At 68.0% G+C, this 57074-nt stretch carries 51 protein-coding genes and 1 riboswitch (2 of these 52 running past the window's edge); of the genes, 20 read left to right on the plus strand and 31 right to left on the minus strand.

Features of this window, described 5'->3' with window-relative positions; translation table 11 throughout:
* Positions 1–986, plus strand: the 3' portion of a protein-coding gene (gene iolG, locus DIE02_RS09315) for an inositol 2-dehydrogenase (RefSeq protein WP_124528869.1). The gene continues 1 nt to the left of window position 1, outside the view; the window shows 986 of its 987 coding nt (coding positions 2–987); the start codon is cut by the window's left edge — 2 of its three bases fall inside, at positions 1–2; the stop codon is at positions 984–986.
* Positions 987–1169: 183 nt separating this feature from the next.
* Positions 1170–1856 (plus strand): HAD family phosphatase, encoded by a 687-nt coding sequence (locus DIE02_RS09320; RefSeq protein WP_124488633.1) that lies wholly within the window; start codon positions 1170–1172, stop codon positions 1854–1856.
* Positions 1857–1947: 91 nt separating this feature from the next.
* Here the strand turns inward: DIE02_RS09320 and ribB are convergent, their stop codons facing one another.
* The 3 genes from ribB to DIE02_RS09335 form a co-directional block, all read right to left on the minus strand.
* Positions 1948–2658 carry a 3,4-dihydroxy-2-butanone-4-phosphate synthase gene (ribB, locus tag DIE02_RS09325; RefSeq protein WP_124488632.1) on the minus strand — a complete coding sequence of 237 codons (711 nt, stop codon included), beginning with the start codon at positions 2656–2658 and terminating at the stop codon, positions 1948–1950.
* 118 nt (positions 2659–2776) lie between these two features.
* Positions 2777–2925: riboswitch (FMN riboswitch) on the minus strand.
* Positions 2926–3114: 189 nt separating this feature from the next.
* The gene (locus tag DIE02_RS09330; protein WP_044846799.1) at positions 3115–3798 is read right to left on the minus strand and encodes a helix-turn-helix domain-containing protein; all 684 of its coding nucleotides are present in this window, start codon (positions 3796–3798) and stop codon (positions 3115–3117) included.
* A 217-nt stretch (positions 3799–4015) separates the two neighbouring features.
* Positions 4016–5191, minus strand: a complete 1176-nt coding sequence (locus DIE02_RS09335; protein ID WP_124488631.1) for an MFS transporter — start codon at positions 5189–5191, stop codon at positions 4016–4018.
* Between the two features lie 147 nt (positions 5192–5338).
* On the opposite strand from DIE02_RS09335, the gene DIE02_RS09340 reads away from it, so the two are divergent.
* From DIE02_RS09340 to lnt, 8 genes are all read left to right on the plus strand, one after another.
* The gene (locus tag DIE02_RS09340; RefSeq protein ID WP_044846801.1) at positions 5339–6271 is read left to right on the plus strand and encodes a LysR family transcriptional regulator; all 933 of its coding nucleotides are present in this window, start codon (positions 5339–5341) and stop codon (positions 6269–6271) included.
* A gap of 273 nt (positions 6272–6544) precedes the next feature.
* The gene (miaB, locus tag DIE02_RS09345; RefSeq protein ID WP_124488630.1) at positions 6545–7918 is read left to right on the plus strand and encodes a tRNA (N6-isopentenyl adenosine(37)-C2)-methylthiotransferase MiaB; all 1374 of its coding nucleotides are present in this window, start codon (positions 6545–6547) and stop codon (positions 7916–7918) included.
* A gap of 33 nt (positions 7919–7951) precedes the next feature.
* Positions 7952–8998, plus strand: coding sequence for a PhoH family protein (locus DIE02_RS09350; protein WP_124488629.1), 1047 nt, complete (start codon positions 7952–7954; stop codon positions 8996–8998).
* Between the two features lie 152 nt (positions 8999–9150).
* Positions 9151–9936, plus strand: a complete 786-nt coding sequence (gene ybeY / locus DIE02_RS09355; RefSeq protein ID WP_124488628.1) for an rRNA maturation RNase YbeY — start codon at positions 9151–9153, stop codon at positions 9934–9936.
* A gap of 14 nt (positions 9937–9950) precedes the next feature.
* Positions 9951–10583 carry a gamma-glutamylcyclotransferase gene (locus DIE02_RS09360; protein ID WP_124488627.1) on the plus strand — a complete coding sequence of 211 codons (633 nt, stop codon included), beginning with the start codon at positions 9951–9953 and terminating at the stop codon, positions 10581–10583.
* 67 nt (positions 10584–10650) lie between these two features.
* Positions 10651–10800 carry a hypothetical protein gene (locus DIE02_RS35460; protein WP_185500336.1) on the plus strand — a complete coding sequence of 50 codons (150 nt, stop codon included), beginning with the start codon at positions 10651–10653 and terminating at the stop codon, positions 10798–10800.
* A 287-nt stretch (positions 10801–11087) separates the two neighbouring features.
* Positions 11088–11975, plus strand: a complete 888-nt coding sequence (locus DIE02_RS09365; RefSeq protein ID WP_044846806.1) for an HlyC/CorC family transporter — start codon at positions 11088–11090, stop codon at positions 11973–11975.
* A 52-nt stretch (positions 11976–12027) separates the two neighbouring features.
* On the plus strand, positions 12028–13719 hold the full coding sequence (lnt, locus tag DIE02_RS09370) for an apolipoprotein N-acyltransferase (protein ID WP_124488626.1): 1692 nt from the start codon (positions 12028–12030) through the stop codon (positions 13717–13719).
* 165 nt (positions 13720–13884) lie between these two features.
* On the opposite strand, the gene DIE02_RS09375 is transcribed toward lnt, so the two are convergent.
* Positions 13885–15522, minus strand: coding sequence for a tetratricopeptide repeat protein (locus DIE02_RS09375; RefSeq protein WP_124488625.1), 1638 nt, complete (start codon positions 15520–15522; stop codon positions 13885–13887).
* 344 nt (positions 15523–15866) lie between these two features.
* On the opposite strand from DIE02_RS09375, the gene glyQ reads away from it, so the two are divergent.
* From glyQ to DIE02_RS09400, 5 genes are read left to right on the plus strand one after another with little or no spacing between them, the layout of a single operon-like run.
* Positions 15867–16871: a glycine--tRNA ligase subunit alpha gene (gene glyQ / locus DIE02_RS09380; protein WP_080294533.1), complete on the plus strand. Its 1005-nt coding sequence runs from the start codon at positions 15867–15869 to the stop codon at positions 16869–16871.
* Between the two features lie 22 nt (positions 16872–16893).
* Positions 16894–18993: a glycine--tRNA ligase subunit beta gene (glyS, locus tag DIE02_RS09385; protein ID WP_124488624.1), complete on the plus strand. Its 2100-nt coding sequence runs from the start codon at positions 16894–16896 to the stop codon at positions 18991–18993.
* 10 nt (positions 18994–19003) lie between these two features.
* On the plus strand, positions 19004–19567 hold the full coding sequence (gene gmhB / locus DIE02_RS09390) for a D-glycero-beta-D-manno-heptose 1,7-bisphosphate 7-phosphatase (protein WP_124488623.1): 564 nt from the start codon (positions 19004–19006) through the stop codon (positions 19565–19567).
* A gap of 43 nt (positions 19568–19610) precedes the next feature.
* Positions 19611–20375 carry a 1-acyl-sn-glycerol-3-phosphate acyltransferase gene (locus tag DIE02_RS09395; protein ID WP_044846811.1) on the plus strand — a complete coding sequence of 255 codons (765 nt, stop codon included), beginning with the start codon at positions 19611–19613 and terminating at the stop codon, positions 20373–20375.
* Between the two features lie 46 nt (positions 20376–20421).
* Complete coding sequence (locus DIE02_RS09400; RefSeq protein WP_124488622.1) at positions 20422–21330, plus strand: M48 family metallopeptidase; 909 nt, start codon at positions 20422–20424, stop codon at positions 21328–21330.
* Positions 21331–21430: 100 nt separating this feature from the next.
* Here the strand turns inward: DIE02_RS09400 and gloA are convergent, their stop codons facing one another.
* A complete protein-coding gene (gene gloA / locus DIE02_RS09405; protein ID WP_044846812.1) occupies positions 21431–21820 on the minus strand; it encodes a lactoylglutathione lyase in 390 nt (129 codons plus the stop codon).
* Between the two features lie 384 nt (positions 21821–22204).
* Here gloA and DIE02_RS09410 point away from each other — a divergent pair, with 384 nt between their 5' ends.
* A complete protein-coding gene (locus DIE02_RS09410; RefSeq protein WP_124488621.1) occupies positions 22205–23140 on the plus strand; it encodes a DMT family transporter in 936 nt (311 codons plus the stop codon).
* 116 nt (positions 23141–23256) lie between these two features.
* Here the strand turns inward: DIE02_RS09410 and rsmA are convergent, their stop codons facing one another.
* Genes rsmA through DIE02_RS09430 form a run of 4 tightly spaced genes read right to left on the minus strand, consistent with a single transcriptional unit; the run spans position 23257 to position 28908 of the window.
* Positions 23257–24087: a 16S rRNA (adenine(1518)-N(6)/adenine(1519)-N(6))-dimethyltransferase RsmA gene (gene rsmA / locus DIE02_RS09415; protein ID WP_124488620.1), complete on the minus strand. Its 831-nt coding sequence runs from the start codon at positions 24085–24087 to the stop codon at positions 23257–23259.
* 49 nt (positions 24088–24136) lie between these two features.
* On the minus strand, positions 24137–25126 hold the full coding sequence (gene pdxA, locus DIE02_RS09420; protein WP_124488619.1) for a 4-hydroxythreonine-4-phosphate dehydrogenase PdxA: 990 nt from the start codon (positions 25124–25126) through the stop codon (positions 24137–24139).
* Positions 25127–25137: 11 nt separating this feature from the next.
* Complete coding sequence (locus DIE02_RS09425; protein ID WP_124488618.1) at positions 25138–26496, minus strand: peptidylprolyl isomerase; 1359 nt, start codon at positions 26494–26496, stop codon at positions 25138–25140.
* Between the two features lie 51 nt (positions 26497–26547).
* Complete coding sequence (locus tag DIE02_RS09430) at positions 26548–28908, minus strand: LPS-assembly protein LptD (protein ID WP_124488617.1); 2361 nt, start codon at positions 28906–28908, stop codon at positions 26548–26550.
* A 223-nt stretch (positions 28909–29131) separates the two neighbouring features.
* On the opposite strand from DIE02_RS09430, the gene DIE02_RS09435 reads away from it, so the two are divergent.
* A complete protein-coding gene (locus DIE02_RS09435) occupies positions 29132–30181 on the plus strand; it encodes an aminoglycoside phosphotransferase family protein (protein WP_124488616.1) in 1050 nt (349 codons plus the stop codon).
* A 31-nt stretch (positions 30182–30212) separates the two neighbouring features.
* Positions 30213–30935, plus strand: a complete 723-nt coding sequence (murU, locus tag DIE02_RS09440) for an N-acetylmuramate alpha-1-phosphate uridylyltransferase MurU (RefSeq protein WP_124488615.1) — start codon at positions 30213–30215, stop codon at positions 30933–30935.
* A 48-nt stretch (positions 30936–30983) separates the two neighbouring features.
* On the opposite strand, the gene DIE02_RS09445 is transcribed toward murU, so the two are convergent.
* Entirely contained in the window at positions 30984–32855 is a 1872-nt protein-coding gene (locus DIE02_RS09445; protein WP_044846820.1) for an ABC transporter ATP-binding protein/permease, read from the minus strand.
* 175 nt (positions 32856–33030) lie between these two features.
* Between DIE02_RS09445 and DIE02_RS09455 the strand changes: the two genes are divergently transcribed.
* The gene (locus DIE02_RS09455) at positions 33031–33426 is read left to right on the plus strand and encodes an acyl-CoA thioesterase (RefSeq protein ID WP_027789162.1); all 396 of its coding nucleotides are present in this window, start codon (positions 33031–33033) and stop codon (positions 33424–33426) included.
* A 40-nt stretch (positions 33427–33466) separates the two neighbouring features.
* On the opposite strand, the gene DIE02_RS09460 is transcribed toward DIE02_RS09455, so the two are convergent.
* Positions 33467–33949 carry a nitrate reductase associated protein gene (locus DIE02_RS09460; protein ID WP_044846821.1) on the minus strand — a complete coding sequence of 161 codons (483 nt, stop codon included), beginning with the start codon at positions 33947–33949 and terminating at the stop codon, positions 33467–33469.
* Between the two features lie 114 nt (positions 33950–34063).
* On the opposite strand from DIE02_RS09460, the gene fdhD reads away from it, so the two are divergent.
* Entirely contained in the window at positions 34064–34894 is an 831-nt protein-coding gene (fdhD, locus tag DIE02_RS09465; RefSeq protein ID WP_124488613.1) for a formate dehydrogenase accessory sulfurtransferase FdhD, read from the plus strand.
* On the opposite strand, the gene DIE02_RS09470 is transcribed toward fdhD, so the two are convergent.
* The 20 genes from DIE02_RS09470 to ubiE all read right to left on the minus strand — a co-directional run.
* The gene (locus tag DIE02_RS09470; RefSeq protein ID WP_124488635.1) at positions 34879–36054 is read right to left on the minus strand and encodes a fatty acid desaturase; all 1176 of its coding nucleotides are present in this window, start codon (positions 36052–36054) and stop codon (positions 34879–34881) included. The genes fdhD and DIE02_RS09470 overlap by 16 nt on opposite strands.
* A 95-nt stretch (positions 36055–36149) precedes the next feature.
* Entirely contained in the window at positions 36150–36482 is a 333-nt protein-coding gene (gene cyoD / locus DIE02_RS09475; protein ID WP_124488612.1) for a cytochrome o ubiquinol oxidase subunit IV, read from the minus strand.
* On the minus strand, positions 36483–37094 hold the full coding sequence (cyoC, locus tag DIE02_RS09480; RefSeq protein ID WP_124488611.1) for a cytochrome o ubiquinol oxidase subunit III: 612 nt from the start codon (positions 37092–37094) through the stop codon (positions 36483–36485).
* The gene (gene cyoB, locus DIE02_RS09485) at positions 37094–39106 is read right to left on the minus strand and encodes a cytochrome o ubiquinol oxidase subunit I (protein ID WP_124488610.1); all 2013 of its coding nucleotides are present in this window, start codon (positions 39104–39106) and stop codon (positions 37094–37096) included. The genes cyoC and cyoB overlap by 1 nt, the downstream gene beginning before the upstream one ends.
* Positions 39107–39109: 3 nt before the next feature.
* Positions 39110–40000 carry a ubiquinol oxidase subunit II gene (gene cyoA, locus DIE02_RS09490; RefSeq protein ID WP_124488609.1) on the minus strand — a complete coding sequence of 297 codons (891 nt, stop codon included), beginning with the start codon at positions 39998–40000 and terminating at the stop codon, positions 39110–39112.
* A 623-nt stretch (positions 40001–40623) separates the two neighbouring features.
* Positions 40624–41391: an enoyl-CoA hydratase gene (locus DIE02_RS09495; RefSeq protein ID WP_044846827.1), complete on the minus strand. Its 768-nt coding sequence runs from the start codon at positions 41389–41391 to the stop codon at positions 40624–40626.
* A gap of 90 nt (positions 41392–41481) precedes the next feature.
* Positions 41482–42681, minus strand: a complete 1200-nt coding sequence (locus DIE02_RS09500) for an acetyl-CoA C-acyltransferase (RefSeq protein ID WP_124488608.1) — start codon at positions 42679–42681, stop codon at positions 41482–41484.
* A gap of 25 nt (positions 42682–42706) precedes the next feature.
* Positions 42707–45142 carry a 3-hydroxyacyl-CoA dehydrogenase/enoyl-CoA hydratase family protein gene (locus tag DIE02_RS09505; protein WP_124488607.1) on the minus strand — a complete coding sequence of 812 codons (2436 nt, stop codon included), beginning with the start codon at positions 45140–45142 and terminating at the stop codon, positions 42707–42709.
* A gap of 113 nt (positions 45143–45255) precedes the next feature.
* Positions 45256–47043, minus strand: a complete 1788-nt coding sequence (locus DIE02_RS09510; protein WP_044846830.1) for an acyl-CoA dehydrogenase C-terminal domain-containing protein — start codon at positions 47041–47043, stop codon at positions 45256–45258.
* Between the two features lie 57 nt (positions 47044–47100).
* Positions 47101–47700, minus strand: a complete 600-nt coding sequence (locus DIE02_RS09515; protein ID WP_006751498.1) for a TetR/AcrR family transcriptional regulator — start codon at positions 47698–47700, stop codon at positions 47101–47103.
* Positions 47701–47899: 199 nt separating this feature from the next.
* Positions 47900–49174 (minus strand): cardiolipin synthase ClsB, encoded by a 1275-nt coding sequence (gene clsB / locus DIE02_RS09520; RefSeq protein WP_124488606.1) that lies wholly within the window; start codon positions 49172–49174, stop codon positions 47900–47902.
* Positions 49171–49665 carry a dihydroneopterin triphosphate diphosphatase gene (gene nudB, locus DIE02_RS09525; RefSeq protein ID WP_044846843.1) on the minus strand — a complete coding sequence of 165 codons (495 nt, stop codon included), beginning with the start codon at positions 49663–49665 and terminating at the stop codon, positions 49171–49173. Before nudB ends, clsB begins: the two co-directional genes overlap by 4 nt.
* A 155-nt stretch (positions 49666–49820) precedes the next feature.
* Positions 49821–51623, minus strand: coding sequence for an aspartate--tRNA ligase (aspS, locus tag DIE02_RS09530; protein WP_044846832.1), 1803 nt, complete (start codon positions 51621–51623; stop codon positions 49821–49823).
* 67 nt (positions 51624–51690) lie between these two features.
* Positions 51691–52341, minus strand: coding sequence for a DUF502 domain-containing protein (locus tag DIE02_RS09535; protein ID WP_027785397.1), 651 nt, complete (start codon positions 52339–52341; stop codon positions 51691–51693).
* Positions 52342–52402: 61 nt separating this feature from the next.
* Positions 52403–52747 (minus strand): FmdB family zinc ribbon protein, encoded by a 345-nt coding sequence (locus tag DIE02_RS09540; RefSeq protein ID WP_124488605.1) that lies wholly within the window; start codon positions 52745–52747, stop codon positions 52403–52405.
* A 95-nt stretch (positions 52748–52842) separates the two neighbouring features.
* Positions 52843–53469 (minus strand): SAM-dependent methyltransferase, encoded by a 627-nt coding sequence (locus tag DIE02_RS09545; RefSeq protein WP_124488604.1) that lies wholly within the window; start codon positions 53467–53469, stop codon positions 52843–52845.
* Between the two features lie 17 nt (positions 53470–53486).
* A complete protein-coding gene (gene ubiB / locus DIE02_RS09550) occupies positions 53487–55064 on the minus strand; it encodes a ubiquinone biosynthesis regulatory protein kinase UbiB (RefSeq protein WP_044846835.1) in 1578 nt (525 codons plus the stop codon).
* Between the two features lie 12 nt (positions 55065–55076).
* Positions 55077–55703: an SCP2 domain-containing protein gene (locus tag DIE02_RS09555; protein WP_124488603.1), complete on the minus strand. Its 627-nt coding sequence runs from the start codon at positions 55701–55703 to the stop codon at positions 55077–55079.
* Positions 55704–55866: 163 nt separating this feature from the next.
* Complete coding sequence (locus tag DIE02_RS09560) at positions 55867–56901, minus strand: Tim44 domain-containing protein (RefSeq protein WP_124488602.1); 1035 nt, start codon at positions 56899–56901, stop codon at positions 55867–55869.
* A 41-nt stretch (positions 56902–56942) separates the two neighbouring features.
* Positions 56943–57074 carry the final stretch of a bifunctional demethylmenaquinone methyltransferase/2-methoxy-6-polyprenyl-1,4-benzoquinol methylase UbiE gene (ubiE, locus tag DIE02_RS09565; protein WP_044846838.1) on the minus strand. It continues 600 nt past the right edge of the window, so only the last 132 of its 732 coding nucleotides appear in the window; its start codon lies beyond the right edge, outside the window — the gene reads right to left on this strand; it ends in the stop codon at positions 56943–56945.

Genomic DNA, 57074 nt, shown 5'->3' on the forward strand with positions numbered 1-57074 from the left:
TGATCGAGTTCGCCTTGTTCGGTGCGGGAAGAATCGGGAAGATCCACGCGGCGAATCTGGCGCGCCACCCGGGCGCGAAACTCAAGTACGTGATCGACCGCCATGCGCCGTCGGCCGCGGCGCTCGCGCAGGCACACGGCGCGCAGGTCGCCGACCTCGAACGCGCGCTCGGCGACCCGTCCGTGCAGGCCGTCGTGATCGCATCGAGCACCGATACGCACGCGGACCTGATCGTCGCGGCGGCGAACGCGGGCAAGGCCGTGTTCTGCGAGAAGCCGGTCGACCTGAGCGTCGCTCGCTCGCGCGAATGCGCGGAGGTCGTGCGCCGCCGCGGCGTTACCTGCATGATCGGCTTCCAGCGCCGCTTCGATCCGACCTTCGCCGCGCTGAAGGCGCGCATCGAGCGCGGCGAGATCGGCACCCCGGAAATGCTGGTCGTCACGAGCCGCGACCCCGGCGCGCCGCCCGTCGACTACCTCCGCAGCTCGGGCGGCATCTTCAAGGACATGCTGATCCACGACTTCGACGTGTTCCGCTGGATCCTCGGCGACGAGGCGCAGACGCTGCACGCAACCGGCAGTTGCCTGACCGACCCGGCCGTGCGCGACGCCGGCGACATCGATTCGACCGCCGTGACGATCCGCACGCGGCGCGGCCTGCTGTGCCAGATCAACACGTCGCGCCGCGCGGCTTACGGCTACGACCAGCGCTTCGAGCTGCTCGGCAGCAACGGGATGCTGCAGGCCGGCAACGTACGGCCGACCGAAGTGACCGCATGGTCGGCGAACGGCATCGCCACCGACGTGCCGGAGCCGTTCTTCCTCGAGCGCTATCGGCACGCTTACGCGGCCGAGATCGCGCACTTCGTCGACGCGCTGCGCGACGGCACGCCGGTCAGGACGACGATCGACGACGGGCTCGCCGCGCTCGAGCTCGCGGAAGCCGCGATGACGTCGTGGCAGACGGGGCGCGTGGTCGAGGTGTGACGCACGCGACGGCGGCCGGCGGCAGCACGCCGCCGCGCGGCGGGTGCCGGGCCGGATCCGCTACGCCGGATCGGCCCGGCCGCGGCGGCAGCGACAGCGCGCCGAACGGCGCACGGCGCAGCCGCGAAAGCACGTATCATGGCGGCATGATCGGCGTCGCCGACACCCCGCTTCTTCACCATCATGCTCGATCACCTTATCTGCGACTGCGACGGCGTGCTCGTCGACAGCGAAGTCATTGCCGACCGCGTGCTGCTCGAAACGCTGTCCGCCACCTTCCCGCACCTCGATTTCGAAGCCGCCGCGAAGTCCGCGTTCGGCCAGCAGACGTCGCGCTTTCTCGCGGGGCTCGAAGCGCATTTCGGCATCCGGATGCCGGACAACTTCATCGAGACCGTCGAGCGCAACATCGAAACCGGTCTCGCGCAATCGCTCGCGCCGATCACCGGCGTGCGCGACGCGTTGCTGAAGGTCGGCCTGCCGGCCGCGGTGGTGTCGAACAGCCGGCTCGTGCGCGTGCGCAGTTCGCTGAAGCGCGCGTCGCTCACCGAAATCTTCGGCGAGCGCGTGTTCAGCTCCGAGCAGGTCGCGCGGCCGAAGCCCTACCCCGACGTGTACCTGCATGCGGCGCGCACGCTTGGCGTCGCGCCGGCGCGCTGCATCGTCGTCGAGGACAGCGTGTCGGGCCTGAACGCCGCGCGCGCGGCGGGCATGAAGACGATCGCGTTCGTCGGCGCGAGCCACATCCCCGACAACTACGCGGACGCGCTGCGCGCGATGGGCATCACGCGGATCATGCGCAGGATGGATGAACTGCCGGCGCTCGTCGCGGCCGGCCTGCGCGGCGAATTCGGCGACGTGCAGTCCTGACCGACCGCCGCGCCGGAGCGACATCACCGGCGTGCGGCTCGCTGCGCACGCCGTACCCGCGGGCGCCACGGTGCGCCCGCCATGCCGGCCCTCAGGCCGGCTCGCAGCAGCGCTCGCGCGCGGCCGCCAGCGCTTCGCGGAATTCGACGAGCTCCGCGATCGTCAGCATCGGCAGCCCGTGCTGCTGCGCGAAACGCTCGACGTCGTCGCCGCGCGTCATCGTGCCGTCGGGATTCATCAGCTCGCACAGCACGCCCGCCGGCTTCAGCCCCGCGAGGATCGACAGGTCGACCGTCCCTTCGGTGTGGCCGCGGCGCGCCAGCACGCCGCCCGGTTGCGCGCGCAACGGAAACACGTGGCCGGGGCGCACGATGTCGTACGGCTTCGCATCGTCGGCGATCGCCGCGCGGATCGTCGTCACGCGGTCGGCCGCGGACACGCCGGTATGCACGCCTTCGCGCGCCTCGATCGACACGGTGAACGCGGTGCCGTTGCGGCTCTCGTTGGTCTGCACCATCGGCGGCAGCTCGAGCGCGCGGACCTTGTCGTCGGTCAGGCACAGGCACACGATGCCGCTGCACTCTCGGATCAGGAGCGCCATCGTCTCGGGCGTGATGCGTTCGGCGGCGACGATCAGGTCGGCCTCGTTTTCCCGGTCGTGATCGTCCTGCAACACGACCGCGCGGCCCGCGCGCAACGCGTCGAGTGCGGCGGCGATGCGCGGCGGCACCGGTTCGGAATCCAGCAACGGGAGATCGGCAAAGGCGTCGGCAGGTGCCGACGAAACGGACTTGAAGGACATGTGAAACGCTCCTCGCGATTACGATTTGGGCGAAAAACGTTTCAGGGCATTGCAAACAGACAGAACGACAACCCGCTTCGCACAGACGGCAAAGCGGCCCTGACGGACATGACTATCTGCACATCTTCTCTCATCCGGACTATGACCGTCGGCTCTGGCATTCGACCAGATCTGCTGACCCCGCGCAAATGCGCGGGCGCTCGCGGGCTCGCCGGCTTTCGCCAGCCTACCGCCGGTGGGGAATTTCGCCCCGCCCTGAAGACGCACTGATTACCGGCCACGGGGATCTCCCCGTGGAACGGCCGGCCAAGCATACATCAGCTGCGCGCACCGCGCAGCGAACCACACCTAAAACCTTACTGACGACGCCGTCTAACGGCATCGTCCGAACGGCCGACACCGGGCCTGCGCGCGTCCCGATGGAACCGGCGCCGGCCCGGCGACCCGCCCGCGCGCTCAGCCGGCCGCGTGCGCGGCGTCGGGCACGAGCCAGCGCGGCGGCACCTCGGGGCTCACCGTCACGCGGAACGCGCGCGCCTCGCTGTCGCCGGGATTGCGCAGGCTGTACGGCTGGTCGGCGTCGAACACGATTGCGTCGCCGGTCGCGAGCAACTGGCGGCGATCGTGCACGCTGACTTCGAGCGTGCCCTCGCTGACGACCAGGTTGACCGTCGTGCCGGGCGCGCGGCGCGTGCCGGGCTCCGTGTGCAGCGGCGCGATCCGCAGCTCGTGGAACTCTGCCGCGGCCGGTTCACCTTCAGGATACAGCGCACGCGCCGAGAAGCGGCCGTTCGAGCTGACGACGCGCGCCGCGCGCTCGGCCGCCAGGTGCTCGAAGCCGTTCACCGCGTGACGGCGCAGGAATGCGGCGACCGATACCTTGAGCGCCGCGGCGATCTTGCAGAGCACCTTGATCGACGGCACGCTGCGCGCGGATTCGATCTGCGCGAGCATCGCGCGCGACACGCCGGACAGCCGCGCGAGCGCATCGAGCGACAGCTGCCGCTCGGCGCGCAGGCGCGCGAGGTTCACGCCGACGACCTGCTCGAGGACGTCGAGCGACGCGGACGTCCGCGCGTCGACGGCATTGCCGGATTCGAAGGAAGACACGTCGCGCACCAGCGCAAGGGGTGAAGACATAGCATGGCCTCCGGGCCGCCGCGCGGCCCTGCGAATGGGGTAAGCCTGAATCGGAATCGGGTTGCGCCACGAACGGCGCGTATCGAGACGCTATCACCCGGCCCCGACCCGGCAAACGAAGTTATCTTCACACCGTTATCAGCATCGCGGAGGAATGCGTTTCTCGCGAACCTTTTCCTGTCGCCATAGCGCCGGTGCACCGCCGCCCGATGCACCATCAATGCGCGGCCGGTGCGGCGCCGCGCGCCGGCGCGCGCGCATCGAGCCGCATCGCGAGCCACGTGACGACGAGCGCCGCGAACGTCACCGCGACGGCGACCCACGGCAGCGCGTCGAGCGCGAAGCCGTGCCCCAGCGCGAGGCCGCCGAGCCACGCGCCGGCGGCATTACCGACGTTGAACGCGCCGATGTTCAGCGTCGACGCGAGATGCGGCGCGCTCGCGGCCTTCTCGACGACGCGCGCCTGCAGCGGCGGCACCGTCGCGAACGCGGCGATTCCCCATACGAACACGGTCACCGCGGCCGCGACCGGCAGGTGGCTCGTCTTCGCGAACACGGCCATCACGGCCATCAGCGCGACCAGGATCGCGATCAGCGACGGCATCAGCGCGCGATCGGCGAGCTTGCCGCCGAGCGTGTTGCCAACCGTCAGCCCCGCGCCGAACAGCACGAGGATCAACGCGACCGCGCGCGGCGAATAGCCGGTGACGGTTTCGAGGATCGGCGCGATATACGTGAACACGACGAACACGCCGCCGAAGCCGAGCACGGTCATCAGCAGCGCGAGCCAGACCTGCGGCTCCTTCAGCACGCGCACTTCGTGGCCGAGGCCGACGGGCCCGCTGTCGTGGCGGTTCGGCACCAGCAGCGCGACGCCGCCGAGCGACAGCACGCCGAGCGCGGCGACGATCCAGAACGACGCGCGCCAGCCGAGCAGCTGGCCGACGAACGTGCCGAACGGCACGCCGAGCACGTTCGACAGCGTGAGGCCCGTGAACATCAGCGCGATCGCGCTCGCGCGCTTGTCGGCCGGCACGAGCGACGCGGCGACCACGGCGCCGATCCCGAAGAACGAGCCGTGCGCGAACGACGTGACGACGCGCGCGACCATCAGCATCGCGTAGCCGGACGCGGTCGCGCACAGCACGTTGCCGACGATGAAGATCGCCATCAGCAGCTGCAGCGCGGCCTTGCGCGGCATGCGGCTCGTCAGCACCGCGAGCAGCGGCGCGCCGGCCGCGACGCCGAGCGCGTAGCCGGTGACCAGCAGCCCGGCCGACGGCAGCGACACGGCGAGGTCGTGCGCGACTTCGGGCAACAGGCCCATGATGATGAATTCGGTGGTGCCGATGGCGAAGGCGCTGATCGCGAGCGCCAGGAGCGGAATGGGCATGACGTTCTCCGAAAGGGCGGCGGACGCGGCGCCCGGTCGGTGCCGCACCGCACAAAAGGCGGGATCTGCGCGCATTGTCCCGAATACGCCTATCTTTGATAATTGGCGTGGCATTTGAACCATTTTCAAAAATTTCTGGGAAATCCGATGGATCGACTGGGCGACATCCGGCTGTTCGTCGAGGCGGCCGAACTGGGCAGCCTGTCCGCGGCCGGGCGCAAGCTGAACCTCACGCCGGCCGCCGCGAGCGCGCGCCTTGCGAAGCTCGAGGCGAAGGTCGCGACGCGGCTGTTCGAGCGCTCCACGCGGCAGCTGCGGCTCACCGACGAAGGCCGGCTCTACCTGAACTGCTGCCGGCAGGCGCTGCAGGCGCTCGACGACGCGCACGCGCTGCTGCAGGAAGGCCGCAACGTGGTGGCCGGCAAGGTGCGGCTGTCGTCGACGTCCGATTTCGGCCGCAACCAGCTGCTCGACTGGCTCGACGAATTCACCACGCTGCACCCGGGCGTCACGTTCTCGCTGACGGCGTCCGATTCGGCGTCGAACCTGTGGCAGGACGAGATCGACCTCGCAATCCGCTTCGCCGCCCCGCCCGACGGCGCGCTGATCGCGCGCCGGCTCGCCGCGAACCGGCGCGTGCTGTGCGCGGCGCCGTCGTTCGTCGAGCGCCACGGCGTGCCGGCCGACCCGCACGATCTGGCCCGCTTTCCCTGCAACGTGATCACGATCGCGTCGGGCCCGATGAACACGTGGCGCTTCACGCGCGGCGACGAGGTGCAGACCCACACGGTGCCGGTGTCGACCGCGTTCGAGACCAACGACGGCGGCTTGACCCGCGAATGGACGCTGCGCGGCCACGGCATCGCGCTGAAGTCGCTGTGGGACATCGCCGACGACGTGCGCGCCGGCCGGCTGCGCGTGCTGCTGCCCGACTGGCGGCACCAGGACGCGCCGCTGCACGCGATCTATCACAGCAAGCGCTACATGGCGCCGCGCGTGCGCGTGCTGCTCGACTTCCTCGCCGAACGCTTCGCGCGCGAGGAAGCGGCGCTGGACGACCTGCTGAACGCGTGCCGCTGACGGCTGCCGCGCCGTCATATCAGGGTCGGAATGCAACGAAAGGCGTCGCGCGGCCGCAACCCGCCGCCCGCCCGGCACGGCGCGTAAAGCTATAATGGAGGGCTTTCCCGACGGCTTTTCACGCGTTCACGCGTTGCGCGAGAGGCTCGCCCGACGCGCGCTGCGCGCCCCGGTCCGCCACGCGGCACCGGCACGCGCCGCTGCATCGCAGCAGCCGTCCCGATTCACCCTTGACGACGCCCCCAGGTCAACCACTGCGAACGGCGAATCCCCATGACCAAGAAAGTTTACGTAAAGACCTTCGGCTGCCAGATGAACGAGTACGACTCGGACAAGATGGTGGACGTGCTCAATGCGGCCGAAGGCCTCGAAAAGACCGATACCCCGGAAGACGCGGACATCATCCTGTTCAACACGTGCTCGGTGCGTGAGAAGGCGCAGGAAAAGGTGTTCTCCGATCTCGGCCGCGTGCGCGAGCTGAAGGAAGCGAAGCCGGACCTGCTGATCGGCGTCGGCGGCTGCGTCGCCAGCCAGGAAGGCGCGTCGATCGTGTCGCGCGCGCCGTACGTCGACCTCGTGTTCGGCCCGCAAACCTTGCACCGCCTGCCTCAGATGATCGACGCGCGCCGCGAGAGCGGCCGCGCGCAGGTCGACATCTCGTTCCCGGAAATCGAGAAGTTCGACCACCTGCCGCCCGCGCGCGTCGAGGGCCCGAGCGCGTTCGTGTCGATCATGGAAGGCTGCTCGAAGTACTGCAGCTACTGCGTCGTGCCGTACACGCGCGGCGATGAAGTGTCGCGCCCGCTCGACGACGTGCTGACCGAAGTGGCCGGCCTCGCCGACCAGGGCGTGCGCGAAGTCACGCTGCTCGGCCAGAACGTGAACGCCTACCGCGGCGCGCTGGCGGCCGGCTCGTCCGAAATCGCCGATTTCGCGACGCTGATCGAATACGTCGCCGACATCCCCGGCATCGAACGGATCCGCTACACGACGTCTCATCCGAAGGAATTCACGCAGCGCCTGATCGACACCTACGCGAAGGTGCCGAAGCTCGTGAGCCACCTGCACCTGCCGGTCCAGCACGGCTCCGACCGCATCCTGATGGCGATGAAGCGCGGCTACACGGTGCTCGAATACAAGTCGGTGATCCGCAAGCTGCGCGCGATCCGCCCGGACCTGTCGCTGTCGACCGACATGATCGTCGGCTTCCCCGGCGAGACCGAAGAGGATTTCGACAAGATGATGGCGCTCGTGCACGAGATGAGCTACGACACCAGCTTCTCGTTCATCTACAGCCCGCGCCCCGGCACGCCGGCCGCGAACCTGCACGACGACACGCCGCGCGAGGTCAAGCTCAAACGCCTGCAACATCTGCAGGCGACCATCGAGGAAAACGTCGCGCGCATCAGCCAGTCGATGGTCGGGAAGGTCGAGCGGATCCTCGTCGAGGGCCCGTCGCGCAAGGACCCGAACGAACTGTCGGGCCGCACCGAGAACAACCGGGTCGTGAATTTCCCGGCGCCGCTCGCGTCGCACCCGCGCCTGATCGGCCAGATGATCGACGTGAAGATCAACCATGCGTACCCGCACTCGCTGCGCGGCGAGCTGCTGCTCGTGAGCGACGACGCGAGCGCGGCCACCCACTGACCGACTGACGTTCCACAGGAGCCCGACGCTACTTTGAAGACCGTCCAAGCACTGGAATTCACCGCGCCGCGCGACGACAACGCGCGCCTCGCCAACCTCTGCGGCCCGCTCGACGAGAACCTGCGGCAGATCGAACAGGCGCTCGACGTCACGCTCGCGCGGCGCGGCCACCGGATCACGATCCGCGGCCGCGGCGCGAAGCTCGCGCTCGCGGCGCTCGAGAACTTCTACAACCGCGCGCGCGATCCGCTGTCGGTCGACGATATCCAGCTCGCGCTGGTCGAAGTGCGCCACACGTCCGGCAACGGCCGCCAGGACACGCTCGACGTGCGCTTTCGCGGCGATCCGGACCATCCGTTCGACGAGCCCGTCGCGCAGCTCGACGCGGAAATGCCGGACGAAGAACCCGCGCCGAAGCTGTACACGCGGCGCGCCGACCTGCGCGGCCGCACGCCCGCGCAGCGCGAATACCTGAAGCAGATCCTGCAGCACGACGTGACGTTCGGCATCGGGCCGGCCGGCACCGGCAAGACCTACCTCGCGGTCGCGTGCGCGGTCGATGCGCTCGAGCGCGACCAGGTCAAGCGGATCGTGCTGACGCGCCCGGCCGTCGAGGCCGGCGAGCGGCTCGGCTTCCTGCCGGGCGATCTCGCGCAGAAGGTCGACCCGTACCTGCGGCCGCTGTACGACGCGCTGTACGACCTGCTCGGCTTCGACAAGACCGCGAAGATGTTCGAGCGCCAGATGATCGAGATCGCGCCGCTCGCCTACATGCGCGGCCGCACGCTGAACCACGCGTTCATCATCCTCGACGAGGCGCAGAACACGACGCCCGAGCAGATGAAGATGTTCCTCACGCGGATCGGTTTCGGCTCGAAGGCCGTCGTCACCGGCGACACGAGCCAGGTCGACCTGCCGCGCGGGCACAAGAGCGGCCTCGTCGAGGCGCAGCAGGTGCTCGGCGGCGTGCGCGGCATCGCGCTCACGCGCTTCACGAGCGCCGACGTCGTGCGCCATCCGCTCGTCGCACGCATCGTCGAGGCGTACGACGACTTCCACGCGCAGCACAAGGACGCGTAGGAAGCCGGCTGCGCCAGCGCGCCGCACCGGCCGACGGCCCGGCCCGCCCGACGGCGCGCCGGGCATTTTTTCGCCCGCGCGCGGCCGGTTCGAATTCGGGAGCGATCGGCCGTTTGGTGTATCCTCAACGCGTTCCAATCGCCGCACCCGTCATGAAATCTTCCCGTTCTCGCAAGTCCGGGCGCGACCAGTCCGCCGCGCCCGATTCCCCGCGTCTTTCGCTGTTCGATGCGAAGGGCAAGGCCCGGACCGTCAACGCGCAAGGGCTTCGAATCGACTTCCCGGACGGCCGCAGCCTGATGTTCGACCTGTCGGGCAGCTCGGGCGAGGCAGCCGTCGCGATCGTCGCGCAGCACAACGATCCGGCGATGCGCGCGAAGCTCGCGCTGCAGCCCGAGCACTACGACAGCGTGACGCTGCACGTGGGTGCCGAACCCGCGCCGCGCGACGAGGAAATCGCGGAAATGGCGGACGAGCTGCGCGAGCTGGAGCTCGACCTGTCCGTGCAGTACGGTGACGAGATCACCGCCGACATCCGCAAGACGCTGCCGAAACGCAAGCTGATCGCCGAATGGCTCGAGCCGGCGCTGTTCGCGAACGCGCAGCTCACCGTGCGCTTCGTCGGCGAGGAAGAAGGCCGCACGCTGAACGCCGGCTACCGCCACAAGGACTACCCGACCAACGTGCTGACCTTCGCGTACGACCCGGCGCCCGACGGCACCGTGATCGGCGACCTCGTGCTGTGCTGCCCGGTCGTCGAGAAGGAAGCGCACGAACAGGGCAAGCCGCTCATCGCCCATTACGCGCACCTGCTGGTGCACGGCGCGCTGCACGCGCAGGGCTACGATCACGAGACGAGCGACGAGGACGCCGCCGAAATGGAAGCGCTCGAAGTCGACATCCTCGCGAAGCTGGGCTTCCCGAACCCGTACCAGTAAAAGCCGTCCGCACCATGCACCACGCCGCGATGCTGCCGCCCGCCTACCCGCCGTCGATCGGCGAGGGACGGCTGCTGACGGAAGACGAACTCGCGGCGTCGCTCGCGCACACGATGCGCGACTGGGACGGCCGGCAGGATCTCTGGCTGTTCGGCTATGGCTCGCTGATCTGGAACCCCGGGCTGCCGACCATCGCCGCCGTGCGCGGCAAGGTGCACGGCTACCATCGCGGGCTCTACCTGTGGTCGCGCGTGAACCGCGGCACGCCCGAACGTCCGGGCCTCGTGCTCGCGCTCGATCGCGGCGGCTCGTGCTCGGGCATCGCGTTCCGGCTCGCGGGCCCGACTGCGCAGCCGCATCTCGAGACGTTGTGGAAACGCGAAATGCCGATGGGGTCGTACCGGCCCGCGTGGCTGCCGTGCACGCTCGAGACCGGCGAACGCGTGAACGCGCTGGCATTCGTGATGCGCCGCGACGTGCCCACCTACACCGGCAAGCTGACCGACCCCGTCGTGAAGGAAGTGTTCAGCTGCGCGGCCGGCCGCTACGGCACGACGCTCGACTACGTGAGCCGCACCGTGGACGCGCTGCGCGCGAGCGGCATCCCCGACCGCGCGCTGGAAGGGCTGCTCGCGCGATGCCGGTGATGCCCGACCGGCCGGCTTGCGCCACACCGGCCGCCGCCCCCGTGCGTTCGAAGGAGAATCCGCGCCGATGAACCCGTCACGCAGATCGCGCGTCATGCTGGCCGCGCTGCTCGTCGCCACGAGCGTCGCGCTGTCCGGCTGCGGCATGTTCGGTTGCGGCGGCGCCGCGACCAACGGCGCGGCCGCCGGCGGCTGTTCCGCCGGCATGCGCTTCTGAGGGTCCGAGCGCCCGCCCGGCCCGCCCTGCACGCGACGAAATGCCGCCGACGCCGACCGGCCGGCCGGTCGCCTCCGCTTTTTTTGCCGCCGTGCCCCGCCGCCCCTTTCTGAGATAGGATGGATACACAGGACGGCGTCGCGCCCGGCGCGGCCGTTCCCGAGCGGGGCTAGCGCGCGCCGCCTGCCCCTGGCCGGACGGCCGGTGTGACACGGCCGCGCCATGCCCTTGGTGTATCCTTGCCTACTCCGTGACCGCGCGCCCCGGCATGACCCGGGCGCACCACCATGAACGATTCGTATCCCAGTCGTAAGCTCACCGACAAACCGCAAGAAAAGCGCTCGCTGCTCGAGCGCCTGACCGACTTCATCTCGCCCGAGCCGGAATCCCGGTCCGAGCTGCTGGAAATCCTCCAGGACGCCCACGAACGCAACCTGATCGACGCCGATTCGCTGTCGATGATCGAAGGCGTGTTCCAGGTGTCCGACCTGTGCGCGCGCGACATCATGGTGCCGCGCGCGCAGATGGACGCGATCAACATCGCCGACAAGCCTGAAGACTTCATCCCGTTCGTCCTCGAGAAGGCGCACTCGCGCTACCCCGTGTACGAGGAGAACCGCGACAACGTGATCGGCGTGCTGCTCGCGAAGGACCTGCTGCGCTTCTACGCCGAAGAGGAATTCGACGTGCGCGGGATGCTGCGCCCCGCCGTGTTCATTCCCGAATCGAAGCGCCTGAACGTGCTGCTGCACGACTTCCGCGTGAACCGCAACCACCTCGCGATCGTCGTCGACGAATACGGCGGCGTCGCGGGCCTGATCACGATCGAGGACGTGCTCGAACAGATCGTCGGCGACATCGAGGACGAATACGACTTCGACGAGGAAGCCGGCAACATCATCTCGGGGCCCGACGGCCGCTTCCGCGTGCGCGCGCTCACCGAGATCGAACAGTTCAACGAGGCGTTCGGCACCGACTTCCCCGACGACGAGGTCGACACGATCGGCGGGCTGATCACCCATCATTTCGGCCGCGTGCCGCACCGCGGCGAGAAGCTGCAGCTCGGCAACCTCGTGTTCGAGATCCAGCGCGGCGATGCGCGCCAGGTCCACGTACTGCTGGTGCGCCGCAACCCCCTCGCGAGCCGCCGCGCCGAAACCTCGCACGAGGACTGACCGTCTCGCGCCGGTCGCGTCTCCTTCAACCGCTCGCCCTCTTTTGCTTCACATGGACGATCCGATCCCGTCCCGCCCGGCTGGCGGTCTTCTCGTGCCGGCGCCCGGCCGCACGCTGCCGCGCTGGCACTATCCGGCCGCGCTGCTCGCCGGCGCGGCCAATACGCTCAGCTTCGCACCGACCCCGCACGGCGGCTGGCTGCAACTCGTCGTATTCGTCTGGTTTTTCGCGCAGCTGACGCGCACGTCGAGCTGGCGCGGCGCCGCGCTCACCGGCGGCGCGTTCGGCTTCGGCAACTTCATCAGCGGCATCTGGTGGCTCTACATCAGCATGCACGTGTACGGCGAGATGGCCGCGCCGCTCGCGGGCGGCGCGCTGGTGCTGTTCTCGCTCTACCTGTCGCTGTACCCGGCGTTCTCGGCGGGGCTCTGGTCGTTCTGCGCGGGCCATGCATGGCATCGCCGCGAACCCGATCCGCGGCCGTTCTCGCCGACCTGGCACGGCGCGTTTGCGTTCGCGAGCGCCTGGGCGCTCGGCGAATGGCTGCGCGGCACCGTATTCACCGGCTTCCCGTGGCTCGCGAGCGGCTATCCGCAGGTCGACGGTCCGTTCGCGGGCTTCGCGCCGGTCGTCGGCGTGTACGGCATCGCCTGGGTGCTCGCGCTGTTCGCCGCGCTGGTCGTGCAGGCGCTCGTCGCCGCGCGCCGGGCGCCCGCATCCGAAAACAGCGCCGCCGGCAACGCGCGCGTGCGCATCGCCGCGCCGGCCGGCATCGCCGTCGCGCTCGTCGCGGCCGGCATCGCGCTGTCGCAGGCCGCGTGGACCGTGCCCGCGAACGCGCCGCTCACGGTGCGGCTGCTGCAGGGCAACGTGAAGCAGGACATCAAGTTCGAGCAGGAAGGCATCGACGCGGCGATCAAGATGTACACGCAGATGATCGTCGAGAAACCGGCCGACCTGATCGTCACGCCGGAGACCGCGATCGCGGTGATGATCCAGGAGCTGCCCGAACCGTTCGCCGTCGCGATCCGCAAGTTCAGCGACACGACCGGCTCGGCCGTGCTGTTCGGCGCGGTCGGCGCATCGGTCACGCCGGACGGCCACTACGTCGACTACACGAACAGCCTGTACGGCGTGACGCCGCACTCGCGCGACATCTATCACTACGACAAGCACCATCTCGTGCCCTTCGGCGAGTTCATCCCGTGGGGCTTCCGATGGTTCGTCAACCTGATGAAGATGCCGCTCGGCGACTTCGCGCGCGGCGCGCCGGTGCAGAAGCCGTTCCTCGTGCACAACCAGCCGGTGATGGCCGACATCTGCTACGAGGACTTGTTCGGCGAGGAAATCGCCGCGACGATCCGCGACAATCCGCAGCCGCCCGGCGTGCTCGTCAACGTGACGAACCTCGCGTGGTTCGGCGACACGATCGCGCTCGACCAACACCTGCAGATCGCGCGGATGCGCGCGCTCGAGACGGGCCGGCCGATGCTGCGCTCGACCAATACCGGGATGACCGCCGCGATCGACGCGCGCGGCCGCGTGCTCGGCCAGCTCAAGCCGTTTACGATCGGCTCGCTCGACGTGCGGATCGAAGGCACGAGCGGCTTCACGCCGTACGTGACGAGCGGCAACAACATCGTGCTCGCGGTGTCGCTGGTGCTGCTCGCGTTCGGCTTCACGTTCGGGCCGGGCCTGCGCCGCCGCAACGGCGCGAAGGCCGGCGGAGACCGGAACGCCTGACGCATCGGGCGGCCGGCGCGCGCGGCGCGGCGCCGCCGCCGCCGTCGATGCGGCATGCGGACCGCCCCGCCCGCCGACGTTCGGCGCACGAGGCCGAGTCCGCACGACACCCCGGCAAGCCGCATGCAGGAAGCAACGACGCGCGACGGCGCGCCGGCCAGCCGTTCAGGCCGGCCGCTGCGCGGCCGCGGCCAGGCCGCGCAGATCCCGCCCGAGCGCTTCCAGCACCGGCGCCCATGCGCCGAACGTCGGCTGCCGGTACAGCGTCGCGGTCGGATACCACGGGCTGTCGGTGCGTTCGAGCAGCCAGGGCCAGTGCGGATTCACGTCGAGCAGCACCCAGGTGCGTGCGCCGAGCGCGCCCGACAGGTGCGCGACCGACGTGCACACCGTGATCACCAAATCCAGCGCGCCGATGAACGCGGCCGTATCGTCGAAACTCTCGAGTTCGCCGGTGAAGTCCTCGATCGCGAAACCGGCCGCGCGCGCCGCGACGACATCCGCGTCCGCGCCTGGCTGCAGCGAGTAAAACGCGACGCCGTCGACACCGCGCAACGCATCGGCATAGCGCTCGAGCCCGACGCGCCGCAACGGATTGCGCTGGTGCCCCGCGCTGCCCGTCCATACGAGCCCGACCTTCAGCCGGCCGTCGCCCGCGAGCCGCGCTCGCCATGCGTCGCGCGCGCGCGGATCGGCATGCAGGTACGGCACCGCCGCGCCGAGCGTCGACGTCTCCATCCCGAGCATCAACGGCAGGCCGATCAGCGGCACTTCGTAGTCGAACGCCGGCAGCGCGTCGACGCCGCCGCCCGCGCTGAACGCATCCGCGTGCGCGCCGAGGCTGCGCCGCATCAGCGTGCCCACCTGCGGAAACGTGTTCCACGCGAGCCGGCCGCCCTCGCGGTGCACGCGCTCGGCGAGCGGCGCGACGAAGCGCGCGAACTGCAGCACGTCGCCGAGCCCCTGCTCGCCCCAGACGAGCAGCGTCTTGCCCGCGAGCGGCTCGCCGTGCCAGCGCGGGCCGGGCAGCACCGGCCGGCGGCCGCGCAGCTCGCCGGCGCCGTCCCAGCGCGCCTCGTGGCCGCGCCAGCCGGCCGCGTAGTTGCCGCGCACGAGCTGGATGATCGCGAGGTTGAAACGGAACGACGCGTCATCGGGCGCCAGCTCGCACGCGCGCGCCGCATGGCGCTCGGCGTCGTCCCAGCGTTGCGCCTCCTTCATCGCCATCGCGATGTTGTTCTGCGCGAGCGCATTGTCGGGCGCGATCTCCGCGAGCCGCGCCGCGCACGCGAGCGCGCCGTCGAGGTCCTGCGTCGCCAGCCGCGCGACGACCAGGTTGGTCCACACCTGCACGTCGTGCGGGTCGGCCGCCACGGCCGCGTCGAGCAGCGCGATTTCTTCGTTGCGGTCGCCGCCCGACAGCCGCAGCGCGATCGCCAGGTTGTTGCGCAGCGACGGCCAGCCCGGATCGAGCGCATAGGCGGCGCGGTACGACGCGACGGCGTCGGCGTGACGGCCGAGCATCTGCAGCGCATAGCCATGATTGAAACTCGCGCCGGCGCCCGGATGCACGCGCAGCGCGCATTCGGCCAGCGCGAGCGCGTCGGCGCCACGCTGCCGTGCGACGAGCGCCGCGGTAAGCTGCGCGAGCGCGGCCATGTCGACGGCGTGCAGATGGCCGGCGGCGGCGAGCCAGAGCGCATGCGAGTCGCGCTCGCCGCGCGCGTGCGCGTCGGCGGCCTGCCCGAGCAGCGCAAGCAGCGGCGGCATCAGCGGAATGAGGAGGTCGTTCGAATCGTCCATGCGGTCCGGAGTGGGCAATCGGTCGCGCGGCAGGCGTCGCGCGCGCCGCAATACGCGCATCTTAACGCCCGCGCAAAGCGGCGCGGCAGGCGGAGCGAGCAGCGCATCGCGACACCGCGCGCGAGCGCACCGCGCGCATCTACGACCCACGCACAGGCCGCGCACGGCTCGCCCGAAACACCGCCGACGCCCCCTTCGTCCGCGTTCCGGCCGCATCCGGCCGCCGATCCGGTAAAATTGCACGTTTCAGCACACTAACAAGCCGCGCCGCCGCGCGAGCCGACCCTCCGGGCCCCGCCCGGAGCGCCGCCCGCAACGGAGCGCCAGCGCCACGAAGGCTCTTCATGCTTACGTTTCAGCAAATCATCCTGACGCTGCAGTCCTACTGGGACAAGCAGGGTTGCGCCCTGCTCCAGCCCATCGACATGGAAGTCGGCGCGGGCACGTCGCACGTCCACACGTTCCTGCGCGCGGTCGGCCCGGAGCCATGGCGCGCCGCCTACGTGCAGCCGTCGCGCCGCCCGAAGGACGGCCGCTACGGCGAGAACCCGAACCGCCTGCAGCATTACTACCAGTACCAGGTCGTGCTCAAGCCGGCGCCGGAAAACATCCTCGATCTCTACCTCGGCTCGCTGGAAGCGCTCGGCTTCGACCTGAAGCAGAACGACGTGCGCTTCGTGGAAGACGACTGGGAGAACCCGACGCTCGGCGCGTGGGGCCTCGGCTGGGAAGTGTGGCTGAACGGCATGGAAGTCACGCAGTTCACGTATTTCCAGCAGGTCGGCGGCCTCGACTGCAAGCCGGTGCTCGGCGAAATCACGTACGGCCTCGAGCGCCTCGCCATGTACCTGCAGAAGGTCGAGAACGTGTACGACCTCGTGTGGACCGAATGGGAAGAGCAAGGCCCGAACGGCCCCGAGCTGCGCCGCCTGTCGTACGGCGACGTCTACCACCAGAACGAGGTCGAGCAGTCGACCTACAACTTCGAGCACGCGAACGTCGACCTGCTGTTCACGTTCTTCAACAGCTACGAAGCGGAAGCGAAGAAGATGATCGACGCGCAGCTCGCGCTGCCCGCGTACGAGCTCGTGCTGAAGGCCGGCCACACGTTCAACCTGCTCGACGCGCGCGGCGCGATCTCGGTCACGGAACGCGCGGCGTACATCGGCCGCATCCGCGCGCTGTCGCGTCTCGTCGCGCAGGCTTACTACGACTCGCGCGAGAAGCTCGGCTTCCCGATGCTCGGCAACCCGCCGGGCGTGCCGGGCCTCACCACCGACGCCCAGGACGCCGCCCAGCCGGCATGGGCGCCGCCGCTCAAGGTCGAACGCAAGATCGATCAGGACTGACGAGACGAGATTCAATCCACACATGACGCACAATCATCCCGCCCCCCTGCTCGTCGAACTGCTGACCGAAGAGCTGCCGCCGAAGGCCCTCGCACGCCTCGGCGACGCATTCGCCGAAGGCCTCGCGCAACGCCTCGCGGCGCGCGACCTCATCGAAGGCGAACTCGTATTCGAACGCTACGCCACGCCGCGCCGCCTCGCGGTCGTCGTGCAGAACGTGCGCGCCGTCGCGCCTGAAAAGCAGGTCCGCGAAAAGGTCCTGCCGGTGTCCGTCGCGCTCGACGCGGAGGGCCGGCCGACCGCCCCGCTCGCGAAGAAGCTCGCGGCGCTCGGCCATCCGAACCTGTCGATCGCCGATCTCGAGCGCGCGCAGGACGGCAAGGCCGAAGCGTTCTTCGTCAACTACTCGGCGGCCGGCGCGACGCTCGCCGACGGGCTGCAGGCCGCGCTCGACGAAACGCTCGAGAAGCTGCCGATCCCGAAGGTGATGACCTACCAGCGTCCGGACGGCTCCGACGTGAAGTTCGTGCGTCCGGTGCACCGCCTGACCGTGCTGCACGACGACCGCATCGTGCCCGTCACCGCGTTCGGCGTCGATGCCGGCGACACCACGCTCGGCCACCGCTTCCTGTCCGACGGCCTCGTCGCGATCCAGCATGCGCGCGCGTATTCCGACATGCTGCGCGACAAGGGCCGCGTGATCGCGCACTTCGCCGATCGCCGCGAAACGATCCGCACGCAGTTGAACGAGCACGCGAACGGCGACACGGTCGTGATGCCCGAGTCGCTGCTCGACGAAGTGACGTCGCTGGTCGAATGGCCGGTCGTCTATCCGTGCCGCTTCGAGGACGAATTCCTGCAGGTTCCGCAGGAATGCCTGATCCTCACGATGCAGACGAACCAGAAGTACTTCGCGCTCACCGACGTCGCCGGCAAGCTGCGCTCGCGCTTCCTGATCGTGTCGAACATCGAGACGAAGACGCCGGGCGAGATCATCGAAGGCAACGAGCGCGTCGTGCGCCCGCGCCTCGCCGACGCGAAGTTCTTCTTCGAGCAGGACAAGAAGAAGCCGCTCGCGGACCGCGTGCCGCTGCTCGCGAACGTCGTCTATCACAACAAGCTCGGCTCGGCGCTCGCACGCGTCGAGCGCCTCGAGGCGCTCGCCGGCGAGATCGCGCCCGCGATCGGTGCCGACGCCGCGCACGCGAAGCGCGCCGCGCGCCTCGCGAAGGCCGACCTGCTGACCGACATGGTCGGCGAGTTCCCGGAACTGCAGGGCACGATGGGCACGTACTACGCGCGCCACGACGGTGAGCCCGACGACGTCGCGCTCGCCTGCGCCGAGCATTACCAGCCGCGCTTCTCCGGCGACGCGCTGCCGACCACGCCGGTGTCCACCGCCGTCGCGCTGGCCGACAAGCTCGAGACGATCGTCGGCATCTGGGGCATCGGCCTCGCGCCGACCGGCGAGAAGGATCCGTTCGCGCTGCGCCGTCACGCGCTCGGCGTGCTGCGCCTGCTGCTCGAGAAACAGCTGCCGCTCGATCTCGTGTCGCTGCTGCGCACGGCCCATGCGCGCTTCGAAGGCGTGCCGGGCGTCGCCGAATCGACCGACGCGATCTTCGCGTTCTTCATCGACCGCCTGCGCGGCCTATTGCGCGAGCGCGGCTACTCGGCCGGCGAAGTCGACGCGGTGCTGAGCCTGAACCCGACGCGTGTCGACGATCTCGTCGCGCGCCTCGACGCGGTGCGCGAATTCACGCGCCTCGCGGAAGCCGAAGCGCTCGCGGCCGCGAACAAGCGGATCTCGAACATCCTGAAGAAGTCGGAAGGCGGCGCGAACGGCACGGTGCAGCCGACGCTGCTCGTCGAGGCCGCCGAGAAGGCGCTGCACGAGCAGCTCGCAGCCGTGACGCCGCACGTGCAGTCGCAGCTCGAGGCGCGTGCGTACACGGGCGCGCTGTCGGCGCTCGCCGCGCTGCGCGCGCCGGTCGACACGTTCTTCAACGACGTGATGGTCAACGCCGAGGATCCCGCGCTGCGCGCGAACCGTCTCGCGCTGCTGTCGGCGCTGCATCAGCAGATGAACTGCGTCGCCGACATCTCGAAGCTCGCCGCGTAAAGGCCGAACGATGCCGACCAGCCCCAACCGCAAGCTCGTCGTCCTCGATCGGGACGGCGTGATCAACGTCGATTCGGACGCGTTCATCAAGACGCCCGACGAGTGGATCGCGCTGCCCGGCAGCCTCGAGGCGATCGCACGACTCAACCACGCCGGCTATCGCGTGGTCGTCGCGACCAACCAGTCCGGCATCGGTCGCGGGCTGTTCGACATGGCCACGCTCAACGCGATGCATCTGAAGATGCATCGCGCGGCGGCCGCGGTCGGCGCGCGCATCGACGCGGTGTTCTTCTGCCCGCATACGTCGGAAGACCACTGCGACTGCCGCAAGCCGAAACCCGGCATGATGCAGATGATCGCCGAGCGCTTCGAGATCGATCCCGGTCACACGCCGGCCGTCGGCGATTCGCTGCGCGACCTGCAGGCCGGCGTCGCGGTCGGCTTCCGGCCGCACCTCGTGCTGACCGGCAAGGGCAAGAAGACGCTCGCCGCGGGCAACCTGCCGGACGGCACGCAGGTCCATGACGACCTGCGCGCGTTCGCACTCGACTTCCTTTCACACGAACACGAGTGATGCGGCCGCCGCGCGCATCCTCCCTACTGTCAGACCCACGCCGATGCGCTTCGTCCGCTCCCTGCTGCTGCTGATCTATTTCATCCTGTACACGGTGCCGTACGCCACCGCGTGCTTCATCGCCTTTCCGTTCATGCGCCCCGACGCGCGCTACTGGATGGCGGCCGGCTGGTGCAAGTCGACGCTGTGGGTCGTGCGCTGGCTGAACGGCATCCGCTACCGGATCGAAGGCTACGAGAACCTGCCCGACGGCCCGGCCGTGCTGCTGTCGAAGCACCAGTCCGCGTGGGAGACGCTCGCGTTTCCGGCGCTGATGCCGAAGCCGCTCTGCTACGTGTTCAAGCGCGAGCTGCTGTACGTGCCGTTCTTCGGCTGGGCGCTCGGGCTGCTGCACATGGTCAACATCAACCGCAAGGAAGGCAAGAATGCCTTCGTGTCGGTGATCCGCCAGGGCAAGAAGCGCCTGTCGGAAGGCGCGTGGATGATCATGTTCCCGGAAGGCACGCGCACGCCGGTCGGCAAGCAGGGCAAGTACAAGACGGGCGGCGCGCGCTTCGCGATCGAAACCGGCGCGCCGGTCGTGCCGATCGCGCACAATGCAGGTCGGGTGTGGCCGCGCAATTCGTTCACGAAGTTCCCGGGCGTCGTCACCGTGTCGATCGGCAAGCCGATTCCGGTCGAAGGCAAGACGCCTGACGTATTGAACTCGCAGGTCGAAGCATGGATCGAAGCGGAAATGCGCCGCATCGATCCCGATGCGTATCGCCAGCCGGGCAATGCCGGCACGCGCGATGCCGCACGCGTCTGAATCACCCGGATTGCAGCCGTTGCGTACGACGAAACGAAGCGAACTGATGAAAAAGCGTCCGCGGCCACGGCCTGCCATCGTGGCACTCGATCATCGCCAGATGGACCTGCCGCTCTTCGACGGGCCGGCAGCATCGCCGCCACCGTCGGCGCCCGCCGCGCTGCCGTCGCCGCCTGAAGCGGCTGCAGCGCCCGCAGTCCCCGCGGCGCCGCTCGATCCGGGTCCCGCACCCGATCGCTCCCGCGTCCGCACGTTCGCACTCGACAGCCGCGTGCTCGAATATCGGTTGAAGCGCTCCGCGCGCCGCACGATCGGCTTCACGATCGACGGCAGCGGGCTGTCGATCACTGCGCCGCGCTGGGTCACGCTCGCCGACATCGAAGCGGCGATCGCCGAGAAGCAGCGCTGGATCTTCGCGAAGCTCGCGGAGTGGAAAACCCGCACCGAGCAGCGCGCGCTGCCGCAGATCGACTGGCGCGACGGCGCGCAACTCCCTTATCTCGGCAAGACGATCACGATCGCGCTCGGCGCGGGCGCCGTCGCATTCGACGCCGATGCGCAACGGCTGTCGCTGCCGCTGCCCGTGCAAGCCGACATGCAGCAGATCAAGGATCGCGTGCAGGGCTGGCTGCAGGGCGAAGCGAAGCGGATCTTCGGCGAACGCCTGGCGGTCTACGCGGAACGGCTCGGCGTCACGTATTCGATGTATGCGCTGTCGTCGGCGGCGACGCGCTGGGGCAGCTGCTCGAGCGACGGCAAGATCCGGCTGAACTGGCGGCTGATCCACTTCCCGATGTCGATCGTCGACTACGTCGTCGCGCACGAGCTGTCGCACCTGCGCGAGATGAACCACAGTCCGGCCTTCTGGCAGACCGTCGAATCGATCTTCCCGGAATTCCGCGAAGCGCGGCACACGCTCAAGCATCACCCGCCCGAACTGCTGCCGGCGCTTTGACGCGATCGGCCGCACCAAAATACAAACGGGCGATGCGGATTCCTCCACATCGCCCGTTTTTCCTGCCCGCGACGCACATCGTGCGCTGCGCGCCCGGCGCTCAGTGCGCCTTCTTCTGAATGAACTCGATCTTGTAGCCGTCCGGATCCTCGACGAACGCGATCACGGTCGTGCCGTGCTTCATCGGGCCGGCTTCGCGGGTCACCTTGCCGCCTTGCGCCTTGATCTTGTCGCAGGCCGCGTAGGCATCGTCGACTTCCACCGCCAGATGGCCGAAGCCGTTGCCGAGATCGTAGGAGGGCGTATCCCAGTTGTGGGTCAGCTCGAGCACGGTGCCCGCGCTTTCCGCTTCGTAGCCGACGAACGCGAGCGTGAACTTGCCTTCCGGATAATCCTCGCGACGCAGCAGCTTCATGCCGAGCAATTCGGTGTAGAACTTGATCGAGCGGTCGAGATCGCCGACTCGCAGCATCGTATGCAGCAAACGCATGTGTTGTACTCCTGTGGGGACTTTCCAGAAGCGGAAATTCTACCGGAGTCGGGTCAATCCCGCCGCCGGCGCCCCGTGCGCCACCGGCCGATACCCAAGCATCCGCACGGCGAGCGCGAAGCCCGTGCGGCGGTGGAGATCACCGCGCCCGACGGCCCCGGCAAGTCCATCGATCGGGTAACATCCTTCCACTTCGCACCAAAAACGGGCATGCCGCCCGCAGCCAGAACGCGACCACCGCCTCATTCCAGCCACACCGCCTGCCGTGAGAAATCGCCGATTCGCGCGCGCCGGACGCGCCGTCCGTCCGCCGCTGACCATGTCCTTGCCCAAGTCTCTGCTCATGCCCCAGCCCGCTTCCCGCCGCATCGGCGAGGTCCGCCGATGACCGCGCTCGCCGGCACGCCCGTGCGACGCGCGCTCGACATGCGCGCGGTCGGCGTGATGCTGCTGCTGTGCGCGATCTGGGGCTTGCAGCAGGTCGCGATCAAGAGCACCAACGCGGCGATCCCGCCGATGTTCCAGGCCGGGCTGCGCTCGGTGATCGCCGCGCTCCTGCTGTGGGGCTGGGCACGCTCGCGCGGCACGCCGCTGTTCCGCGCGGACGGCACGCTCGGCGCGGGCATCGCGGCCGGTGCGCTGTTCGCCGGCGAGTTCATCTGCGTGTTCTTCGGGCTCACGCTGACGAGCGCGTCGCACATGGCGATCTTCCTGTACACGGCACCGTGCTTCACGGCGCTCGGCCTGCACCTGTTCGCGCCGGGCGAACGGCTGCAGCGCGTCCAGTGGGCCGGCGTCGGCCTCGCGTTCGCCGGCATCGCGCTCGCGTTCGCGGACGGCTTCCTGACGCCGCGCGCGCCCGGCGCATCGGTGCTGGCCGGGCTCGCCGGCGACGCGCTCGGGATCCTCGGCGGCGCGATGTGGGCCGCGACGACGGTCGTCGTGCGCTCGACGTCGCTCGCGCGCGCCAGCGCGAGCAAGACGCTGTTCTACCAGCTCGCGGTGTCGGCCGTCGTGCTGATCGCGCTCGCCGCGCTGCTCGGCCAGACGTCGTTCGCGCACGTCACGCCGATCGCGCTCGCGAGCCTCGCGTACCAGTCGGTGATCGTCGCGTTCGTCAGCTACCTGTCGTGGTTCTGGCTGCTGACGCGCTACAGCGCGTCGCGGCTGTCGGTGTTCACGTTCCTGTCGCCGCTGTTCGGCGTCGCGTTCGGCGTGCTGCTGCTAGGCGAATCGGTCGGCTGGCGCTTCATGTCGGCGGCCGCGCTGGTGCTGACCGGGATCGCGCTCGTCAACGCGCCGCCGCGCCGGCGCGCGTAGCGCGATGCGGACGCGGTCCGGCAGCGACGAAAGCCGTGCGAAAAAAAAGCTGCCCGCTCAGGGCAGCCTCGTCGATCGCGCTCGGGGCAGGCGCCAGGTGCGACGCCCGCATGCCGCTACTCCGCGGCCTTGCGCGCCGCTGCAAGCGCCTGCGCGACGCCGACATATTCGGCCACGCTGACATCCTCCGCGCGTCGCGCGAGATCGAAGCCGAGCGCGTCGAAATCGATCGTCTCGCGGTAGTCGCCGAGCGTATTGCGCAGCATCTTGCGGCGCTGCGAGAACGCGGCGGTGACGACTTCGCCGAGCAGCACGGGATCGACGTCCGGCAGTTCGTGCGGCTCATACGGAATCATCCGGACGATCGCCGAATCGACCTTCGGCGGCGGCTGGAACGATTCCGGCGGCACGTCGAGCATCTTCTCCATCACATAGCGGTACTGTAGCATCACCGACAGTCGCGAGAACGCCTTCGTGCCCGGCTCCGCGACCATCCGTTCGACGACTTCGTTCTGCAGCATGAAATGCTGGTCGATGACCGCGTCGGCGAACGTCATCAGGTGAAACAGCAGCGGGCTGGAAATGTTGTACGGCAGGTTGCCGACGATCCGCAGCGACGGCTTGTCGCCGGGTGCCGCGAGCGAGCGGAAGTCGAACGCGAGCGCGTCGCCCGCGTGCAGCTCCAGCAGCGCGCCGAAGCGCTGCTGCAGGCGCCCGATCAGGTCGCGGTCGAGCTCGACCGCATGCAGCGGCGACTCGGGCGTCGCGAGACGCGCGATCAGCGGCTCGGTCAGCGCGCCGAGGCCGGGGCCGATCTCGACCATCCGCTGGCCGCGCGCGGGGCCGATCGTCGCGACGATCGAGTCGATCACGCCGTGATCGACGAGGAAGTTCTGCCCGAAGCGCTTGCGCGCGAAGTGGCCTTGGTGCTGTCTGCTGTTCGACATCGACTGAGAAAAACGAAAAATACGACGAATGAGGTCAGGCTCGTGCGTGTCAGGCCGCGCGGCGATGGCGCGCCATCGTGACGGCCGTGTCGAGCGCGGCGACCATGCTGCCCGGAGCCGCGCGGCCCGTGCCGGCCAGATCCAGCGCCGTGCCGTGATCGACCGACGTGCGGATGATCGGCAGCCCGAGCGTGACGTTGATGCCCTCGCCGAAGGTCGCATACTTCAGCACGGGCAAGCCCTGATCGTGGAACATCGCGAGCACGCAATCGGCGCCCTCGAGATGGCGCGGCTGGAACAGCGTGTCGGCCGGATACGGGCCGCGCGCGTCGATGCCCTGCGCTTGCGCGCGTGCGAGCGCCGGCGAGATCACGTCGATCTCCTCGCGCCCGAGATAGCCGTTCTCGCCCGCGTGCGGGTTCAGCCCCGTCACGAGGATGCGCGGCGCCGCAAGACCGAAGTCGCGCCGCAGGTCGCGATCGACGATCGCCAGCGTCTCGACGAGCCCGTCGATCGTCAGCGCGGCCGACACGTCCTTCAGCGGCAGGTGCGTGGTCGCGAGCGCGACGCGCAGCGGCCGCTCGCCCGTGCCTGCCAGCATCATCACGACGCGCGGCGTGTGCGTGCGTTCCGCAAGGTATTCGGTATGGCCGGTAAACGGCACGCCGGCATCGTTGATCGTGCTCTTCTGCAGCGGTGCGGTGACGATCGCGTCGAACCGGCCCGCCACCGCGCCGTCGATCGCGGCATCGAGCAGCCCGAGCACGTAGCGGCCGTTGGCCGGGTCGAGCTTGCCCGCCTGCGCGGGCACGGCGAGCGGATGATGCTCGACCGACACCGGCTCGCCGCCGGCGAGCACCGCCCGGTCGGCACCGACGGCCGCCGCGCGTGCGTCGAGCAGCGCGGCATCGCCGAGCACGGTGAAATGCGCACCGGGCCAGCGCCGCGCGGCATCCTGCAACGCCTGCACGGTCAGCTCCGGGCCGACACCCGCGGGTTCGCCGGTCGTGATCGCGATCTGCAGCGCGGATGCCGTCATGCGAAGCTCGCTCAGTTCGCCGGGCCGACGCCGCCGATCTTGTACTGCACGTACGACGAATCGCGCAGTTCACGCAGCCAGTCGGCGTACGCCTGCTCGGCCTTGCGCTGGCCGATCGCCTGGCGCGCGATATCCATCTGCTGCTGCACCGAGCCTTCCGCCTCGCGGCGCTCGACCACCTGGATCAGGTGGTAGCCGTACTCGGTGCGAATCGGCTGGCTGATCTGGCCGGCCTGCAGGTTGTTCATCGCGCGCTCGAATTCCGGCACGGTCTCGCCCGGGCTGATCCAGCCGAGATCGCCGCCCTGCGACGCCGAACCGTCCTGCGAGTAGGTGCGCGCGAACTTCTCGAAATCGCCGCCGGCCTCGACCTGCTTGCGGATGTCCTGCAGTTGCTGGCGTGCCTGGCCTTCCGACTTGCCTTCGCCGACGCGCAACAGGATGTGGCGCACGTGCGTCTGGACGATCTTCGGTGCCGCGGCGGTCGCGCCCTGGCTCTGGCGGCGGTCGACGAGACGCACGATCTCGAAGCCGTCCGGCACGCGGATCAGCGTCGGATTGACCTGGCCGGGGCGGAGCTTCGACGCGGCTTCGACGACGTCGGCCGGCAGCGCGGACGGCGCCTTGAAGCCGAGGTCGCCGCCCTTCTTCGCGTCGTTCGCTTCCGAGTTGTTCTTCGCGAGCTTCTCGAAATCGGCGCCCGACGTGGCCTGCTGCAGCAGCGCGTCGGCCTTCTTCTGCGCGGCTTCGATGTCGGCTTGCGGCGCGTTGGTCGGCGCCTTGATGAAGATGTGCTGGAAGCGCAGGTCCTGCTGCTGCGATGCGCTCGGCCCGCGCTGGCTCGCGATGTAGTTCGCGACCTCGGCATCCGACACGGTGATCTTGCCGTCGACCTCGCGCTCGCGCAGCTTCGACAGCATCAGCTCGGTGCGGGCGTCGCTCGTGAACACGCTCCAGGGCACGCCTTGCGCGACGATGCGCGCGCGGTACTGCTCGAGCGTCATCCCGTTCGCCTGCGCGAGGCGCTGCAGCGTGGACTGCACGGTGGCATCGTCGATGCGGATCCCGTCGTCCTTGGCCTTCTGCACCTGGATGCGTTCGAGCACCATCTGGTTCAGCACCTGCGCGCGCAGCTGGTCGGCCGGCGGGACGGGCGCGTTCTGCTGCTGCAGCCGGCGCGAGATCAGGCCGACGCGCTGGTCGAGTTCGCGACCCGTGATCACGTCGTTGTTGACGACCGCGACGACTTCGTCGGCAAGCTGCGCGCCATGCGAACCAAGCGCCTGCGCCGCGGCCGGCGCAGCGGCGAGCAGCGCGGCGGCGGCGGCGAGGCTGGACACGACTGCCGCGAAACGAAGGGTTTTCTTCATTGCCACTGATACTCCATTGAAATCGTGCTGACCGGTGCAGACAAGCCGGCGTTACTCGTAGTTGCTGAAGCGGGACATCGGCGGCGGCGCGGACGGCAGCGGCGTATAGCCCGGCACCCCGGCGCGGAATGCGGCCACGAGACCGTTGTCGACGCTCGACAGCCCCTTCAACGTCAGCTGCATCATGAAGCGCGTCGACGAATTCTGCTGCCCCGACGTGTTCACGCCGTTCGCGTACCGCTGGACCCCGACTCCGAGCGCCCAGCAATCCGCGTCGTATTGTAAGCCGAGCAGACCGTCGACGACCCGGTCGGCGGCCAGGTCGTAGTTGAAGCGGCCGATCGCATACAGGCGGCGCGTGAGCGGCCACTGCGCGGACACCAGGAACTGGTTGATCGGTTGGTTGTCGAGCGTCGTGTTCGCACGCGTGTAGCGGTAGCCGACGTTGATCACGCGGCGCTCGCCCGGGCTGAAACCGAAACCGATGCTCGACTTCACGAGCTGGTTGTTGTTCTGGTTGTACTGGAACGCCGTCTCCGACATGAAGCCTGAGCCGAGTTTCAGCGCGGCGCCGACGATCAGGTCGGAGTGGCGCGCCAGCACGGCGCTCTGGCCGGAGTTCAGCGTCACGCGCTGGTCGGCGAAATAGTACTGCTGCGCGACCACGAAGCGCGCGCGCTCGTCGCCGGTGCGCGGATCGATGAAGCGCGACGTCAGGCCGGCCGTGATCCGGTTCGCATCGGCGATCCGGTCGTTGCCGACGAACGTGTTCGGCTGGTAGATCTCCGCGAGGCCGAAGTCCGATTCCGCGGTGTCGAACAGCGGCGCGTTCGACTGGTCGCGATACGGCGTGTACACGTAGTACAGGCGCGGCTCGAGGGTCTGGATGAAGTCCTGGCCGAACAGGCGCACCGAGCGGTCGAAGATCAGGCCCGAGTCGAAGCTCACGGTCGGGATCGACTCGGTGAAGTGCTTCGGGCTGTTCGGCGTGCTCGACGACAGGTGGTTCAGGTCGTACGACGCGAAGTGGTACTGGACCTTCGGCACGGCGAAGTAGCCGGGGCCGTACACACCGTACGCGATATACGGGTTGAAGACGATCCGGTCGCCTTCGGTCATGTCGGCGGTCGTGATGCGGAACCGCGAATAATCGGCTTCCGCGCCGAAGTCGAAGCCGCCGACGTTGTACTTCGTGTACTTCACGTTCAACTGCGGCTCGCGGCTGTACGGCGCGATCGACGGCGGCAGCGTCTGCCAGTGCTGGTAGCGCGCGAGCACCGACCACGGGCCGTTGTTGTACGTGAGGCCGGCTTCCTGCTGGTACAGCGTCTGCGTCCCGTTGATGAACTGGTTCATCGACCCAAGGTCTTCGGGATACGTGTTGTCCGAGACCTTGTTGTAGTAGACGTAGCCGCCGAAACCGCCGCCGAAGTTCTGCTGGTGCTGCCAGTAGATCGCGTAGCGGTTGCGGTGCGCGAGCCGGTCGTCCGGCAGGTAATTGGCCGTAAACGTGCCCGAATACGACGGCGACAGGTAGCGGAACGTCGCTTCGGTCTGCACGCCGCGCCGCGAGATGATGCGCGGCGTGATCGTCAGGTCGCGGTTCGGCGCGATGTTGAAGTAGTACGGCAGCGACAGCTCGAACCCGTTGTTCGAGTTCATCGAGAACGTCGGCGGCAAGAGGCCGCTGCGCCGCTCGCCCGACAGCGGGAACGTCATCCACGGGCTCGCGAAGATCGGCACGCCCTGGAAGAACAGCACGCCGTTGCGCGCGGTGCCTTCGTCGGCGCCGGTATCGAAGTCGAAGCGACTGCCCTTGATGTACCACGCGGGGTTCGTCGAGCACTGGCACGCGGTGTAGGTGCCGTTGACGAACACCGAGCGCTCGCTGTCGAGCAGGTCGACGCGCTCCGCGCTGCCGGAGCCGCCCGTCACGTTGAAGTGGTACTTCGGCGCCGTCATGAAGCCCTGGTTCGCCTCGACCTTCAGATGCGCCTCGGGGCCCGCGAACGACGTGCCGCCGTTGACCACCCTGACCTGGCCGTACGCGTCGGCCATGTCGGTATCCTGATCGTAGTGGAGCGCGTCGGCCTTCACGACCGCGTCGCCGCGGCGCAGCTCGGCCGAGCCCTTCGCGGCGAGGTCCTGATCGGCCGTGCCGCTCGTATGGTCGGCAATCACGAAGGTGGCCGGCTTCGCGCCGTCCTTCAGCGGATGATCCTCGAGCTGCGGGGCGAGACGCAGGTCCCACGGCGAGTCGAGCGGCTGCGGCTGCGCGGCCGCGCCCGACAGCTGCGCGTGCGACACGGCCGGCACGAGGCCGGGCACGGCCAGGAGCGCGAGCGCGAGCCGCCGTTTGCGCGGCGCCCCGTCACCGGGGAAGACATTCGGGAATAGCGGTTTGGGCGGCATCTATCGTTTGGCGAATCGCCCCTTGTCAACCGCAGCTGCACGGCACATTCGCGCGCGGCGGGCCGCACCGTCGCACCGCGACTGCGGCTGAGCGCAAACCGGGGAGACGATCGGGCGGACGGCGCGACAGGCGGCGGGCCTGCACGGCGGAAGCTGACGCGGGGCGCGTCAAAAAAGTCGTGGGGTATTATATGGCAAGACGTTCCCCCCTCCGCCGAGTTTCATGACGCCCCCATCCGCCGCATCCCAGCCCGACGCCCGCCTCGAAGCCCTGACCGCGTGGCTGCTACCGCTCGCCGAGCGCTTCGCCCTCGACCTGACGACCCTCGCGCCCGCGTCGTCGGACGCCAGTTTCCGCCGCTATTTCCGTGTCGCGTCGGCCACGAGCCCCGGCGGCTCGCTGGTCGCGGTCGACGCGCCGCCGCCCGAGAAGTGCCGTGAATTCGTCCAGGTCGCGCAGCTGCTCGCCGCGGCCGGCGACCACGTGCCGGACGTGCTGGCCCACGATTTCGACGCCGGCTTCATGCTCGTGTCCGACCTCGGCCGCACGTCGTACATCTCGGTGCTCGATCCGGCCGACCCGGTCGCCGCGCGGCCGCTGATGCGCGATGCGCTCGACGCGCTGATCCGCTTCCAGCTCAGCTCGAAGCCGGACGTGCTGCCGCCGTTCGACGAGGCGTTCCTGCGCCGCGAGATGGAGCTGCTGCCCGAGTGGTTCGTCGGCCGCCATCTCGGCAAGCCGGTCACCGATGCGATGCGCGGCACGCTCGACCGTACCTTCGCGCTGCTGGTCGCGAGCGCCCATGCGCAGCCGCAGGGCTTCATGCTGCGCGATTTCATGCCGCGCAACCTGATGGTGTGCGCGCCGAACCCGGGCGTGCTCGACTTCCAGGACGCCGTGTACGGGCCGCTGACGTACGACGTCGTGTCGCTGTTGCGCGACGCGTTCATCAGCTGGGACGAGGAGTTCGAGCTCGACTGCTTCGCGTACTACTGGGAAAAGGCGAAGAAGGCCGGCCTGCCGGTCGATCCGGACTTCGGCGAGTTCTACCGCCAGCTCGAATGGATGGGGCTGCAGCGCCACATCAAGATCCTGGGGCTGTTCGCGCGCATCAACTACCGCGACGGCAAGCCGCACTACCTGAACGACCTGCCGCGCTTCCTGAATTACGCGCGCAAGGTCGCGCTGCGCTACCGCCCGCTCGTGCCGTTCGCGAAGCTGCTCGACGAACTCGAGGGCAAGGGCGCGGCCGACGTCGGCTATACGTTCTGACCGCCCTCACCGTCCTTCCCCTCAGCCGAACATGAGCACTACCCTGACCACGGCGATGATCTTCGCCGCCGGCCGCGGCGACCGGATGCGCCCGCTGACCGATACCCGCCCGAAACCGCTGCTCGAAGCCGGCGGCAAGCCGCTGATCGTCTGGCAGATCGAGGCGCTCGCGCGTGCGGGCATCGAGACGATCGTGATCAACCACGCGTGGCTCGGCGAACAGCTCGAGGCAACGCTCGGCGACGGTTCGCGCTGGGGCGTGCGGCTCGCGTACTCGGCCGAAGGCGACGCGCTGGAAACCGCCGGCGGGATCGCGCAGGCGCTGCCGCTCATCGAGCGCGATGGCCGGCCGACGGTGTTCGCGGCGGTCGCGGGCGACGTGTACTGCGCGTTCGACTACCGGACGCTCGCGCCGCGCGCCGCGCAGATGGCCGCGCTCGATGCGCCCGCGATGCATCTCGTGATGGTGCCGAACCCGCCGTTCCATCCGGACGGCGATTTCGTGCTCCGCGACGACGGCCGGCTGGCGCTCGCCGGCGCGCCGCGCGTCACGTTCGGCAGCATCGGCGTGTACGACACGCGGATGTTCCGCGACATCGTGCCCGGCACGCACCGGCCGCTCACGCCCTACTTCAAGGCGACCATCGAGGCCGGCCGCGCGAGCGGCGAATTGTATGAAGGAATCTGGGAGAACGTCGGCACGCCCGCCCAGCTCGGCGAACTCGACGCGCGGCTGCGCGCCGCCGCGGGCTGATCGTTTCGCGGCTGACCGCGCCCGGGCCACCCGGCGCGGCAGCCACGCTCACGCGGCCTCGGCCGCTTCCCCGCCCGCCGCCGCGCGCTGCTGCTGCAGCGCCCACATCTGCGCATACAGCCCGTCCGCGCGCACGAGTTCGTCGTGCGTGCCGCGCTCGACGATCCGCCCGTGGTCCATCACGAGAATCTGCTGCGCGTGCACGACCGTCGACAGCCGGTGCGCGATCACGAGCGTCGTGCGATGCCGCGCGATCTGGTCGAGCTCGTGCTGGATCGCGCGCTCCGAGCGCGAATCGAGCGCCGACGTCGCCTCGTCGAACAGCAGCACCGGCGGATCCTTCAGCAGCGTGCGCGCGATCGCGACGCGCTGCTTCTCGCCGCCCGACAGTTTCAGCCCGCGCTCGCCGACCGGCGTGTCATAGCCCTTCGGCAAGGTCTCGATGAAGTCGTGGATGTGCGCGGCGCGCGCGGCCGCGATCACTTCGTCGCGGCTCGCGGTCGGCCGGCCGTACGCGATGTTGTAGTAGATCGAGTCGTTGAACAGCACGGTGTCCTGCGGCACGATCCCGATCGACGCGCGCAGCGAGTCCTGCGTGACGTCGCGAATGTCCTGGCCGTCGATCCGGATCGCGCCGCCCGCCTGCCGGTCGAGATCGTAGAAGCGGAACAGCAGCCGCGACAGCGTCGACTTGCCGGACCCGCTGTGGCCGACCACCGCGGTCGTCGTGCCCGCGTCGATCGTAAACGTCACGTCGTGCAGGATCTGCCGCGACGCTTCGTACGAGAAGTTCACGTGCTCGAAGCGCACCTGCGCGCCGGCCACCGCAAGCGGCCTCGCGTCGGGCGCATCCGCGACTTCCTTCGCGGCCGACAGCAACCCGAACATCCGGTCCATGTCGGTGAGGCTCTGCTTCAGCTCGCGATACACGACGCCGAGAAAATTCAGCGGAATGTAGAGCTGCAGCATGAACGTGTTGATCAGCACGAGATCGCCGAGCGTCAGCTTGCCGGCCAGCACGCCCTGCGTCGCGCGCCACAGGATGAACACGAGCCCGGTGCCGATGATCGCCTGCTGGCCGAAGTTCAGCACCGACAACGAGTTCTGCGAACGGATCGCGGCCTTGCGGTAACGCTTCAGGTTCTCGTCGTAGCGCTGCGCCTCCCACTCCTCGTTGCCGAAGTACTTCACCGTCTCGTAGTTGATCAGCGAATCGATCGCCCGCGAGTTCGCGCGCGAATCGAGCTCGTTCATCGTGCGGCGAAAGTGCGTGCGCCAGTTGGTGACCTTCACGGTGAACACGATGTACGTGACCAGCGCCGCGAACGTCACGTACGCGTAATACGCCTCGTACTTGACCACGAAGAAGCCGAGCACGAGCCCGACCTCGACGAGCGTCGGCAGGATGCTGTACAGCGAATAGGAAATCAGTTGCTGGATGCCGCGCGTGCCGCGCTCGATGTCGCGCGACATGCCGCCCGTCTGGCGTTCGAGATGGAAGCGCAGCGACAGCCCGTGCAGATGCCGGAACACCTGCAGCGCGAGCTGGCGCACCGCGCTCTCGGTGACCTTCGAGAACAGGATCTCGCGCAGCTCGGTGAACAGCGACGTCGACAGCCGCACGAGCGCATAGGCGATGACCAGCAAACCGACGCCGCCCGCGAGCACGATGCCGGCCGACTGCTCCGCGCGGCCGAGCGCGGTGAGCTGCTGCACGGCGGACAGGTGATCGACGATGCGCTTCATCACGACCGGCACGCCGAGGTTCGCGACCTTCGCGCCGATCAGGCAGCCGAGCGCGAGCGCGACGCGCCATTTGTAGGTAGCGAGGTACGGCAGCAGCGACCGGATGGTCTGCCAGTCGTTGCGGGGCCCGGTCGGAGCCGGCGCGGGCTCGCCGGAAGCGGAATATCGGCGCATGGGGATCAGGATCGGCGGCGGTGCCGCACGCGTGCCGCGGCGGCCGACTCGCCCGCTTTCTCGTACAATTTGCGAACGTTGTATTGTCGCAGAAGCCGCTACGCGCCGCTGCCGGCGCCCTCGCCGGCCGGCCTGCGCGCGGCGGCGCATTTATTACAGGATGAAAGCCTCCGCCATGACCGATTCGACCCTCGAACTCCCGCAAAAGCAGCCCGCGCTGCGCGTCGTCCCGCAACCGCACGACGCGAACGTCCACGGCGACGTGTTCGGCGGCTGGATCATGTCGCAGGTCGACATCGCCGGCTCGATCCCCGCGAGCCAGCGCGCGAACGGCCGCGTCGCGACGGTCGCGGTCAATTCGTTCGTATTCAAGCAGCCGGTGTTCGTCGGCGACCTGCTGAGCTTCTACGCGACCATCATGCGCACCGGCAACACGTCGATCACGGTCGACGTCGAGGTGTACGCGCAGCGCATGCGCCTGATGGGCGAAATCGTGAAGGTCACCGAAGCGACTCTCACCTACGTCGCGACCGGCCCCGACCGCAAGCCGCGTCAGCTGCCGCCGCTGTAACGACGCATGCGCGCCGCGCGGCGGCGCCGCATCCGGCCCGTCAGTGCGTGGCCGTCAGCCCGAACTCCCGCATCGCGGGCACGAAGTCGTGATTGAGCTTCGGCTTGCGCGACAGCTTCACCAGCACGTAGCGCTGGAACGGCGCGAGCCGCTGCCACTGCGCGAGCGCGGGCGCCGGCAGCCCGGCCAGCGCGCTCTGCTGCACGAGCGCGTCCGGCACCGAGTCGGTCGCGCGCCAGCTCGGCTGCTCGTCCGGCTGAAACCACGACGGTTCGAGGTCGGCATGCGTGCGCAGCATTTCGAACAGCGCGTGATCGAAATTGGGCTCGATCGCGGTGTCGTCGTCGGCCGGAAAGCGCGCGAGCAGCTTGCGGTCCTCGAGCGGCAGCAGTTGCCACTGCTCCAGCGAAATCCGCAGACCGAAACGGTCGAGATTGAAACGCACGATCATCGGGATGTACGTGAGGTTTTCCGACGAATCGTGTTCGAAATTGAATAGCAGCGGAGCGTCGCTGAGTCCCATGGTCGTTACCTGAGTGGCGGATGCCGGCGCGGCCGGCCTGCCTGAGGTATTTTAGAACCTCTGCGCGCGAGCGGCGGACCCGATCGCCGCCGCCCCTGCCTCGAATCAACGGGAGTGCTCGTGAATCCGACCGAAACAGAAGAGCCGCGCGGCGCGATCGAGCTGTCCGTGCGCCGCACGCGCGGCGGCGCCGTCGAAACCGCGCACGACTACGTCGGCCAGGAATGGCCGGTCGCGCTGGTCTTCAACGGCATCTCGCACGCGGTGATGATGTGCACGCCGCGCGACCTCGAGGCGTTCGCGGTCGGCTTCGCGATCTCGGAAGGGATCGTCGAGCGCGGCAGCGACATCAAGGACATCGACGTGATCCTGCACGCCGACGCGCCGCTGCCGCACGCGGAGGTGCATCTGGAAGTCGTCCAGCAGGCGTTCGCCGCGCTGAAGGACCGGCGCCGCGCGCTCGCGGGGCGTACCGGCTGCGGCGTGTGCGGCATCGAAAGCATCGACCTGCTCGACCTCGCGCCCGAACGCGTACCCGACACCGGTTTTCTCACGCGCCTCGCGCCCGACGCGCTCGCGCGCGCGGCCCACGGGCTGCCGGCGCACCAGGCGCTCACGCAGCTCACCGGCGGCCTGCACGCGGCCGCGTGGTGCGACGCAACAGGCGCGATCCGGATGGCGTTCGAGGACGTCGGCCGCCACAACGCGCTCGACAAGCTGATCGGCGCGCTCGTGCTGGCGCGCGCCGACGCGACCGACGGTTTCGTGTTCCTGTCGAGCCGCGCGAGCTACGAGCTCGTGCGCAAGTCGGCGCGGGTCGGCATTCCGATGGTCGCGACGATCTCCGCGCCGTCGTCGCTCGCGATCGAGATCGCGAAGGCGGCCGGCCTGCGGCTCGTCAGCTTCTGCCGCGAAACCGGCCACGTCGATTACGGCACCGCCTGAGCGGTCGCAGCGGGCGCGTTGCCCGCGGCTTCGGGAACCGCCCCCTGCCGCGCGCCCGCCGCGGCCGGCGCGCGCAGCTCGGGCGCCGCCTCGCTCGTCACGTTTCCGCGATAGTCGGTCCAGAGCTTGCGGTCGGTGTCATAGAGCTTGCAGCGGCGGGCCGTGTCGAAGTACCAGCGCCAGCCGAAGCGCTGCACGACGATCCGCCCGGGCAGCATGTCCTCGAGCTTCGCCTGCGCCGGCTTGAGCCGGTACAGCGGCACGCTCATGTCGACGTGATGCGCCGTGTGCTCCATGATGTGGTGCAGCAGGCCGCCGATACCGAACGGAAACGTCAGGTGCAGCGTGGTCGACACGAACGGTGCGGCATTCGACCATTCGGCGCGGTTCGCGTGCCATGCGATGCGCGGGTCGGTATGGTGGACATACACGACGAAGCCGATCATCGAGCACCAGAACAGGAACGGCACGAGCACGCCGGTCGCGAGCAGCAGCGCGACGGATTGCTGCGTCTCGATCGCCACCCCGACGACGGCGGAGATCCACACGGCCGCGAAGCCCGTCACCAGCAGGCAGTCGCGCCGGAATACCGGCCGCGACGCACCGATATAGCCCCGGGTCGGGAAATACATCCGCAGCCACCAGATCTCGACGAGATAGTAGAGGCCCGGTGCCCATCCGCTCCGGTAGATGCGATCCAGCCACCGCCGCGCCGGCGACAGCGCGGCGAATTCCGCCGGCGTATGCGGCGCCCACACGAAATCGAAGCCCTTCAGGTTCGTATAGCCGTGATGCACGACGTTGTGCCCGACTTCCCACAGGCTGTAAGGCGTCAGCGACGGCAGGAAGGCGATGCGGCCGAGCCAGCGGTTCAGCCGGCGGTCGGGCGTCAGGCTCTGATGGCACGCATCGTGCCCGATGATGAACAGTCGCCCGGTGATGAACCCGGCGGCCATCCCGCAGGCGATCTTGCCGACCGTCGACGGGATCAGCAGCGCGCCGGCGAACGCCGCGAACAGCAACAGGTAGTCGAGCACGAGCAGCAGGATCGGGCGCACGATCTCGCGCGTGGCGAACGGCACGAGCCATGCGCGGATGACCTTGCGGTGCGGGATCGGCTCGTCGGCGCGAACCGGTGTCTGGGAATCGTTGTTGACCATGATGCAGAAAGGCATGCGATTCGCACGCCCGAAAGAAAAGGAGCCGTGCGGCACGCACGGCGCAGCGGGACGGGACGAACCGCGCCCCGGGCCGGTTATCGCGACATCATGTTCATGCTGACGTTGTGCATCACCCACAGCGTCCCGACGATCAGGATCAGCGCGGTCAGCACCGTATAGCTGAACGCCATCACGTTCCAGCGCTGGCTGGACGACGCGTTCATGTGCAGGAAGCAGACGAGATGCACGACGATCTGCACGAATGCGAGCCCCGCGAGCGCGATGATCGCCGCCTTCGGCGCCAGCATGCCGCCCATCACGAGGCCGAACGACGCGGCCGTCAGCAGCACCGACAGCACGAAACCGACGAGGTAGCCGCCGGCCGTGCCGTGCGCGTCATCGTGGTGGATGAGTTCCGAATGGGCCATTTAGAGCACGCTCGCGAGATAGACGAAGGAAAACACGCAGATCCAGACGATGTCGAGGAAGTGCCAGAAGAGGCTCAGGCAGGTGAGGCGCCGGAAGTCGCGCTCCGTCATGCCGGGGCCGCGGGCGATCTGCACGACGAGCACGACCATCCACAACAGACCGACCGCCACGTGCAGCCCGTGCGTGCCGACGAGCGCGAAGAACGCCGACAGGAATGCGCTGCGCTGCGGGCCCGCACCCTGGGCGATCAGGTGCGAGAACTCGCGCAGTTCCATCGAGAGGAACGCGGCGCCCAGCACGAACGTCACCGCGAGCCACACGAACACCGCGCCGCGCCGGCGCCGCTGTGCGCCGAGCATCGCGAACCCGTACGTGATGCTCGACAGCAGCAGCGCCGCCGTCTCGAGCGCGACGCCCGGAATGTCGAACAGGTCCTTCGCGGTCGGACCGCCGGCGAACTGGTTGCCGAGCACCGCGAACGTCGCGAACAGCGACGCGAAGATCACGCAGTCGGTCATCAGGTACAGCCAGAAGCCGAACACCGAATGCGACGGCGGATGGTGGTGCGCGGCCGGATGACGGGCGGCGCCCGCGAGAGATTGATACGACATCAGTTCGTCTCCAGTTCGACTTCCGGCGCCGGCGTGCCGATCCGCACACCCGCGCGTTGTTCCTCGATCTTGCGGACGGTATCCGCCGGAATGTAATAGCCGTCGTTGTCCTGTGCGCTGTACAGCACCACCGTCGCGACGATGCCGACGAGCGCGGCGATCGCGAGCCACCAGATGTGCCAGACGAGCGCGAAGCCGAGCAGCAGGCTGAAGATGCCGACGAAGAAGCCCGCGCTCGTGTTCGACGGCATGTGGATGTCTTCGTACCTGACGTTCTTGCCGAGGCCGAGCCCGAGGCCCTTCGCCTTGCGATACGCGAGTTCGTCGAGTTCGTGCACGTTCGGGAGCACCGCGAAGTTGTAGACGGCAGGCGGCGACGACGTCGCCCATTCGAGCGTGCGGCCGTTCCACGGGTCGCCCGTCGCGTCGCGATACTGCGGCTGGTTGCGATTGCGCCAGCCGACCCACACCGATGCGACCTGGCACAGTACGCCGATCGCGATCAGCGCGACGCCGAACGCGGCGGCGACCAGCCACGGATGCCATGCCGGGTTGTCGTAGTGGTTCAGGCGGCGCGTCATGCCCATGAAGCCGAGCACGTACAGCGGCACGAACGACGCGTAGAAGCCGAGGAACCAGCACCAGAACGCGCGCTTGCCGAACTTCTCGTCGAGCCGGAAGCCGAACACCTTCGGGAACCAGTAGTGAACGCCCGCGAAGTAGCCGAACACGACGCCGCCGATGATCGCGTTGTGGAAGTGCGCGATCAGGAACAGGCTGTTGTGCAGCACGAAATCCGCGCCCGGAATCGCCATCATCACGCCGGTCATCCCGCCGAGCGTGAACGTGACCATGAAACCGATCGTCCACAGCACCGGCGCCGTGAATTCGATGCGGCCGCGATACATCGTGAACAGCCAGTTGAAGATCTTCACGCCGGTCGGGATCGCGATGACCATCGTCATGATCCCGAAAAATGCGTTGACGTCGGCCCCCGAGCCCATCGTGAAGAAGTGATGCAGCCACACGAGGAACGCGAGCACCATGATCACGCACGATGCATAGACCATCGTCCGGTAGCCGAACAGCGGCTTCTTCGCGAACGTCGCGATGACTTCCGAATAGATGCCGAACGCGGGCAGCACGAGGATGTACACCTCCGGATGCCCCCACGCCCAGATCAGGTTCAGGTACAGCATCGCGTTGCCGCCGGCTTCGTTGGTGAAGAAATGCATGTCGAGGTAGCGATCGAGGCCGAGCAGCGCGAGCGCGACGGTCAGGATCGGGAACGTCGCCATGATCAGCACGTTCGAGCAGAGCGCGGTCCACGTGAACACCGGCATCTTCATCAGCGTCATGCCCGGCGCGCGCATCTTGATGATCGTCACGAAGAAGTTGATCGACGTGATCAGCGTCCCGACGCCCGAGATCTGCAGCGCCCACAGGTAGTAGTCGACCCCGACGCCCGGGCTGAACTGCAGCTCCGACAGCGGCGGATACGCGAGCCAGCCCGTCTGCGCGAATTCGCCGATCACGAGCGAAACGTTCATCAGGATCGCGGCGACCGCCGTCATCCAGAAGGAGAGCGAGTTCAGGAACGGGAACGCGACGTCGCGCGCGCCGATCTGCAGCGGCACGATCAGGTTGAAGAACGCGACCAGCAGCGCCATCGCCATGAAGAAGATCATGATCACGCCGTGCGCGGTGAAGACCTGGTCGTAGTGATGCGGCGGCAGGTAGCCGGGGCCGTTGTACGCGAGCGCGAGCTGCAGGCGCATCATCACGGCGTCCGCGAAGCCGCGCAGCAGCATCAGCACCGCGACGACCAGGTACATCACGCCGATCTTCTTGTGATCGACGGACGTCAGCCATTCGCTCCACAGCCATTTCCACCGGCCCGCGACCGTCAGCGCGGCGACGATGCCCAGCACGACGAGCCCCATGAAGGCGCTCGCCCCCATGATGATGGGCTGATCGAACGGAATCGCCGAAAGAGTCAGTTTTCCGAACATGCGTTACCCCTTCGTCGTGCAGGCGGCGTCCTTCGGGTCGAGGACGTGGCCGTTGTTGTATTTCGCGATGATGTTGTGGAACAGCTTCGGGTCGACCGACGAGAAATAGCGCACGGGCGCCTTCTCGCCCGGCTGCGCGACCGTGCCGTACGCGGTCATGTCGAGCCGGTCGGACGACGCCTTCACCTTCCGCACCCACGCATCGAACTGCTCGCGCGGCTCGGCGAGCGTGCGGAACTTCATGTCGGAGAAGCCGCGGCCGCTGTAGTTGGCGGACACGCCTGCGTAGTCGCCCGCCTCGTCGGCGATCAGGTGCAGGCGCGTCTGCATGCCGGCCATCGCATAGACCTGGCTGCCGAGCTGCGGGATGAAGAACGAGTTCATCACCGAGTCGGACGTGATGCGGAAATTCACCGGCGTGCCGACCGGAATCGCGAGCTGGTTCACCGACGCGATGCCGAGTTCCGGATAGATGAACAGCCACTTCCAGTCGAGCGCGACGACCTCGACATTGATCGGCTTGACCGACGATTCGATCGGCTTGTACGGGTCGAGCTCGTGCGTCGTCCGCCACGTGAGCACGCCGAGGAACAGGATGATCAGCGTCGGCACCGTCCAGATCACGACCTCGATCGCGGTCGAATGCGACCAGTTCGGCGCGTAGGCGGCGTTGCGGTTCGATGCGCGGTAGCGCCATGCGAACCACAGCGTGAGCAGGATCACCGGAATGACGACGATCAGCATCGCCCACGTCGCTGTCGCGACCAGCGATTTTTCCGCGACGCCCACCGCGCCCTTCGGATCGAGCACGTGAAGGTCGCTGCATCCGGCGAGTCCAGCCAGCAGCCCGATGACGGGTGCCGCACGCGCCCCGCCGGTGATTCGTCCGATCATTGTTCGTTCGCCTGATTGTCGTTGAGAAGAACCGCTGGCCGCACGCCGCCATCGCGCGACGCATCCGGCCGCGGCGACCTGTGCGCGAACTGTACGGAAAATTGCCGCAGTGCAACTTGACGGGGGACAAGGTTTGCCGAGGTGAGTCGGAACTGCCCGGAGGGGTGGGCGCTGGGGCTAGGCTAGGCTGGGCTGGGCTGAGGCTGAGGCTGAGGCTGAGGCTGAGGCTGAGGCTGAGGCTGAGGCTGAGGCTGAGGCTGAGGCTGGGGCTGGGGCTGAGGGCTGGCGATGGCCTGCGGCAAAACGGTCACCGGGCCTTCCCTCAAGCGTCGCGGATAGCAGGCACTAACGGGACGGAAAGCATGACGGCGCTGCGCCGCAACATGAGGGACGCCGGCGCGAATTGCGAGGCTGTCTCGGCGGCGGAACTGCAGCGGATGCGGGGAACGAGGAACACCACGCGAATGCATGGCGATTCAGAATCGAGCCGACCCGCCGATTGATGCGTCGGCCACGAGGACCAAACGCACGCCACGCGACGAGCGACGAGCGGCGCACAGACGCAAGCGTTGTCGCGCCAGACGGCCAAGGCGTCCGGCGCAGCGAAGCGTCTGCGCCCCGTATCAGTCGAACTGACGGAAATCCGGCTTGCGCTTCTCGAAGAACGCCGTCATCGCCTCGCGCGCTTCCGGCGCACGCAGCATCGCGGAGAAATGGCCGGCTTCCTCGCTCATCCGCGCGGCCACGGCCACCCCGCCCGTCTCCTTCAGCAGCGCCTTCGTCACGCGCAGCGACGACGCCGGCAGTGCCGCGAGCTTCGCGGCCTGCTTCGCCGCGAATGCGTCGAGTTCGGCGGCCGGCAGCACGCGATTGACGATGCCGATGCGATGCGCTTCCAGCGCGTCGAACGCTTCTCCGAGCAGCAGCTTTTCAGCGGCGACCTGATGGCCGGCCAGCCGCGGCAGCAGCACGCTCGATGCGGCTTCCGGGCACAGCCCGAGCTGCGCGAACGGCAGCGAGAACGTCGCGGTGTCGGCCGCGTAGACGAGATCGCAGTGCAGCAGCATCGTCACGCCGACGCCGACCGCGACGCCCGGCACCGCGGCCACGATCGGCTTGGTCGCGCCGCTGATCCGCGCGAGGAACTGGAATACCGAAGCGTTCTCGTCCTTCGGCGGCGTCTTCAGGAAATCCTCGAGATCGTTCCCCGCGCTGAAGTTGCCGTCGCTGCCGCGCAGCAGGATCACGCGGATCGCCTTGTCTTCCTGCGCGTCGGCGAGCGCATCGGCCATCGTCTGGTACATCGCCGCCGTCAGCGCGTTCTTCTTCGCCGGGCGCGCGATCGTGATCGTCAGCACGCCGTCGGCGCGTTCCACTTGAATTTCGGCCACAACCGTCTCCTTTGACTTTCCTCTTCCGGAATGAAAAACGGTGCGCAAGCTCGTGGCTCGCGCACCGTGATCGCTACTGTCCCGCTCCGCTTACAGGCGTTCGATGATGCCCGCCGCACCCATGCCGGTGCCGACGCACATCGTGACCATCCCGTACTTCAGGTTGCGGCGGCGCAGGCCGTGCACGACGGTCGCCGCGCGGATCGCGCCGGTCGCGCCGAGCGGATGGCCGAGCGCGATCGCGCCGCCAACCGGGTTGACCTTCGACGGGTCGAGGCCGAGATCGCGGATCACCGCCAGCGACTGCGCGGCGAATGCCTCGTTCAGCTCGATCCAGTCGAGATCGTCCTGCTTCAGGCCGGCAGCCTTCAGCGCGGCCGGAATCGCTTCCTTCGGCCCGATGCCCATGATTTCCGGCGGCACGCCGCGCACCGCGAAGCTCACGAAGCGCGCGAGCGGCGTCAGGTTGAATTCCTTGAGCACCTTCTCCGACACGACGAGCAGCGCGCCCGCGCCGTCCGACGTCTGCGAGCTGTTGCCGGCCGTGACCGAGCCCTTGTTCGCGAACACCGTGCGCAGCTTCGCGAGGCCTTCGAGCGTCGTATCCGCGCGCGGACCTTCGTCCAGCTTGATCTCGCGCATCTTCACGTCGATTTCACCGGTCGCGAGGTTCGGGAAACGCTCGGTGATCGTGTACGCGGCGATTTCGTCGCCGAACTCGCCGGCCTGCTGCGCGGCGAGCGCCTTGCGGTGCGATTCGACCGAGAATGCGTCCTGGTCTTCGCGGCTCACCTTCCACTGCTCGGCGACGCGCTCGGCGGTCAGGCCCATCCCGTACGCAATGCCGAAATCCTCGCTGCGATCGAAGATATGCGGCGACATCGACGGCTTGTTGCCCATCATCGGCACCATGCTCATCGATTCGCAGCCGCCCGCGAAGATCGCGTCCGATTCGCCGACGCGGATGCGGTCCGCCGCCATCGCCAGCGCCGTGATGCCCGACGCGCAGAAGCGGTTGACCGTCACGCCGCCGACCGTCTGCGGCAGGCCGGCGAGCAGCGCGCCCATGCGGGCGACGTTCAGGCCCTGCTCGGCTTCCGGGATCGCGCAGCCGATGATCGCGTCCTCGATCACTTTCGTGTCGAGGCCGGGCACCTGCGCGACTGCCGACTTGATCGCGTGAACCAGCAGCTCGTCGGGGCGCGTGTTCTTGAAGACACCGCGCGGGGCCTTGCCGATCGGGGTGCGGCTGGCGGCGACGATGTATGCGTCTTGCAGTTGTTTGCTCATTTCAGACTCCTTGTCGTCTGCTCGCTCAGTTACGCACCGGCTTGCCGGTCTGCAACATGCCCATGATCCGTTCCTGCGTCTTCTGCGTGCCGAGCAGCTCGACGAACGCGCGGCGCTCGAGCGCGAGCAGCCACTCTTCGTCGACGAGGCTGCCGGCTTCGACGTCGCCGCCGCACACGGCTTCGGCGATGCGGCTCGCGATCAGGTAGTCGTGGTCGCTGATGAAGCGGCCGTCACGCATGTTGACGAGCGATGCCTTGATCGTCGCGATCGCCGAGCGGCCTGCGACCGGCACGTCCTTCGCGCGCAGCGGCGCGCGGTAGCCGACGGCGGCCAGCGCACGCGCTTCCTTCTTCGCGGCGTCGAGCAGTTCGAACACGTTGAAGACGATCGTGTCGGACGGCTTCAGGTAGCCCATCGCACGCGCATCGTGCGCCGACGACGACACCTTCGCCATCGCCGCGTTCTCGAACGACTTCGTGACGAACTTCAGGATGTCGGTGGTCGCGTTCGCGGCCGTGGCCGCCTCCGCCGCGCGCAGCACCGCTTCCTTCAGGCCGCCGCCCGCGGGCACGAGGCCGACGCCCACTTCGACGAGACCGATGTAGCTCTCGACGTGCACGACGCGCTTCGCGCTGTGCAGCATCAGCTCGCAGCCGCCGCCGAGCGCGATGCCCGATACGGCCGCGACGACCGGCACGTTCGCGTACTTCACGCGCAGCATGCCTTCCTGGAACTTCTTCACGAACGGCTCGATACCCTTCGCGCCGCCCATCATGAACGCGGGCATCGCCTCTTCGAGGTTCGCGCCGGCCGAGAACGGGCCGCCCGGCGTGCCGAGCTTCAGCGACGTCGGCTGCCAGATCACCACGCCCTTGTAATCCTTCTCCGCGAGTTCGATCGCCTGCACGAGGCCGTCGATCACGCTCGGTCCGATCGTGTTCATCTTCGACTTGAACGACACGATCACGACGTCGTCCTCGCCTGCGCGATCATCGACCCATGCGCGCACCGCGTCGGTTTCGAACAGCGTCTTGCCGTACGTCTTCGGATCGGCGCCGGCTTCGCCGACGAGCGGCGCGCGGAACACCTGCTTGCCGTAGACGGCCAGGTCCGAGCGCGGCACGAAGCGCTTCGACGCCGGCGCCCACGAGCCTTCGGCCGTGTGCACGCCGCCCTTCTCTGCAACCGCGCCTTCGAGCACCCACGACGGCAGCGGCACGTTCGCGAGCGCCTTGCCGGCCGCGATGTCTTCCTGCACCCACTCGGCGACCTGCTTCCAGCCGGCGGCCTGCCAGCCTTCGAACGGGCCTTCGTTCCAGCCGAAGCCCCAGCGGATCGCGAGGTCGACGTCGCGCGCGTTGTCGGCGATCGACTCGAGATGCACGCCGATGTAGTGGAACACGTCGCGGAAGATCGACCACAGGAACTGCGCATGCGGATGGTCCGTCTCGCGCAGCAGCTTCAGGCGTTCCGCCGGCGGGCGCTTCAGGATGCGGCCGACGGTTTCGTCCGCCTTCGCGCCCGAATCCACGTAGGTGCCCGTCTTCGCGTCGAGCACCTTGATCGCCTTGCCTTCCTTCTTGTAGAAGCCGCCGCCCGTCTTCTGGCCGAGCGCGCCCTGCTTCACCAGTTCGGCGAGCACGGCGGGCGTCTGGTAGACCGGGAAAAACGGATCGTCGGCGAGGTTGTCCTGCATCGTCTTGATCACGTGCGCCATCGTGTCGAGGCCGACCACGTCCGCGGTGCGGAACGTCGCCGACTTCGCGCGGCCGAGGCGGCTGCCCGTCAGGTCGTCGACCTCGTCGAAACGCAGGCCGAACTTCGCGGCCTCGGTGATCACCGCGAGGATCGAGAAGATGCCGACGCGGTTCGCGATGAAGTTCGGCGTGTCCTTCGCGCGCACGACGCCCTTGCCGACGATGCTCGTCAGGAAAGTTTCGAGCTGGTCGAGGATCTCCGGACGCGTATGCGCGGTCGGGATCAGCTCGACGAGGTGCATGTAGCGCGGCGGGTTGAAGAAGTGCACGCCGCAGAAGCGCGACTTCAGCTCGTCCGAGAATCCTTCGGACAGCTTGGTGATCGACAGGCCCGACGTGTTGGTCGCGAAGATCGCGTTCGGTGCGATGTGCGGCGCGACCTTCTTGTACAGGTCGTGCTTCCAGTCCATCCGCTCGGCGATCGCTTCGATCACGACGTCGCACTCGGCGAGTTTCGCGATGTCGTCCTCGTAGTTCGCGGCTTCGAGGTATTTCGCGTCGTCCTTCACGCCGAACGGCGCGGGTGACAGCTTCTTCAGGTTCTCGATCGCCTTCAGCGCGATCGCGTTTTTCGGGCCTTCCTTGGCCGGCAGGTCGAACAGCAGCACCGGCACGCGCGCGTTGACGAGGTGCGCGGCGATCTGCGCGCCCATCACGCCGGCGCCCAGCACGGCGACCTTGCGAATCAGGAAATTGCTCACGGGATGTCTCCGGATAGTGTCGTGCAGCGGGGGTTGTGAGGGCTGCACGGCGAAGTGAGTACCAGGAACCGTTGCGTTCGGGCGGTGCGCGGCGCGCACCGCCCGGACTCGCGTCAGAACAGCGATTCGTCGACTTCCATCAGCGTCTTCGAACCGGCGCGCGCGGCGCGGATCGTCGCGGCCGTTTCGGGCAGCAGACGCGCGAAATAGAAGCGGGCCGTCGCGAGCTTCGACTTGTAGAACGGGTCGCCCGACGCTTCCTTGTCGAGCGCGAGACGCGCCATGCGCGCCCAGAAGTACGAGAACACCAGGTGGCCGACGGTGCGCAGGTACGGCACGGCGGCGGCGCCGACTTCGTCCGGGTTCTGCATCGCCTTCATGCCGATTTCCATCGTCAGCTTCTGCACCTTGTCGCCGATGTCGGCGAGCGGGTTGATGAACTCGGCCATCTCCGGCTTCACGCCTTCGGCTTCCGCGAATTCGGTGACGAGCTTGCCGAACTTCTTCAGCTTCGCGCCCATGTCGCCGAGCACCTTGCGGCCCAGCAGGTCGAGCGACTGGATCGAGTTCGTGCCTTCGTAGATCATGTTGATCCGCGCGTCGCGCACGTACTGCTCCATGCCCCACTCGGAGATGAAGCCGTGGCCGCCGTAGATCTGCATCGCGTGGTTGGTCGACTCGAACGCGTTGTCGGTCAGGAACGCCTTGATGATCGGCGTGAGCAGCGCGACGAGGTCGGCCGCTTCCTTGCGCACCGCTTCGTCACCGTGCGACAGCTCCTTGTCGATCTGCAGCGCGGACCAATACGTGAACGCGCGCGCGCCTTCCGCGTAGGCCTTCTGCGTGAGCAGCATGCGGCGCACGTCCGGGTGCACGATGATCGGATCGGCCGGCTTGTCCGGTGCCTTCGGGCCCGTCAGCGAGCGCATCTGCAGGCGTTCCTTCGCGTACGTCAGCGAGTTCTGGTACGCGACTTCCGTGAGGCCCAGGCCCTGCATGCCGACGCCCAGACGCGCGGCGTTCATCATCACGAACATCGCGTTCAAGCCCTTGTTCGGCTCGCCGACCATCCAGCCCTTCGCGTTGTCGAGGTTCATCACGCACGTCGAGTTGCCGTGGATGCCCATCTTGTGTTCGATCGAGCCGCACTTGATGCCGTTGCGCTCGCCCGGCTCGCCCGCGGCGTCCGGAATGAACTTCGGCACGATGAACAGCGAGATCCCCTTCGTGCCTTGCGGCGCGTCCGGCAGGCGCGCGAGCACGAGGTGGACGATGTTCTTCGACATGTCGTGCTCGCCGCTCGAGATGAAGATCTTCGTGCCGCTGATCGAGTACGAGCCGTCGCCGTTCGGTTCGGCCTTGGTGCGCAGGATGCCGAGGTCGGTGCCGCAGTGCGGCTCGGTCAGGCACATCGTGCCCGTCCATTCGCCCGACACGAGCTTCGGCAGATACTGTTTCTGGAGTTCCGGCGCGCCGTGCGCGTGCAGGCATTCGTACGCGCCGTGCGACAGGCCCGGATACATCGTCCATGCCTGGTTCGCCGAGTTCAGCATTTCGTAGAGCGCGTTGTTCACGAACGCGGGCAGGCCCTGGCCGCCGTAGTCCGGATCGCAGCCGAGCGCCGGCCAGCCGGCCTCGACGTACTGCCGATACGCTTCCTTGAAGCCGGTCGGGGTCTTCACGACGCCGTCGCCTTCATACGTGCAGCCTTCGCGGTCGCCGACCTGGTTCAGCGGGAACAGTACCTCGGAGCAGAACTTGCCCGCCTCCTCGAGGACCTGGTTGATCGTGTCGGCGTCGAGGTCCGCATGCCGCGGCATTTGCTTGACCTCGGCCTCGACATTCAGAAGCTCGTGCAACACGAATTGCATGTCGCGCAGCGGCGCGGCGTACTGTCCCATGACTCTCTCCAAAGGTGGGCAAACGGCTCGAGCTCCTGGCGGGCGGATCACGCGCCGCTAACGGCTCTCGCTCTGATACGAAACGATCGTCTTTTCCAGCGCGGCCCACGTGAGGCGCACGGCATCCGGCGAATGCAGGAATCGTGCGTCGTGATGCAGGCCGAGCGTGAAGCTGTACAGCTCGAAGAGCATCAGGTCCGGATCGGTATCCGCACGCAGATGGCCTTCTTCCTTCGCCTGCGAAATGGCACGCAGCATCGCGGCACGCCAGGCCGTCACGCTCGCGATCAACTGCTCGCGTACCGGGCTGTCAGGCCGGTCGTCGTACTCGACCGCACCGCTGATGTAGATGCATCCGGTCGTCACCTCCTGGATGCGCTTCTCCGTCCAGCGGGCCAGCATCGCCCGAAGGCGCGGCAAGCCTCGCGGCTCGCGCAGGCTCGGAAAGAACACCTCGTTCTCGAAACGATGGTGATACTCACGGACGACCTCGACCTGCAGGTCCTCGCGCGATCCGAAGTGCGCGAACACACCGCTCTTGCTCATCTGCATGCGCTCGGCCAGCAGGCCGATCGTCAGCCCCTCCAGCCCGTCACGGCTGGCGAGGTCCAAAGCAGCTTCGAGTATCGCGGCACGCGTCTGTTCGCCTTTTCGCATAGCTATTTCTGTAACCGTTCGGGGGTTCGAATAAAATCGAACGGCCGTACTATTATTGAGTGCGGCCGCTCGCGAAAACAAGGAAATTATTAGAAACCGGTGTCTAACCGAGCCGCTATTTTGCGCGATTCCGGAGGACCGGAGCGGCTTTTCCGCACGAACGTGCGGACAGATTGATGAAGCGGATGCTGAATCCGTGTCAGTCGTAACCGCCGACCGTCAGCGCCTTCATCACGAGGCGGTACGTGTTGTATGCGAGCCAGTTCAGCATACGCTCGATGCGCGGCCGTGCGGCGTACCGGGCGGCATCGATTTCGCGGCCTTCGGAGAAGGCGGCCGCGATCGCGTCGCGCAGCTGGTTCGTGACCGCATCGTAGCGCACCAGCACGACGTTCGCCTCATTGTTCAGCATCAGGCTCAGCGCGTCCAGGTTCGACGAGCCGACGGTCGCCCAGTTGTCGTCGATCACGGCCACCTTGCCGTGCAGCATCGTCTTGTCGTATTCCGCCACGCGCACGCCCGCGCGCAGCAGCGCGTGATACAGGAACGGCACGGCCGTATCGAGCGCCGCGAATTCCTTGCGGCCGATCAGGATCCGCACGTCGACGCCGCGACGTGCCGCGCCGGTCAGCGCGCGGCGCAGCTTGCGGCCCGGCATGAAGTACGGATTCGCGAGCAGGATCCGCTGGCGCGCCTGGCCAATCGCGGCGAGATACGCCTTCTCGATCGCGCGGCGGTTCACGACGTTGTCGCGCGCGACGAACGCGACGCTCGGCTCGGTCACGACCCGCAGCGCACCGGCCTTGATCCAGCGGTGGCTGCGCATCCAGCGCCGGAACATGTCCGGAAACGCCTCGCCGCCGTGCAGCCCCGCCGCGTACTGCGCGTACGGCTTGTGGCCGAACTGGATCCGGTGCCACTGCAGCTCGAACGCGGCGCGCACGTCCGACACCGCCGGCCCCGCCATCTCGACCGCGAAATCCCAGCGCGGAAACGGCAGCGTTGCGCTGCCCTGCGTGAAGTCGTCGACGATGTTGATGCCGCCGCAGAACGCGACCGCATGATCGATCACCGCGAGCTTGCGGTGCGTGCGCGAGAAGCCGAAGCGGCCGAACAGGTAGCGGTTGTAGATGCAATGCTCGACGCCGGCCTCGGCCCACATGTCGAACAGCGGCAGGCGCGCGGTGCCGATGCCGTCGGTGATCACGCGCACGCGCACGCCGCGCTGCGCCGCGCGGATCAGCGCATCCGACACCGGCCGGCCGGCCGCATCGTCGCAGAAGATGTAGGTTTCGAGCATCACCTGCTCGCGCGCCGCATCGATCCGTTCGATCAGCGCGAGGAAGAATTCGTTGCCGGTCTCGCAGAGCCGTACCGTGTTGCCGGCCGTGAACGCGAGCCGCGACGCGGAGCCGCGCTCCTGCAGGAACATCTGCCGCAATTGCGCGAAGCGCTTGCGGGTTTCCGCATTCATGCGGACGAGCCGTGCGGTGCCCGCGCGAGCGACACGCGCACGGGCAATTGCAGGATCGCCTCGGCATTCGACGGCGAGAAGCAGCGCGCGGCCGCTTCGCGGAACGGCAGCCACGCGTAGTCGACGTGCTCGCGCGGCGACAGCGTCACGTCGACGCGATGCGGCACGCACAGGCCGAACCAGTGCTCGACGTTGCGCGTGACGCCCGGAGCATAGCGATGCAGGTATTGCGGATAGATCGCGTATTCGATCCGGTGGTGCCAGTCGACCAGCGCGGTGGCCGGCACGTCGTGCGACCCGACCGCGATGCCGGTTTCCTCGGCGACTTCGCGTGCGGCCGTGAGCGCGAGCGGCTCGTCGGGCGCGTCCTTCGACCCGGTCACCGATTGCCAGAAATCGGGCTGGTCGGCACGCTTGATCACCAGCACGTCGAGTTCGGGCGTGTAGATCACGACGAGAACGGATTCGGGGATTTTCGGCGGCTTCGTCATCTTGGTTTCATGCGGCACAGGGCCGTGCGTCCGGCCTGTGCCCGAACGTGCGGCAAGTGCTGCGACTGTACCGCAAAAAGCGAAAAAGGCGCACCAGGCGCCTTCTTCGTTGGGCGTCGTGCGCGCGTCGCCGCGCACACGATCGTTGACAAGCGTTACGCCTTCGGCTGTTCCGGCTGACGCAGACGGATGTGCAGTTCGCGCAGCTGACGCTCGTCGACCGGGCTCGGCGCCTGCGTGAGCAGATCCTGCGCACGCTGCGTCTTCGGGAACGCGATCACGTCGCGGATCGAGTCGGCACCGGCCATCATCGTGACGATGCGGTCGAGACCGAACGCGATACCGCCGTGCGGCGGCGCGCCGTACTGCAGCGCGTCGAGCAGGAAGCCGAACTTCAGTTGCGCTTCTTCCGCGCCGATCTTCAGCGCGCGAAACACCTTGCTCTGCACTTCCTCGCGGTGGATACGCACCGAGCCGCCGCCGATTTCCCAGCCGTTCAGCACCATGTCGTAGGCCTTCGCGAGGCAACGGCCCGGGTCGGTCTCGAGGTACTCGAGGTGTTCGTCCTTCGGGCTGGTGAACGGGTGGTGTGCCGCGACGTAGCGCGCGTCTTCGTCGTCGTATTCGAACATCGGGAAGTCGACGACCCACAGCGGCTTCCAGCCGGCCTGGACGAGGCCGTTCGCCTTGCCGAATTCCGAGTGGCCGATCTTCAGGCGCAGCGCGCCGAGGCTGTCGTTGACGACCTTCGCGCGGTCGGCCGCGAAGAAGATGATGTCGCCGTCTTCAGCGCCGGTGCGCTCGAGGATCGCCGCGATCGAGGCGTCGTGCAGGTTCTTGACGATCGGGCTTTGCAGGCCGTCGCGGCCCTTCGCCTTTTCGTTGACCTTGATCCACGCGAGGCCCTTCGCGCCGTAGATGCGCACGAATTCCGTGTAGCCGTCGATGTCGCCGCGCGACAGCTCGCCGCCCTTCGGCACGCGCAGCGCCGCGACACGGCCGTCCTTCGCGTTGGCCGGCGTGCTGAACACCTTGAAGTCGACGTCCTTCATCGCGTCGGTCAGCTCGGTGAATTCGAGCTGCACGCGCAGGTCCGGCTTGTCCGAACCGAAGCGCGCCATCGCTTCCGAGTACGGCATCACCGGGAATTTCGCGTCGAGTTCGACGTCGATCGTCGTCTTGAAGATGTGACGGATCATGTCTTCGAACAGGTCACGGATTTCCTGCTCGCCGAGGAACGACGTTTCGCAGTCGATCTGCGTGAATTCCGGCTGACGATCGGCGCGGAGGTCTTCGTCGCGGAAGCACTTGGTGATCTGGTAGTAACGGTCGAAGTTCGCGACCATCAGCAGCTGCTTGAACAGCTGCGGCGACTGCGGCAGCGCGAAGAACTGGCCCGCGTTCACGCGCGACGGCACGAGGTAGTCGCGCGCGCCTTCCGGCGTGCTCTTCGTCAGCATCGGCGTTTCGATGTCGATGAAGCCCTGCTCGTCGAGGTACTTGCGCGCTTCGATCGCGACACGGTAGCGCAGGCGCAGGTTGTGCTGCATCTGCGGACGGCGCAGGTCGAGCACGCGGTGCGTGAGGCGCGTCGTTTCCGACAGGTTGTCGTCGTCGAGCTGGAACGGCGGCGTGACCGACGCGTTCAGCACGATCAGCTCGTGGCACAGCACTTCGATCTTGCCGCTCTTCAGGCCGGCGTTGACCGTGCCTTCCGGACGGTTGCGCACGAGACCCTTGATCTGCACGCAGAACTCGTTGCGCACGCCTTCGGCGGTCGCGAACATTTCCGCGCGATCGGGGTCGCACACCACCTGCACGAGGCCTTCACGATCGCGCAGGTCGATGAAGATCACACCGCCGTGATCGCGGCGGCGCTGCACCCAGCCGCACAGCGACACGGTTTGGCCCAGCAGGTGTTCGGTCACGAGACCGCAGTATTCAGTACGCATCGACATGATGTTTGCTTTCGTTCGGTTTGATCAACGGGCGCCGCAACGCGCGGCCCGGGCGATGATTCTTTACTTACAGCGGCGGCTCGACGGGACGGCGGGCGGGCGCCGGAGCCGGCGCCGAAGGCGCCACGACGCCCATCGAGACGATGTACTTGAGCGCGGCATCGACCGACATGTCGAGTTCGATGACTTCGCTCTTCGGCAGCATCAGGAAGAAGCCCGACGTCGGGTTCGGCGTCGTGGGCACGTACACGCTCACGTACTCTTCCGTCAGATGGTTGACCACGTCGCCGCCGGGCGCGCCGGTCAGAAACGCGATCGTATACGAGCCGCGGCGCGGGTATTCGATCAGGAGCGCCTTGCGGAACGCATTGCCGCTGCTCGACAGCAGCGTGTCCGACACCTGCTTGACGCTCGTGTAGATCGGCCCGACGACCGGGATGTGACGCACGACCGCGTTCCACCACGTGACGAGCTTCTGGCCGATGAAGTTCTGCGTCGCCAGCCCGACGACGAAGATGAACGCGAGCGTCAGCACCGCGCCGATCCCCGGCAGATGGAAGCCGAGCATCCGCTCCGGCTGCCACGATTCGGGCAGGAGCAGCAGCGTCTGATCCATCGTACCGATGATGAGGCCGAGCACCCACAGCGTGATCGCGAGCGGGACGAGAACCAGCAGGCCGGTCAGAAACACCGTTTTCAGGGTCGTCTTTTTCATCATCTGCCGTCAATGAACCGCGCCGGAAGCGCGGGTTGGTCGCGACCCGGCCGGGCCGCGACGGTCAACTGCCGGCGGCGGGCGCTGCGGCCGGGGCCGGCGCGGCGCTCGTCGTCGTACTTTCGGAACCCGACGCAGCGGGCGCGGCTGCCGCCGCCGCCGCGGCGGCCGGCGCTGCCGTGCCCGTGTCGCCGGACGCCGTCGCCGGCGCGCTGGTGCCGCCCGAGCCACCGCGGAAATCGGTGACATACCAGCCGGAGCCCTTCAGCTGGAAGCCGGCGGCGGTAACCTGCTTGCGAAAAGCATCCTTCCCGCATTCGGGGCACTGCGACAGCGGCGCGTCGCTCATCTTCTGGAGCACGTCCTTCGCGAAACCGCACGCTTCGCATCGATAGGCGTAGATCGGCATGATATTTTTCCCGCAGAAACTGGAAACGGCTTGCAAAACCTTGAATTATATCCGAAACCCCGGCGCACTCCGGCAACGGCCGCGACGCGCGGGCTTCAGCGACGGCGCCATGTGAGCCAGCGCTCGTTTCCGTCGAACACGGCCAGCGAATCGGTCACCGGCAGATCTTCGATCAGCTCGAAGTACGGCGCGAGCAGCGCATCGAGTTCGGCCCGCTCGATGCCGAACGGCGGCCCCTTCGGTTTCTTCGTCACGAAGAAATACCCGGCCAGCAGCGCACCGGCGGGCAGCAGTTCGGCCATCCGCGTCGCGTAACGGGCGCGCAGGCTCGGCGGCAGCGCGCACAGGAACGCGCGCTCGTACACCCACTGCACGTCGAACGGCGGCCGGTACGTGAAGAAATCGGCCTGCTCGACGACGTCCGCGTGCGCGCCGAGCTGCGCCTTCGCGGCCGCCACCGCCTGCGCGGCGAAATCGATCGCGCGCACGGGCCAACCGGCCTGCGCGAGCCAGCCGGCCTCCTGCGCACTGCCGCAGCCGGGGATCAGCACCGCGCACGGCGCGCGCCGCTGCGCAAACGCGCGAAACCCGTCCGGCACGCCGCCGAATTCCCACGGTGTCACGCCGCGTGCGAAACGCTCGTCCCAGAACGCGGCATTGCCGGGGTCGCGCGTCGCGAAATCGGCGGCGCTCGGCGCGGACGGTTGTTTCGGTTCGGACATCGCTCCGTCCCCTGCGGTCACGCGCCGTACGCGAGCGCGAGCAGCACGCGCGCGACGAGCGCCCCGACGCCGACGGCAAGACCGAAGATCAGCAATGCCTGCATCAGCCGGTTGGTCCGTTTCTGCTCGATGAGGATCTGGCGCATCAGGTCCTCGCTCGCCGCGCGCGGCGCATCGTGGCGCGCCGCCATCGCGTGGTGGATCAGCCGCGGCAGTTGCGGCAGCGTCTTGCTCCACTGCGGCGCCTCGACCTTGAAGCGCTCGTACCAGCCGCGCAGGCCGATCTGCTCGGTCATCCAGCGCTCGAGATACGGCTTCGCGGTCTTCCACAGGTCGAGTTCGGGATCGAGCGAACGGCCGAGCCCTTCGACGTTCAGCATCGTCTTCTGCAGCAGCACGAGCTGCGGCTGGATCTCGACGTTGAAGCGGCGCGACGTCGAGAACAGGCGCATCAGCACCTGGCCGAGCGAGATGTCCTTCAGCGCGCGGTCGAAATACGGCTCGCACACCGCGCGGATCGCGCTCTCGAGTTCCTCGACGCGCGTCTCGGGCGGCACCCAGCCCGATTCGAGATGCAGCGTCGCGACGCGGTGGTAATCGCGCTTGAAGAACGCGAGGAAGTTCTGCGCGAGGTAGTTCTTGTCGAAATCCGACAACGCGCCGACGATCCCGAAATCGAGCGCGATATAGCGGCCGAACGTGTTCGGATCGAGGCTCACCTGGATGTTGCCCGGGTGCATGTCCGCGTGAAAGAAACCGTCGCGGAACACCTGCGTGAAGAAGATCTCGACGCCTTCGCGCGCGAGCTTCTTGATGTCGACGCCGGCCGCGCGCAGCGTCTCGACCTGGCTGATCGGCACGCCGGTCATGCGCTCCATCACGAGCACCTGCGACGTCGAGAAATCCCAGAACATCTCGGGCACGAGCAGCAGGTCGAGGCCCGCGAAGTTGCGGCGCAGCTGGCTGCCGTTCGCGGCCTCGCGCATCAGGTCGAGCTCGTCGTGCAGGTACTTGTCGAATTCGGCGACGACTTCGCGCGGCTTCAGGCGCCGGCCATCGGCCCACATGCGCTCCGTCCACGTCGCGATGTCGCGCATCAGCGCGAGGTCGGAATCGATCACCGGCAGCATGTTCGGGCGCAGCACCTTGACCGCGACGGCCTTGCCCGCGTGCACGCCCTGCTTCAGCTTCGCGAAATGCACCTGCGCGATCGACGCGCTCGCGACCGGCTCGCGCTCGAATTCGTCGAACAGCTCGTCGACCGGCGCGCCGAGCGACTTCTCGATAATCGCGATCGCCACCGCGGAATCGAACGGCGGCACCTGGTCCTGCAGCTTCGCGAGTTCGTTCGCGAAATCGACCGACAGCAGGTCGCGGCGCGTCGACAGCACCTGGCCGAACTTCACGAAGATCGGGCCGAGGCTTTCGAGCGCGTGACGCAGCCGTACGGCGGGCGGATCGGAAAAGCGGCGGCCGATCGTCGTGATCCGCAGCAGCAGCTTCACGCGCCGGTCGTCGATCCGGGACAGCATCACTTCGTCGAGGCCAAAGCGGATGACGGTGTAGACAATCTTGATGAAACGGAAAATGCGCATGCCCTGCGGCCCTCAGTGCGCGCCGCGCGGGCCGGAGCCCGTGCGCGCGCCGATTTTTTGTTCGAGTCGCTCGACCCGCTTTTCGACCCGCGCGAGCGCATCGCGCGCCCGCGCCAGTTCGGCGTCGAAGCTGCCGAGCACCGTGCGCCGGACGACTTGCGGATTCTCGTCGAGCAAGTACTCGGCGACGGAATCGAGCACGTTGCGGCCGGTGCGGCGCGCGCGCGCGCCGGCGTCGCGCACGACCGTCGCGATCCGGTACGCCGCCGCGTCGCCGACCAGCTTCGCGAGATCTTCCTCAGGTTCCCAGCGCAGGTGCTCGGCCAGCTTCGCGATCTGGGTCGCGAACTCGGCGTCGCCCTCGATCTTCACGTGCTTCATCACGGCCGCCTGGCCGCCCTGCAGGAATGCGGCGACCGTGTCGCCCGCGAGCGCGATCGACACGTCGACGTGTTGCGCATCATGCGCTTCCACCGCGGACAGGTAGCCGTCGGGCTGCACGAGCAGCGTGAGCGTGACGGGCGGCACGTCGAGCCGGGCAGTCTTGCCCGCGTAAGGGATCAGGCGATCGCGCGCCCACGATTCGCGCGCGAGCAGGTGATTGACAGCAGCAGCAAAAGGCTTGGCGGCAAAGGTCATCGGGCTGGGAAAGAAAAAACCCGCGCAGGCCGGGCGCCCACGCGGGTTTCTATTGTAACGTCGGATCGTCGGCAGCCCGCGGCCAACCGCACACCCGGGCGGCAAGCGGTCGCAGTGCGGCGGCCGTCGCCCGGGCAGCCGGCAAGCCGGCCGCCGGTCACGCTCAGTGCGTGTTGATCTGCTGGATACCCGCGAGCAGCCAGCCCTGGCCGCCCGACTTCGACAGGTTCCACACCTCGTCGAACGGCGCCGCCGACGCATTCGCCGATTCGCGGATCAGCCCGTGGAAGCGCACGCTCGCCGACTGCTCGATGCCGCGATCCTCGATCGCGACCAGTTCCGCGTCGAGCTGCACGACATCGGTCTGGTTCGCCTCGTTGCCGCGCGAATCGAGGTCGATCTTGATCTCGGCGAACATTTCCGGCGTCGTGAACTCGCGGATGTCGGCCAGGTTGCCCTGGTCCCACGCCGCCTGCAGGCGCACGAAGTAGACCTTCGCGCTGCGCAGGAACGCTTCGGTATCGAAGCCGGCCGGCACCTGCAGCGGTGCGGCCGCCATCGCGCCCGCCGCGCCGGCGGCCGCTGCGCCGCCGCCGAACACGCCCTGCGCTTCGTTCGCGTAGCTGCTGCCGCTGCCCGCATAGTTGCTGCCGGTGCTGCCTTGCTGGAACGACGGGCTCTGCGAGTAGCCGCCCGACGACGAGGCCGAGCCGCCCACCGAGTACGCCGGTTCCTGCGGACGGCGACGGTTCATGAACTTGCGGATCAGCCAGATGCCGATCATCGCCAGCAAAGCGATCACAATGACGTTCGCCATCATGCTCGCGAACGCGCCGCCGAGGCCGAAGTGCGACAGCAGCGCCGCGATGCCGAGGCCGGCCGCGAGACCGGCGATCGGCCCGAGCCAGCGCGAGCGGTTCGGCTGCGCGGCCGGTGCCGGTGCGGCCGGGTTCGCGCGCTGCGCCTGCGCCGGCGCGGCCTGCTGCATCGGCTGCTGCGCGGGCGGCGTGGCCTGGCGCTGCGTGACAGTGGAACTCTGGCGGCCGATGCTGCGCCCGCCGCCCATACGTCTGGCTTCGGCGTCGAGCGATGCGAACGTGCCGGCCGTGAGCAGGCCGACCATCAGCAGCGTGCCGACCCGTCGAGCCCACGGCTTCGACGGCTTGCTACGGTTGAACAACGAACGCGATTCGGACATCAGCTTCTCCAGATGTAAGGCGAATGTATGGGAATAACCCCTTAGTACTTGGTTCCTAGGTGTAAAGCTACCACGCCACCTGACAAATTGTAATATTTGACGGCGTCGAGGCCCGCTTGTTCCATCATCGTCTTCAGCGTGTCCTGATCGGGGTGCATCCGGATAGATTCAGC

The organism is Burkholderia sp. Bp8991, assembly GCF_003853795.1.
Classification (GTDB): Bacteria; Pseudomonadota; Gammaproteobacteria; order Burkholderiales; family Burkholderiaceae; genus Burkholderia.

Excerpts from the sequence above, each read along its gene's own strand:
- ybeY (WP_124488628.1), top strand. The coding sequence starts at position 9,151 with ATGAAATCTTCCCGTTCTCGCAAGTCCGGGCGCGACCAGTCCGCCGCG.
- lnt (WP_124488626.1), top strand. The coding sequence starts at position 12,028 with ATGGACGATCCGATCCCGTCCCGCCCGGCTGGCGGTCTTCTCGTGCCG.
- DIE02_RS09335 (WP_124488631.1), bottom strand. The coding sequence starts at position 5,191 with ATGCCCATTCCGCTCCTGGCGCTCGCGATCAGCGCCTTCGCCATCGGC.
- DIE02_RS35460 (WP_185500336.1), top strand. The coding sequence starts at position 10,651 with ATGAACCCGTCACGCAGATCGCGCGTCATGCTGGCCGCGCTGCTCGTC.
- DIE02_RS09365 (WP_044846806.1), top strand. The coding sequence starts at position 11,088 with ATGAACGATTCGTATCCCAGTCGTAAGCTCACCGACAAACCGCAAGAA.
- DIE02_RS09435 (WP_124488616.1), top strand. The coding sequence starts at position 29,132 with ATGACGCCCCCATCCGCCGCATCCCAGCCCGACGCCCGCCTCGAAGCC.
- rsmA (WP_124488620.1), bottom strand. The coding sequence starts at position 24,087 with ATGTCGAACAGCAGACAGCACCAAGGCCACTTCGCGCGCAAGCGCTTC.
- DIE02_RS09430 (WP_124488617.1), bottom strand. The coding sequence starts at position 28,908 with ATGCCGCCCAAACCGCTATTCCCGAATGTCTTCCCCGGTGACGGGGCG.
- DIE02_RS09400 (WP_124488622.1), top strand. The coding sequence starts at position 20,422 with ATGAAAAAGCGTCCGCGGCCACGGCCTGCCATCGTGGCACTCGATCAT.
- DIE02_RS09515 (WP_006751498.1), bottom strand. The coding sequence starts at position 47,700 with ATGCGAAAAGGCGAACAGACGCGTGCCGCGATACTCGAAGCTGCTTTG.
- DIE02_RS09535 (WP_027785397.1), bottom strand. The coding sequence starts at position 52,341 with ATGATGAAAAAGACGACCCTGAAAACGGTGTTTCTGACCGGCCTGCTG.
- DIE02_RS09330 (WP_044846799.1), bottom strand. The coding sequence starts at position 3,798 with ATGTCTTCACCCCTTGCGCTGGTGCGCGACGTGTCTTCCTTCGAATCC.
- DIE02_RS09395 (WP_044846811.1), top strand. The coding sequence starts at position 19,611 with ATGCGCTTCGTCCGCTCCCTGCTGCTGCTGATCTATTTCATCCTGTAC.
- clsB (WP_124488606.1), bottom strand. The coding sequence starts at position 49,174 with ATGAATGCGGAAACCCGCAAGCGCTTCGCGCAATTGCGGCAGATGTTC.
- miaB (WP_124488630.1), top strand. The coding sequence starts at position 6,545 with ATGACCAAGAAAGTTTACGTAAAGACCTTCGGCTGCCAGATGAACGAG.
- DIE02_RS09340 (WP_044846801.1), top strand. The coding sequence starts at position 5,339 with ATGGATCGACTGGGCGACATCCGGCTGTTCGTCGAGGCGGCCGAACTG.
- murU (WP_124488615.1), top strand. The coding sequence starts at position 30,213 with ATGAGCACTACCCTGACCACGGCGATGATCTTCGCCGCCGGCCGCGGC.
- DIE02_RS09410 (WP_124488621.1), top strand. The coding sequence starts at position 22,205 with ATGACCGCGCTCGCCGGCACGCCCGTGCGACGCGCGCTCGACATGCGC.
- DIE02_RS09320 (WP_124488633.1), top strand. The coding sequence starts at position 1,170 with ATGCTCGATCACCTTATCTGCGACTGCGACGGCGTGCTCGTCGACAGC.
- gloA (WP_044846812.1), bottom strand. The coding sequence starts at position 21,820 with ATGCGTTTGCTGCATACGATGCTGCGAGTCGGCGATCTCGACCGCTCG.
- pdxA (WP_124488619.1), bottom strand. The coding sequence starts at position 25,126 with ATGACGGCATCCGCGCTGCAGATCGCGATCACGACCGGCGAACCCGCG.
- DIE02_RS09445 (WP_044846820.1), bottom strand. The coding sequence starts at position 32,855 with ATGCGCCGATATTCCGCTTCCGGCGAGCCCGCGCCGGCTCCGACCGGG.
- glyQ (WP_080294533.1), top strand. The coding sequence starts at position 15,867 with ATGCTTACGTTTCAGCAAATCATCCTGACGCTGCAGTCCTACTGGGAC.
- cyoB (WP_124488610.1), bottom strand. The coding sequence starts at position 39,106 with ATGTTCGGAAAACTGACTCTTTCGGCGATTCCGTTCGATCAGCCCATC.
- DIE02_RS09460 (WP_044846821.1), bottom strand. The coding sequence starts at position 33,949 with ATGGGACTCAGCGACGCTCCGCTGCTATTCAATTTCGAACACGATTCG.
- DIE02_RS09425 (WP_124488618.1), bottom strand. The coding sequence starts at position 26,496 with ATGAAGAAAACCCTTCGTTTCGCGGCAGTCGTGTCCAGCCTCGCCGCC.
- DIE02_RS09455 (WP_027789162.1), top strand. The coding sequence starts at position 33,031 with ATGACCGATTCGACCCTCGAACTCCCGCAAAAGCAGCCCGCGCTGCGC.
- glyS (WP_124488624.1), top strand. The coding sequence starts at position 16,894 with ATGACGCACAATCATCCCGCCCCCCTGCTCGTCGAACTGCTGACCGAA.
- DIE02_RS09360 (WP_124488627.1), top strand. The coding sequence starts at position 9,951 with ATGCACCACGCCGCGATGCTGCCGCCCGCCTACCCGCCGTCGATCGGC.
- cyoA (WP_124488609.1), bottom strand. The coding sequence starts at position 40,000 with ATGATCGGACGAATCACCGGCGGGGCGCGTGCGGCACCCGTCATCGGG.
- gmhB (WP_124488623.1), top strand. The coding sequence starts at position 19,004 with ATGCCGACCAGCCCCAACCGCAAGCTCGTCGTCCTCGATCGGGACGGC.
- cyoC (WP_124488611.1), bottom strand. The coding sequence starts at position 37,094 with ATGTCGTATCAATCTCTCGCGGGCGCCGCCCGTCATCCGGCCGCGCAC.
- ribB (WP_124488632.1), bottom strand. The coding sequence starts at position 2,658 with ATGTCCTTCAAGTCCGTTTCGTCGGCACCTGCCGACGCCTTTGCCGAT.
- nudB (WP_044846843.1), bottom strand. The coding sequence starts at position 49,665 with ATGACGAAGCCGCCGAAAATCCCCGAATCCGTTCTCGTCGTGATCTAC.
- DIE02_RS09510 (WP_044846830.1), bottom strand. The coding sequence starts at position 47,043 with ATGGGACAGTACGCCGCGCCGCTGCGCGACATGCAATTCGTGTTGCAC.
- DIE02_RS09500 (WP_124488608.1), bottom strand. The coding sequence starts at position 42,681 with ATGAGCAAACAACTGCAAGACGCATACATCGTCGCCGCCAGCCGCACC.
- ubiB (WP_044846835.1), bottom strand. The coding sequence starts at position 55,064 with ATGCGCATTTTCCGTTTCATCAAGATTGTCTACACCGTCATCCGCTTT.
- DIE02_RS09375 (WP_124488625.1), bottom strand. The coding sequence starts at position 15,522 with ATGGACGATTCGAACGACCTCCTCATTCCGCTGATGCCGCCGCTGCTT.
- DIE02_RS09555 (WP_124488603.1), bottom strand. The coding sequence starts at position 55,703 with ATGACCTTTGCCGCCAAGCCTTTTGCTGCTGCTGTCAATCACCTGCTC.
- DIE02_RS09470 (WP_124488635.1), bottom strand. The coding sequence starts at position 36,054 with ATGGTCAACAACGATTCCCAGACACCGGTTCGCGCCGACGAGCCGATC.
- DIE02_RS09545 (WP_124488604.1), bottom strand. The coding sequence starts at position 53,469 with ATGTCCGAACCGAAACAACCGTCCGCGCCGAGCGCCGCCGATTTCGCG.
- DIE02_RS09560 (WP_124488602.1), bottom strand. The coding sequence starts at position 56,901 with ATGTCCGAATCGCGTTCGTTGTTCAACCGTAGCAAGCCGTCGAAGCCG.
- DIE02_RS09540 (WP_124488605.1), bottom strand. The coding sequence starts at position 52,747 with ATGCCGATCTACGCCTATCGATGCGAAGCGTGCGGTTTCGCGAAGGAC.
- aspS (WP_044846832.1), bottom strand. The coding sequence starts at position 51,623 with ATGTCGATGCGTACTGAATACTGCGGTCTCGTGACCGAACACCTGCTG.
- cyoD (WP_124488612.1), bottom strand. The coding sequence starts at position 36,482 with ATGGCCCATTCGGAACTCATCCACCACGATGACGCGCACGGCACGGCC.